The 56,311-nt window shown below is 74.0% G+C and carries 53 protein-coding genes (1 of these 53 cut by a window edge); 22 read left to right on the top strand and 31 right to left on the bottom strand.

Annotation, left to right across the window (positions count from 1 at the left end; genetic code table 11):
* On the top strand, positions 1–189 hold part of the coding region annotated (locus tag AKI01S_RS21125; protein ID WP_067820497.1) for an SCO family protein (this coding region is incomplete at its 5' end). Its footprint begins 750 nt before the window's first position; 189 of 939 annotated nt are visible.
* A 73-nt stretch (positions 190–262) separates the two neighbouring features.
* Here the strand turns inward: AKI01S_RS21125 and truB are convergent.
* From truB to rimP, 8 genes are all read right to left on the bottom strand, one after another.
* Entirely contained in the window at positions 263–1,135 is an 873-nt protein-coding gene (gene truB / locus AKI01S_RS21120) for a tRNA pseudouridine(55) synthase TruB (RefSeq protein WP_067820494.1), read from the bottom strand.
* The gene (locus AKI01S_RS21115; protein ID WP_067820491.1) at positions 1,132–2,199 is read right to left on the bottom strand and encodes a DHH family phosphoesterase; all 1,068 of its coding nucleotides are present in this window, start codon (positions 2,197–2,199) and stop codon (positions 1,132–1,134) included. Before AKI01S_RS21115 ends, truB begins: the two co-directional genes overlap by 4 nt.
* Complete coding sequence (gene rbfA, locus AKI01S_RS21110; protein ID WP_067820488.1) at positions 2,196–2,687, bottom strand: 30S ribosome-binding factor RbfA; 492 nt, start codon at positions 2,685–2,687, stop codon at positions 2,196–2,198. The genes AKI01S_RS21115 and rbfA overlap by 4 nt, the downstream gene beginning before the upstream one ends.
* Positions 2,688–2,723: 36 nt before the next feature.
* Positions 2,724–3,020 (bottom strand): DUF503 domain-containing protein, encoded by a 297-nt coding sequence (locus AKI01S_RS21105; RefSeq protein WP_182842319.1) that lies wholly within the window; start codon positions 3,018–3,020, stop codon positions 2,724–2,726.
* Positions 3,021–3,298: 278 nt separating this feature from the next.
* Positions 3,299–6,427, bottom strand: a complete 3,129-nt coding sequence (gene infB / locus AKI01S_RS21100; RefSeq protein WP_067820484.1) for a translation initiation factor IF-2 — start codon at positions 6,425–6,427, stop codon at positions 3,299–3,301.
* A gap of 149 nt (positions 6,428–6,576) precedes the next feature.
* On the bottom strand, positions 6,577–6,885 hold the full coding sequence (locus tag AKI01S_RS21095) for a YlxR family protein (RefSeq protein WP_083999964.1): 309 nt from the start codon (positions 6,883–6,885) through the stop codon (positions 6,577–6,579).
* 55 nt (positions 6,886–6,940) lie between these two features.
* A complete protein-coding gene (gene nusA / locus AKI01S_RS21090) occupies positions 6,941–7,942 on the bottom strand; it encodes a transcription termination factor NusA (RefSeq protein ID WP_067820478.1) in 1,002 nt (333 codons plus the stop codon).
* A gap of 13 nt (positions 7,943–7,955) precedes the next feature.
* Positions 7,956–8,600 carry a ribosome maturation factor RimP gene (gene rimP, locus AKI01S_RS21085; protein WP_067820475.1) on the bottom strand — a complete coding sequence of 215 codons (645 nt, stop codon included), beginning with the start codon at positions 8,598–8,600 and terminating at the stop codon, positions 7,956–7,958.
* Positions 8,601–8,821: 221 nt separating this feature from the next.
* On the opposite strand from rimP, the gene AKI01S_RS21080 reads away from it, so the two are divergent.
* The 3 genes from AKI01S_RS21080 to AKI01S_RS21070 all read left to right on the top strand — a co-directional run bounded on the left by AKI01S_RS21080 (position 8,822) and on the right by AKI01S_RS21070 (position 13,164).
* On the top strand, positions 8,822–9,337 hold the full coding sequence (locus tag AKI01S_RS21080) for a hypothetical protein (RefSeq protein ID WP_220508905.1): 516 nt from the start codon (positions 8,822–8,824) through the stop codon (positions 9,335–9,337).
* Positions 9,334–9,798 (top strand): ferritin-like domain-containing protein, encoded by a 465-nt coding sequence (locus AKI01S_RS21075; protein WP_067820469.1) that lies wholly within the window; start codon positions 9,334–9,336, stop codon positions 9,796–9,798. Before AKI01S_RS21080 ends, AKI01S_RS21075 begins: the two co-directional genes overlap by 4 nt.
* An 87-nt stretch (positions 9,799–9,885) precedes the next feature.
* On the top strand, positions 9,886–13,164 hold the full coding sequence (locus tag AKI01S_RS21070; RefSeq protein WP_083999962.1) for a S8 family serine peptidase: 3,279 nt from the start codon (positions 9,886–9,888) through the stop codon (positions 13,162–13,164).
* Positions 13,165–13,349: 185 nt separating this feature from the next.
* On the opposite strand, the gene AKI01S_RS21065 is transcribed toward AKI01S_RS21070, so the two are convergent.
* On the bottom strand, positions 13,350–14,813 hold the full coding sequence (locus AKI01S_RS21065) for a TerD family protein (protein ID WP_067820466.1): 1,464 nt from the start codon (positions 14,811–14,813) through the stop codon (positions 13,350–13,352).
* 93 nt (positions 14,814–14,906) lie between these two features.
* Between AKI01S_RS21065 and AKI01S_RS21060 the strand changes: the two genes are divergently transcribed.
* Positions 14,907–15,227 (top strand): hypothetical protein, encoded by a 321-nt coding sequence (locus AKI01S_RS21060; RefSeq protein ID WP_067820463.1) that lies wholly within the window; start codon positions 14,907–14,909, stop codon positions 15,225–15,227.
* Positions 15,228–15,260: 33 nt separating this feature from the next.
* On the opposite strand, the gene AKI01S_RS21055 is transcribed toward AKI01S_RS21060, so the two are convergent.
* Entirely contained in the window at positions 15,261–15,950 is a 690-nt protein-coding gene (locus tag AKI01S_RS21055) for an HAD family hydrolase (protein WP_067820460.1), read from the bottom strand.
* Positions 15,951–16,082: 132 nt separating this feature from the next.
* Here AKI01S_RS21055 and AKI01S_RS21050 point away from each other — a divergent pair, with 132 nt between their 5' ends.
* From AKI01S_RS21050 to AKI01S_RS21030, 5 genes are all read left to right on the top strand, one after another.
* Positions 16,083–17,642 (top strand): hypothetical protein, encoded by a 1,560-nt coding sequence (locus tag AKI01S_RS21050; RefSeq protein ID WP_067820456.1) that lies wholly within the window; start codon positions 16,083–16,085, stop codon positions 17,640–17,642.
* A gap of 95 nt (positions 17,643–17,737) precedes the next feature.
* Positions 17,738–18,934, top strand: coding sequence for a lysylphosphatidylglycerol synthase transmembrane domain-containing protein (locus tag AKI01S_RS21045; protein ID WP_083999960.1), 1,197 nt, complete (start codon positions 17,738–17,740; stop codon positions 18,932–18,934).
* A 123-nt stretch (positions 18,935–19,057) separates the two neighbouring features.
* A complete protein-coding gene (locus AKI01S_RS21040) occupies positions 19,058–20,125 on the top strand; it encodes an LLM class flavin-dependent oxidoreductase (protein ID WP_067820453.1) in 1,068 nt (355 codons plus the stop codon).
* Positions 20,122–21,201: a phenylacetate--CoA ligase family protein gene (locus AKI01S_RS21035; protein ID WP_067820448.1), complete on the top strand. Its 1,080-nt coding sequence runs from the start codon at positions 20,122–20,124 to the stop codon at positions 21,199–21,201. Before AKI01S_RS21040 ends, AKI01S_RS21035 begins: the two co-directional genes overlap by 4 nt.
* A gap of 65 nt (positions 21,202–21,266) precedes the next feature.
* Positions 21,267–22,850: an AMP-binding protein gene (locus AKI01S_RS21030; RefSeq protein WP_067820445.1), complete on the top strand. Its 1,584-nt coding sequence runs from the start codon at positions 21,267–21,269 to the stop codon at positions 22,848–22,850.
* Here AKI01S_RS21030 and AKI01S_RS21025 read toward each other — a convergent pair.
* From AKI01S_RS21025 to AKI01S_RS21015, 3 genes are all read right to left on the bottom strand, one after another.
* Complete coding sequence (locus AKI01S_RS21025; RefSeq protein WP_067820442.1) at positions 22,776–24,248, bottom strand: hypothetical protein; 1,473 nt, start codon at positions 24,246–24,248, stop codon at positions 22,776–22,778. The two genes, AKI01S_RS21030 and AKI01S_RS21025, sit on opposite strands and share 75 nt — an antisense overlap.
* Positions 24,249–24,439: 191 nt before the next feature.
* Positions 24,440–24,892 (bottom strand): Zn-ribbon domain-containing OB-fold protein, encoded by a 453-nt coding sequence (locus AKI01S_RS21020; RefSeq protein ID WP_067820439.1) that lies wholly within the window; start codon positions 24,890–24,892, stop codon positions 24,440–24,442.
* Positions 24,889–26,064: a thiolase C-terminal domain-containing protein gene (locus tag AKI01S_RS21015; RefSeq protein WP_067820435.1), complete on the bottom strand. Its 1,176-nt coding sequence runs from the start codon at positions 26,062–26,064 to the stop codon at positions 24,889–24,891. The genes AKI01S_RS21020 and AKI01S_RS21015 overlap by 4 nt, the downstream gene beginning before the upstream one ends.
* Positions 26,065–26,469: 405 nt before the next feature.
* Here AKI01S_RS21015 and AKI01S_RS21010 point away from each other — a divergent pair, with 405 nt between their 5' ends.
* Positions 26,470–26,973 (top strand): flavin reductase family protein, encoded by a 504-nt coding sequence (locus tag AKI01S_RS21010; RefSeq protein ID WP_245681713.1) that lies wholly within the window; start codon positions 26,470–26,472, stop codon positions 26,971–26,973.
* A 4-nt stretch (positions 26,974–26,977) separates the two neighbouring features.
* On the opposite strand, the gene AKI01S_RS21005 is transcribed toward AKI01S_RS21010, so the two are convergent.
* From AKI01S_RS21005 to AKI01S_RS20980, 6 genes are all read right to left on the bottom strand, one after another.
* The gene (locus AKI01S_RS21005; protein ID WP_067820431.1) at positions 26,978–28,201 is read right to left on the bottom strand and encodes an ROK family transcriptional regulator; all 1,224 of its coding nucleotides are present in this window, start codon (positions 28,199–28,201) and stop codon (positions 26,978–26,980) included.
* Positions 28,201–28,953: an ATP-binding cassette domain-containing protein gene (locus AKI01S_RS21000; RefSeq protein ID WP_067820428.1), complete on the bottom strand. Its 753-nt coding sequence runs from the start codon at positions 28,951–28,953 to the stop codon at positions 28,201–28,203. Before AKI01S_RS21000 ends, AKI01S_RS21005 begins: the two co-directional genes overlap by 1 nt.
* A 162-nt stretch (positions 28,954–29,115) precedes the next feature.
* A complete protein-coding gene (locus tag AKI01S_RS20995; RefSeq protein ID WP_245681712.1) occupies positions 29,116–30,378 on the bottom strand; it encodes a sugar ABC transporter permease in 1,263 nt (420 codons plus the stop codon).
* 44 nt (positions 30,379–30,422) lie between these two features.
* The gene (locus tag AKI01S_RS20990) at positions 30,423–31,235 is read right to left on the bottom strand and encodes an ATP-binding cassette domain-containing protein (RefSeq protein WP_067820422.1); all 813 of its coding nucleotides are present in this window, start codon (positions 31,233–31,235) and stop codon (positions 30,423–30,425) included.
* 99 nt (positions 31,236–31,334) lie between these two features.
* Positions 31,335–32,420, bottom strand: coding sequence for a sugar ABC transporter substrate-binding protein (locus AKI01S_RS20985; RefSeq protein WP_067820419.1), 1,086 nt, complete (start codon positions 32,418–32,420; stop codon positions 31,335–31,337).
* Between the two features lie 418 nt (positions 32,421–32,838).
* On the bottom strand, positions 32,839–33,135 hold the full coding sequence (locus tag AKI01S_RS20980; protein WP_067820416.1) for a hypothetical protein: 297 nt from the start codon (positions 33,133–33,135) through the stop codon (positions 32,839–32,841).
* Positions 33,136–33,370: 235 nt separating this feature from the next.
* Between AKI01S_RS20980 and AKI01S_RS20975 the strand changes: the two genes are divergently transcribed.
* The gene (locus AKI01S_RS20975) at positions 33,371–34,087 is read left to right on the top strand and encodes a hypothetical protein (protein WP_067820413.1); all 717 of its coding nucleotides are present in this window, start codon (positions 33,371–33,373) and stop codon (positions 34,085–34,087) included.
* A gap of 4 nt (positions 34,088–34,091) precedes the next feature.
* Here the strand turns inward: AKI01S_RS20975 and AKI01S_RS20970 are convergent, their stop codons facing one another.
* On the bottom strand, positions 34,092–35,162 hold the full coding sequence (locus AKI01S_RS20970) for a zinc-binding dehydrogenase (RefSeq protein ID WP_067820410.1): 1,071 nt from the start codon (positions 35,160–35,162) through the stop codon (positions 34,092–34,094).
* 195 nt (positions 35,163–35,357) lie between these two features.
* Here AKI01S_RS20970 and AKI01S_RS20965 point away from each other — a divergent pair, with 195 nt between their 5' ends.
* Positions 35,358–37,886, top strand: a complete 2,529-nt coding sequence (locus AKI01S_RS20965) for a M14 family zinc carboxypeptidase (RefSeq protein ID WP_067820407.1) — start codon at positions 35,358–35,360, stop codon at positions 37,884–37,886.
* Between the two features lie 42 nt (positions 37,887–37,928).
* On the opposite strand, the gene AKI01S_RS20960 is transcribed toward AKI01S_RS20965, so the two are convergent.
* The 3 genes from AKI01S_RS20960 to AKI01S_RS20950 form a co-directional block, all read right to left on the bottom strand.
* Positions 37,929–38,984 carry a CU044_5270 family protein gene (locus AKI01S_RS20960; protein ID WP_067820404.1) on the bottom strand — a complete coding sequence of 352 codons (1,056 nt, stop codon included), beginning with the start codon at positions 38,982–38,984 and terminating at the stop codon, positions 37,929–37,931.
* Positions 38,981–39,505: an RNA polymerase sigma factor gene (locus AKI01S_RS20955; RefSeq protein ID WP_067820399.1), complete on the bottom strand. Its 525-nt coding sequence runs from the start codon at positions 39,503–39,505 to the stop codon at positions 38,981–38,983. The genes AKI01S_RS20960 and AKI01S_RS20955 overlap by 4 nt, the downstream gene beginning before the upstream one ends.
* Positions 39,506–39,570: 65 nt before the next feature.
* Positions 39,571–40,242 carry an aminoacyl-tRNA hydrolase gene (locus tag AKI01S_RS20950; RefSeq protein ID WP_067820396.1) on the bottom strand — a complete coding sequence of 224 codons (672 nt, stop codon included), beginning with the start codon at positions 40,240–40,242 and terminating at the stop codon, positions 39,571–39,573.
* 230 nt (positions 40,243–40,472) lie between these two features.
* Here AKI01S_RS20950 and AKI01S_RS20945 point away from each other — a divergent pair, with 230 nt between their 5' ends.
* Positions 40,473–41,528, top strand: a complete 1,056-nt coding sequence (locus AKI01S_RS20945; protein ID WP_067820393.1) for an Rv1352/Rv1906c domain-containing protein — start codon at positions 40,473–40,475, stop codon at positions 41,526–41,528.
* A 4-nt stretch (positions 41,529–41,532) separates the two neighbouring features.
* Here AKI01S_RS20945 and AKI01S_RS20940 read toward each other — a convergent pair whose 3' ends face one another.
* Together AKI01S_RS20940 and AKI01S_RS20935 are read right to left on the bottom strand one after the other, a co-directional pair.
* Entirely contained in the window at positions 41,533–42,228 is a 696-nt protein-coding gene (locus tag AKI01S_RS20940) for a DUF4190 domain-containing protein (protein WP_083999956.1), read from the bottom strand.
* 70 nt (positions 42,229–42,298) lie between these two features.
* Positions 42,299–43,258, bottom strand: coding sequence for a UbiA family prenyltransferase (locus tag AKI01S_RS20935; RefSeq protein WP_067820387.1), 960 nt, complete (start codon positions 43,256–43,258; stop codon positions 42,299–42,301).
* Between the two features lie 103 nt (positions 43,259–43,361).
* Here AKI01S_RS20935 and AKI01S_RS20930 point away from each other — a divergent pair, with 103 nt between their 5' ends.
* Together AKI01S_RS20930 and AKI01S_RS20925 are read left to right on the top strand one after the other, a co-directional pair.
* Positions 43,362–44,030 carry a GntR family transcriptional regulator gene (locus AKI01S_RS20930; protein WP_067820384.1) on the top strand — a complete coding sequence of 223 codons (669 nt, stop codon included), beginning with the start codon at positions 43,362–43,364 and terminating at the stop codon, positions 44,028–44,030.
* 23 nt (positions 44,031–44,053) lie between these two features.
* Entirely contained in the window at positions 44,054–45,061 is a 1,008-nt protein-coding gene (locus AKI01S_RS20925; protein ID WP_067820380.1) for a 1-aminocyclopropane-1-carboxylate deaminase, read from the top strand.
* Positions 45,062–45,158: 97 nt separating this feature from the next.
* On the opposite strand, the gene AKI01S_RS20920 is transcribed toward AKI01S_RS20925, so the two are convergent.
* Positions 45,159–45,953 carry a hypothetical protein gene (locus AKI01S_RS20920; RefSeq protein ID WP_067820377.1) on the bottom strand — a complete coding sequence of 265 codons (795 nt, stop codon included), beginning with the start codon at positions 45,951–45,953 and terminating at the stop codon, positions 45,159–45,161.
* Positions 45,954–46,123: 170 nt separating this feature from the next.
* Here AKI01S_RS20920 and AKI01S_RS20915 point away from each other — a divergent pair, with 170 nt between their 5' ends.
* Positions 46,124–46,642 carry a hypothetical protein gene (locus tag AKI01S_RS20915; protein WP_067820374.1) on the top strand — a complete coding sequence of 173 codons (519 nt, stop codon included), beginning with the start codon at positions 46,124–46,126 and terminating at the stop codon, positions 46,640–46,642.
* Between the two features lie 222 nt (positions 46,643–46,864).
* Here AKI01S_RS20915 and AKI01S_RS50750 read toward each other — a convergent pair whose 3' ends face one another.
* Positions 46,865–47,014 carry a hypothetical protein gene (locus AKI01S_RS50750; protein WP_157419980.1) on the bottom strand — a complete coding sequence of 50 codons (150 nt, stop codon included), beginning with the start codon at positions 47,012–47,014 and terminating at the stop codon, positions 46,865–46,867.
* On the bottom strand, positions 46,992–47,642 hold the full coding sequence (locus AKI01S_RS20910) for an HAD-IA family hydrolase (protein WP_067820370.1): 651 nt from the start codon (positions 47,640–47,642) through the stop codon (positions 46,992–46,994). Before AKI01S_RS20910 ends, AKI01S_RS50750 begins: the two co-directional genes overlap by 23 nt.
* 131 nt (positions 47,643–47,773) lie before the next feature.
* Here AKI01S_RS20910 and AKI01S_RS20905 point away from each other — a divergent pair, with 131 nt between their 5' ends.
* Positions 47,774–48,442 (top strand): TetR/AcrR family transcriptional regulator, encoded by a 669-nt coding sequence (locus tag AKI01S_RS20905; RefSeq protein WP_067820367.1) that lies wholly within the window; start codon positions 47,774–47,776, stop codon positions 48,440–48,442.
* Positions 48,443–48,514: 72 nt separating this feature from the next.
* On the opposite strand, the gene AKI01S_RS20900 is transcribed toward AKI01S_RS20905, so the two are convergent.
* Positions 48,515–50,665, bottom strand: coding sequence for an MMPL family transporter (locus AKI01S_RS20900; RefSeq protein WP_067820365.1), 2,151 nt, complete (start codon positions 50,663–50,665; stop codon positions 48,515–48,517).
* Positions 50,666–50,924: 259 nt separating this feature from the next.
* On the opposite strand from AKI01S_RS20900, the gene AKI01S_RS20895 reads away from it, so the two are divergent.
* Positions 50,925–51,149 (top strand): hypothetical protein, encoded by a 225-nt coding sequence (locus AKI01S_RS20895; RefSeq protein ID WP_067820500.1) that lies wholly within the window; start codon positions 50,925–50,927, stop codon positions 51,147–51,149.
* 48 nt (positions 51,150–51,197) lie between these two features.
* On the opposite strand, the gene AKI01S_RS20890 is transcribed toward AKI01S_RS20895, so the two are convergent.
* Both AKI01S_RS20890 and AKI01S_RS20885 read right to left on the bottom strand, forming a co-directional pair.
* Positions 51,198–51,887 (bottom strand): response regulator, encoded by a 690-nt coding sequence (locus AKI01S_RS20890; protein WP_067820362.1) that lies wholly within the window; start codon positions 51,885–51,887, stop codon positions 51,198–51,200.
* A complete protein-coding gene (locus AKI01S_RS20885; protein WP_157419979.1) occupies positions 51,884–53,086 on the bottom strand; it encodes a sensor histidine kinase in 1,203 nt (400 codons plus the stop codon). The genes AKI01S_RS20890 and AKI01S_RS20885 overlap by 4 nt, the downstream gene beginning before the upstream one ends.
* A 142-nt stretch (positions 53,087–53,228) precedes the next feature.
* On the opposite strand from AKI01S_RS20885, the gene AKI01S_RS20880 reads away from it, so the two are divergent.
* The 3 genes from AKI01S_RS20880 to AKI01S_RS20870 all read left to right on the top strand — a co-directional run bounded on the left by AKI01S_RS20880 (position 53,229) and on the right by AKI01S_RS20870 (position 56,147).
* Positions 53,229–54,113, top strand: a complete 885-nt coding sequence (locus tag AKI01S_RS20880) for a glycoside hydrolase family 16 protein (RefSeq protein ID WP_067820356.1) — start codon at positions 53,229–53,231, stop codon at positions 54,111–54,113.
* A gap of 403 nt (positions 54,114–54,516) precedes the next feature.
* Entirely contained in the window at positions 54,517–55,008 is a 492-nt protein-coding gene (locus AKI01S_RS20875; protein WP_067820353.1) for a hypothetical protein, read from the top strand.
* The gene (locus tag AKI01S_RS20870) at positions 55,005–56,147 is read left to right on the top strand and encodes a glycosyltransferase family 4 protein (RefSeq protein WP_083999951.1); all 1,143 of its coding nucleotides are present in this window, start codon (positions 55,005–55,007) and stop codon (positions 56,145–56,147) included. Before AKI01S_RS20875 ends, AKI01S_RS20870 begins: the two co-directional genes overlap by 4 nt.
* The last annotated feature ends 164 nt before the right edge of the window (positions 56,148–56,311 follow it).

Raw genomic sequence — 56,311 nt, 5'->3', positions numbered from 1 at the left:
ATGAGGATGGAGCAGGTGAAGACCGTTCCGGTGCCGAAGGGCACCGTCCGGTTCGAGAAGGGCGGCCTGCACCTGATGCTGATGAAGCCCGAGGGGATCAGGGAGGGCCGGACCGTCCCGCTGGTCCTGCGCTTCGCGAGGGCGGGCGAGATCAGAGTCGAGGCGACCGTGGTCCCCGCCGGGTCCTGACACCGTGAACGGCCGGGGCGCGGAACACCGCGCCCCGGCCGTTCGGACCAGGCGTGTGGATCAGACGTGTGGCTCAGACGAAGACCGCCAGCGGCTTCGCCTGCCCCCCCTGCTCCTCCACCAGCGCCAGGAACGTCCCGTCGGGCGCGAACACCCCCACCGGCCCCGGCCCCAGACCGGCCGCCGCCAGCCGCCCGCCGTGGGCGATCCTGCGGGCGTCGTCCTCGGTCACGTCGCGGCGCGGGAACGCCGCCGCCACCGCCTCGGCGATCGGCAGGATCTCCATCTCCTCGGCGAGCTGGTCGACGGTGCGGGCCATACCCAGGTCGTAGGGGCCGACGCGGGTGCGCCGCAGCGACGTCAGGTGCCCGCCGACGCCCAGATCGGCGCCCAGGTCGCGGGCCAGCGCCCGGATGTAGGTGCCCGACGAGCAGGCGATCGAGGCGTCCACGTCGACGAACTCCCCGGTCCGCCGCACGTCGGTGACCCGGAACTCCGACACCGTCACCGGACGGGCCCGCAGCTCGACCTCCTCGCCCTTGCGGGCCCTCTTGTAGGCGCGTTCGCCGTTCACCTTGATGGCGCTGACCTGCGGCGGGATCTGCTGGATCTCTCCGGTCAGCCGCGCGATCCCGGCCCGCAGCGCCTCGTCGGCCACGTGCGCGGCCGAGGCGGTCGCGGTGACCTCGCCCTCGGCGTCGTCGGTGTTGGTGGACTGCCCGAGCCGGATCGTGGCGTCGTAGCCCTTCTCGGTGAGGGCCAGATGGCCGAGCAGGCGGGTCGCCTTCTCCACGCCGATCACCAGCACGCCGGTCGCCATCGGGTCGAGGGTCCCCGCGTGGCCGACGCGGCGGGTCCGCGCCAGCCGGCGCAGCTTGCCCACCACGTCGTGGGAGGTCCAGTCGGCGGGCTTGTCCACGATGACGAGGCCCGAGACAGAGTTCACTGGTCGTCGCTCCGGTCGTTTCGGTCGGTGGGGCCGCCCGGCGCGCGCAGCGCCGCCCGCAGCCGGTCGATGATGTCGGACGGGTCCCCGGCGGCGGTGAACGCCGCGGCGGTGCGGTGGCCGCCGCCGCCCAGCTCCACGCACGCCTCGCCGACGTCGACCTGCCCCTTGGAGCGGGTCGAGACGTACCAGTCGCCCTCGTCGGTCTGCTTGCACACCACCGAGACCTCGGCCTCGTCGGTGCGGCGCAACTGGTCGATCACGCCTTCGAGCTGGTCGTAGGGGACGCCCCGCACGTCGCGGTCGGCGCGGCCGATGGTCGTCCAGACCAGGCCGAGACCCCCGGCGGCGTCGCGTTCCAGGCGGGCCCGCGCCAGCGCGCCCGCCAGCACCTGGAGGTAGCCGAACGGGGCGCGGTCCCACAGCTCGCGGCTGACCTCGGCGGGGCGCACCCCCGCCTCCAGCAGCCGTCCCGCCAGGTCGTGGTCGCGGGGGGTGGTGCAGGAGTACTTGAACGAGCCGGTGTCGCTGGCCAGCCCCGCGTACAGGCCCTGCGCGACGTCGGCGGTCAGCGGCGCGTCCAGCCGCCGCAGCAGCTCGTCCACCAGCACGGCCGTCGCGGCGGCGGCCGGGTCCACCAGCCGCACGGTCCCGAACACACCGCCGGAGGCGTGGTGGTCCACGACGATCAGCTCGGCGGCGCGGCCGGCGTTGGCGGCCAGCGAGCCGAGCCGCGCCGGGCCCGCCGCGTCCAGCGTGATCATCAGTTTCGGGGCGGCGGGCATCATGCCCGGCTCCACCAGCAGCTCCTGCCCGGGCAGGAACCGCAGGCTCGCCGGCACCCGGAACGGCTCCCCGAACGAGGCCAGCACGCGCTTGCCCAGCCCCCGCAGGGCCTGGGCGAGCGCGAGCATGGAGCCGAGGGCGTCCCCGTCCGGCGCGACATGGCAGGCCAGGCAGATCTCCTCCGCCCGGCCGACCAGCCGGACGGCCCGGTCCCAGTCGAGGCCGGGCCACCGGTCGCCACGCGTGGCCGAGCCGCCACCGGTGACCGGGGCCGTCATGACGAGGCGCGCCCGGGGGTCGCGTCGCCCTCTCCGTCGTACCCGTCCTCGTCGGCGTCCTCGTCGTCGACGGCGGGCTCCTTGTAGGGGTTGGCCTCCCCGGCCCACTGGGCGCTCTGCGCGGCCCTGGCCACCTCGGCGTCCCGGGCCCGCGCCTGGGCCAGCAGGTCGTCGATGTGCGCGGCGTTCTCCATCACCGAGTCGAGCTCGAAGGTGAGGCTCGGGGTGTGCCGGACGCCGGTCTTGCGGCCGACCTCCGCCCGGATGACGCCCTTGGCGCTCTCCAGCGCCGCCGCGGTGTCGGCCCGTTCGGCCTCGGTGCCGTAGACCGTGTAGTACACCGTGGCGTCCCGCAGGTCGTTGGTGATGCGGGTGTCGGTCACGGTCACGAAGCCGAGCCGCGGGTCCTTGATCCGCCGCTCCAGCATCTCGGCCACGATCTGCTGGATGCGGTCGGCGAGCTTACGCGCCCGCGCTGCGTCCACCATGATCGCACCCCCCTTTCTCGGTCTGGGACCAGGACGCTAGTCCTCGTCGTTGAAGAGCCGCCGCCGCACCGACAGCAGCTCGATCTCCGGGCGACCGGCCACCAGCCGTTCGCACTGGTCCATGACGTGGTGGGCGTTCTCGGCGGTCCCGGACACCACCGCCACCCCGATCTCGGCCCTGCGGTGCAGGTCCTGCTCGCCGGTCTCGCCGACGGCCACCCCCGGGAAGTGCTTGCGCACCTCCGCGACGATGGGCCGGACCACCGCCCGCTTCTGCTTGAGCGAACGCACGTCACCCAGCAGCAGGTCGAGCGTCAGCGCTCCCACGTACACCTGGACGATCACCTCGGATTTCTCTGGATGTGGAACGACGGCGGGATGGCGGAGTGTTCCCGGTCCGTCACCGGTTCGAAACACCGCGTCCCGCGGCGTCTCGGAGACGCCGCGTCCGGCCGCCGACATGGCACGACGCCAGGCTAGAAGATCAACCTGGCGTCGCGTCACTGGTTTTCGGCCCGGTGGGACGGGCCCTGCGGCCCGGCGGGGAGCCGGGCCGCGGGGCGGGCGGCCGGTCCGGTGGTCACCGGGCCGGCCGTCCTTCACCGCGGGTCTCAGGCGCGGGGCTTCTCCCGCATCTCGAAGAACTCGATGATGTCGTCCACCTTGATGTCCTGGTAGCCGATGCCGATACCGCACTCGAAGCCCTCGCGGACCTCGGTGACGTCGTCCTTCTCCCGGCGGAGCGAGGAGACGGTGAGGTTGTCGCTCACCACGACGCCGCCGCGCAGCAGGCGCGCCTTGGCGTTGCGCTGGACGACCCCGGACTGGACCATGCAGCCGGCGACGTTGCCGATCCGCGGCACCTTGAAGACCGCGCGGATCTCGGCGGTACCGAGCTGGACCTCTTCGAACTCCGGCTTGAGCATGCCCTTGAGGGCCGCCTCGACCTCTTCGATCGCCTGGTAGATGACCGAGTAGAAGCGGATGTCCACGCCCTCGCGGTCGGCCAGTTCCTGCGCGTTGCGCTCGGGCCGGACGTTGAAGCCGATGATGACCGCGCCCTCGGACGCCAGCGCCAGGTTGACGTCGTCCTGCGTGATCGCGCCCACACCGCGGCGGATGACGCGCAGGGAGACCTCCTCCCCGACATCGATCTTGAGGAGCGAGTCCTCCAGGGCCTCCACCGAACCGGAGACGTCGCCCTTGAGGATGAGCAGCAGCTCGTCCCGCTCGCCGCGCTCGAGGTCCTTGAACATGTCCTCGAGCGAGGTGCTCTTGCGCGAGCGCAGAAGCTCGGCGTTGCGCTTGCGGGCCACGCGCTTGTCGGCGATCTGCCGGGCCACCCGGTCGTCGTCGACGACCAGGAAGTTGTCGCCCGCGCCGGGCACGGCCGTCAGACCGAGCACCAGCACCGGACGGGACGGGCCCGCCTCCTCGACGTTGTTGCCGTTCTCGTCGAGCATCGCCCGGACGCGGCCGTGGGCCACGCCGCAGACGATGGAGTCGCCGACGTGGAGCGTGCCGCGCTGCACCAGGACGGTCGCCACGGCGCCCCGGCCCTTGTCCAGGTTGGCCTCGATGGCCGTGCCCTGGGCGGGCATGTCGGGGTTGGCCTTGAGCTCCAGCTCGGCGTCGGCCGTCAGGACGATCGACTCCAGCAGGCCGTCGATGTTGATGCCCTGCTTGGCGGACACGTCGACGAACTGGGTGGTGCCGCCGTACTCCTCGGCGATCAGGCCGTACTCGGTGAGCTGGGCCCGGACGCGCTGCGGGTCGGCGCCCTCGACGTCGATCTTGTTGACCGCCACCACGATCGGGACACCGGCCGCGGTCGCGTGGTCGATGGCCTCGGTGGTCTGCGGCTTGACGCCGTCGTCGGCGGCGACCACCAGCACCACCAGGTCGGTGGTGTCGGCACCGCGGGCACGCATGGCGGTGAACGCCTCGTGACCCGGGGTGTCGATGAAGGTGATCTTGCGCTCTTCGCCGTCGACCTCGGTCTGCACCTGGTAGGCGCCGATGTGCTGGGTGATGCCGCCGGCCTCGCTGGCCTGGACGTTGGCCTGCCGGATGGCGTCCAGCAGCTTCGTCTTACCGTGGTCGACGTGACCCATGACGGTCACGACCGGCGGACGGGTCTGGAGGTGCTCCTCGCCGCCCTCGTCCTCGCCGTACTCGATGTCGAACGACTCGAGCAGCTCGCGGTCCTCGTCCTCGGGGCTGACGACCTGGACGTCGAAGTCCAGCTCGACACCGAGAAGCTGCAGGTCGTCGGGTTCCACCGACTGCGTGGCGGTCACCATCTTGCCGAGGTGCATCATGATCTGCACCAGCGACGCCGGGTTCGCGCCGATCTTCTCGGCGAAGTCGGTCAGCGAGGCGCCCTGCGGCAGGCGGATGGTCCTGCCGTTGCCGCGCGGGGCCTGCACGCCGCCGATCGCCGGGGCCTGCATGTTCTCGAACTCTTGACGACGCGCCCGCTTCGACTTGCGACCGCGCGCCGGACGACCACCGGGACGGCCGAACGCGCCCTGCGTTCCGCCGCGGCCACGACCGCCGCCACCGGGACGGGGGCCGAAGCCGCCGCCACCGCCGGGACGACCGCCGCCACCGGGGCCACCGCCGCCGGGACGGGCGCCGAAGCCGCCGCCGCCACCGGGACGACCGCCGCCACCGGGACGGCCACCGCCGCCACCGCCGCCCGGACGGCCACCGCCGCCGCCACCGGGACGACCGCCACCGCCGCCGCCACCGGGACCGCCGCGCCCGGGGGCGCTGGCGGGACGGGACGGCATGTTCATCGGGCTCGGCCGCGGACCCGCCGGACGCGGGGGCATGCCGCCCGGGTTCGGACGGGGACCGCCCGCACCGGGAGCACCGCCCGGACGCGGGCCGGGACGCGGCGCGCCGCCGGCCGGACGCGGACCGCCGGGACGGTCACCGGCACCGGCGCCGCCCTGCGGACCCGGACGCGGGCCGGGACGCGGACCCGGCTTGGGCGACTGGCCCATGCCGGTGTTGGTCGAGCTGAACGGGTTGTTGCCCGGACGCGGCCCCTGCGAGCGACCGCCGCCCTGCTGGCCCTGGCGCGGGCCGGGACGCGGACCCGGCTTGGGGGACGGACGCGGGCCCGGCCTCGGTCCGCCGCCCTGCGGGCGGGAGCCGGACGGGGCCTGCTGGCCGCCCTGCTGGCCTGCCTGCTGGCGCGGAGCGGACGGGGCCTGCGGGGCCTGCTGACCGCCCTGCGGAGCGCTCGGAGCACTCTGGGGAGCGCTCTGCGGGCCGGCGGCCGCGGCGGGCTGCTCCACCGGCATGCCCGGCGCCGGCGGCACCGGACCCGGGGCCGGACGCGGGCCCGGCTGCGGACCCGGCTTGGGCGCGCCGCCCTGCGGGCTCGACTGCGGGCTCGGCTGCGGGCTCGGACGCGGGCCCGGACGCGGACCCGGCCTGGGGGCCGGACGGGCCCCCTGGGAAGAATCGGACGCGCCGCCGGAGGGCGACGCCGGACGCGGACCCGGCTGGGGGCCCGGCTTGGGGGACGGCCGCTTGGACGCGACCTTCCGGTCTCCGGACTTGCCGGAGTTGTTGTTGAAAGCTTCGGTAAGCCTGCGAACGACCGGCGCCTCTATCGTCGAGGACGCCGACCGTACGAACTCGCCCATCTCCTGGAGCTTGGCCATGACGACCTTGCTCTCGACTCCCAGCTCCTTGGCGAGCTCATATACCCGGACCTTGGCCACTACACTCCCTACTCGGTCCGGGGGTGCGGCCTCCGGACCGTCGTTAACCTGCCGTACTCATCGCGGCGTGCTCATCGAGCGCTCATAGCAATCTCGACCTGCTTCCGACTAGACGTCGCTTACTGATCGGCCACCTGGCCATCCTGCTGCTACGGCGCGGACGCCGCAAGCCTGTCCCTCAGCACACCGGTGTCGAGCGGCCCCGCCAGGCGGAAGGCCCGGGGGAACGCCCGACGACGCTCAGCGAGCTCCAGACACGCCGGATCGGGATGCAGGTGGGCACCCCGGCCCGGCAGCCGGCCGTGGGGGTCGGGGACGATGACGCCCTCGATCACCACCAGGCGCAGCAGGTCGGACTTGACCGTACGAACCCGGCAACCCACACACGTGCGGATGGGCGCAGCCGGGCCGTCGTTTCCGAGTCTACCGCGCCGAGGCGTCGGCGGGACCTGTCGCATGCTCTCCTGACGTACTTGATACGTACTTGATCCAGAAACGCCGGACTCGCCGAGCTTACTCCCCCGTACCGGCGGGCTGCGCCGCGGGCTGCTGCTCGGTGTCGGACCGGATGTCGATCCGCCAGCCGGTCAGCCGGGCGGCCAGCCGGGCGTTCTGGCCCTCCTTGCCGATCGCCAGGGACAGCTGGTAGTCCGGAACGATCACCCGGGCGGCCCGGGCGTCGGCGTCCACGATCTCCACCGAGGAGACGCGGGCGGGCGACAGCGCGTTGCGCACGAACTCGGCCGGGTCGTCCGACCAGTCCACGATGTCGATCTTCTCACCGTGCAGCTCGGCCATCACGTTGCGGACGCGGCTGCCCAGCGGGCCGATGCACGCGCCCTTGGCGTTGACGCCGGGCTTGCGCGACCGCACCGCGATCTTGGTGCGGTGCCCGGCCTCGCGGGCGATCGCGGCGATCTCGACGGTGCCGTCGGCGATCTCGGGGACCTCCAGGGCGAACAGCTTGCGGACCAGGTTGGGGTGGGTGCGCGACAGCTGCACCGACGGGCCCCGGTGCCCCTTGCGGACCTGGACCACGTAGGCGCGGATGCGCTCGCCGTGCTTGTACTCCTCGCCGGGCACCTGCTCGGCGGGGGTGAGGATCGCCTCGATCCGGCCGAGGTCGACCAGCACGTTGCGCGGGTCCTTGCCCTGCTGGATCACCCCGGAGACGATGTCGCCCTCCCGCCCGGCGTACTCGCCGAACGTCAGCTCGTCCTCGGCGTCCCGCAGCTTCTGCAGGATCACCTGCTTGGCGGTGGTGGCGGCGATACGACTGAAACCCTCGGGGGTGTCGTCGTATTCCCGGACCGGGTTGCCCTCGTCGTCGGTCTCGGTCGCCCACACGGTCACGTGCCCGGTGGCGCGGTCCAGCTCGACCCGTGCCCGGGGCGCGGCGCCCTCGGTGCGGTGGTAGGCGATCAGCATGGCGTCTTCGATGGCCTTGACGGCCACGTCCAGCGAGATGTCCTTCTCGCTCTCCAGGCTGCGCAGCGCGGTCATGTCGATGTCCACGAGGCTCCCCCCTCTACTCCGGCTCGGCCGGAGAACGCGTTTCGTCGGCCCCGGCGGTGTCGGCCGACCCGCTGTCGTCGGAGGCGGCCCCGTCGTCGGCCCGGCGGAACTCCACCTGGACCCGGCCGCGCCCCAGCTCCGCGTAGGAGAAGGCGCGCCGCACGGGCTTGCTCCCGGCCTTGGGTCCGCCCTTGCCCTTCGCGGGCCTGGCGACGACATCGAGCACGACCGAGGTGTCGTCGGCCTCGACGACGCGGCCCTCGATCTGGCCGCCCTCGGTCAGTGGCGCGACCACGAGCCGCCCGGCGGCGCGGCGCCAGTGGCGCGGCTCGGTGAGGGGGCGGTCGACGCCCGGTGAGGTCACCTCCAGCACGTACGGCGCGGTGCCCATCACGTCCGACGCGTCCAGCAGCTCGGAGACGGCCTGGCTGAGGTCGGAGACGTCGTCCAGGCTCACCCCGCCGTCGGCGTCCACGACGATCTTCACGAGCCGGCGGCGGCCGGCGGGGCGCACGTCGACCTCCTCCAGGTCGAAGCCCGCCCGGGCCACCTCGGGCTCCAGCAGCCGGGTCAGTTCGGCGACGGCCTGCTCGCGCGGCAGCCGTCCGCCCTCGGCGCGGCCCCGCTGAGCGCCGTCGCCATCGGACCGAACGCTCATGGGACCTCCCTCTCGTCGTGCTGATTCCACCGTGTGTCCGTTGCCCTCTCAAGACTATCGACAGCCGGACACCTCAGCGGTCTTTCGGACAGCTCACCGGCGCGCCGGGTATGGAATGCTTGGACCGGCCCGTCGGACGCCCCTGCGGGAGAGCCCACCGGCCGCCGTCGCCGCACCGGTCCGACACCGATTCGCCATCGCCGTCGGGTGAGGAGCCACGCTTGCCAGAAGCCGTCACGCCGGGCGCTCCCGGCGTGTCCCGCCGCGCGGTGCTGGGCACCGGCGCGTTCGCCCTTCCGCTGCTGAGCGGCTGTGAACCACCGGGCGCCGTTCGCAGGACGGCGCACGCGGACGTTCCGGCCCTGGTCGCCGCGATCACGGACGAACAGGACCTGATCGCATTCTACGAGGCCGCGCGGAGCGCCCACGCCGGGCTGGCCCGGCGGCTGGACGCGGCCCTGGCGCACCACCGGGAGCATCTGGCGGTGCTGCGGCGGCACCTGGTGCCCGGTTCGGGGCCCCGGCGGGACGAGGGCGGGGCGGTCCCCGCCCCGCGCGTCCCGCAGGTCCCGCGCGGTACGGCGCAGACGCTGGCCGCGCTGCGGGAGGCGGAGGCGAGGGCGGCCGCCGCCCGGCTGGCGGCCGTCGCGAAGGCCGCGCCGGGGCTGGCGCAGCTGATGGCGAGCATCGGCGCGTGTGAGGCGGGACACGCGGTGGCGCTGGGAGGACGGCCGTGACCGACGTCCCGGCGCTCCAGGAGGCGTTGAAGGCCGAGCACGCGGCGATCTACGGGTACGGGGTGCTGGGCGCGCGGCTGCGCGGCACCCACCAGGCCACGGCCCGGGTGATGTGGAACCTCCACCGCGCGCGCCGCGACGCGCTGGCCGAGCGGCTCACCGCCGCCGGGGCGACGCCCGAGGCGGCGGCCCCGGTGTACCGGCTGCCGGTGCGGTCCACCTCGGGCCGGACGGCGGGCGAGCTGGCCGCCGCGCTGGAGGACGCCGTGGTGGCGGCGCTGGTGGGGGCGGCGGGCGCGGCGGACGCGGGGCTGCGGTCGTGGGCGGCCCGGGCGATGCAGGAGTCGGCGGGCAACGCCGTCCACTGGCGCACCGCGATCGGGCGGCCGCCGGGGGCGGCGGGCGCGTTCCCGGGGCTGCCCGCCGCGGCGCTCTCCCCTGAGCCGCGGCCGGGCGCCTGATCCGGTCGGCCTGATCCGATCGGCCTGAAACGATCGGCGTTCCCGCACCACTCCCTAGTGATCGACTACTAGGGAGGAGCCCTGCCGATGAGGCGATGGGCCAAGGGGACCGCCGCGCTCGCCGCGGCGATGGCGGTGGCGCCCCCGTACGGCGCGGGAACGGCGCACGCCGCGCCGCCGACGGCGCCGGACAAGGGCGGGCGGGCGACCGTGACACTGATCACCGGCGACCGCGTCCACGTCAGGGAGGACGCGGGCGGACGGCCGCTCGTGCGGATCGAGCCCGGCGCGGGGCGGGAGAAGGTCGCCTTCTACCGCAGGAGCCGGGGAGGGGAGCTGTCGGTCGTCCCGGCGGACGCCGCGCCGCTGGTCGCGGCGGGCCGCCTGGACGCGGCGCTGTTCGACGTCACCCGGCTCCTGCGGGACGGGTACGGCGACGGCGCGCGCCCGGACATCCCGCTGATCGTCGCCGGGACGCCCGCCCGCCGGGCCGCCGCCCCGGCGGGCGGGACGGTCACCCGGCCGCTGGCGGCGCTGAACGGCGCGGCGGTCGCCGCCCGCAAGGACCGGGCGGCGTCGGTGTGGGCGTCGGTGCGGTCGTCGCTGACCGGCGGCGCGACGGCGGCGTCCGGCACGGGCCGGGTGTGGCTGGACGGCCGGGTGCGCGCGACGCTCGACCGGAGCGTCCCCCGGATCGGCGCGCCGTCGGCGTGGCGGGCCGGGTACACCGGCAAGGGCGTGACGGTGGGCGTCCTGGACAGCGGCATCGACGCCGCCCACCCGGACCTGGCCGGGTCCGTGGTGGCGGAACGGGACTTCACCGGCTCCGGGGACGTCCGGGACCGCAACGGCCACGGCACCCACGTGGCCTCGACGATCACCGGCGACGGCGTCGCCGACCCCCGGTACCGGGGCGTGGCCCCGGACGCCCGGCTGGTCGTGGGCAAGGTGCTGGACGAGAACGCCGCGGGCTCCTTCTCCGGCGTGATCGCGGGCATGGAGTGGATCGCGCAGCAGGGCGTCAGGGTGGTGAACATGAGCATCGGCGCGTCGCTCCCCAGCGACGGCACCGATCCGCTGTCGGCCGCGGTCGACGCCCTCACCGCCCGCACCGGCACGCTGTTCGTCGTCGGCGCCGGGAACGCCGGCGGGGACGGCTCGGTGACGGCCCCGGGCCTGGCGGAGGCGGCGCTGACCGTCGGGGCCGCCGACGCCGACGACGGTGTCGCCGGGTTCTCCTCCCGCGGCCCGCGGCCGGGCGACGGCGCGGTCAAGCCCGACGTGACGGCGCCGGGGGTGGACATCACCGCCGCGCGCGCCGGGGGAACGTCGGCCGGGGACCCGGTGGGCGACCGCTACACCACGATGAGCGGGACCTCCATGGCCGCGCCGCACGCGGCGGGCGCGGCGGCGCTGCTGTTCCAGCGGCACCCCGGCTGGAAGCCCGCCCAGGTGAAGTCCGCGCTCATGACCACCGCGCGGCCGGCGGAGGGCGCCTCGGTGTTCGCCCAGGGCGCGGGCCGGATCGACGTGGGGCGGGCGGTCGCCCAGCGGGTCCTGGCCGACCGGGGCGGCGTCTCGTTCGACCTGCGGCGGGCGGGGGCCTCCCAGCGGGTGACGTTCCGCAACGAGGGCGACGTCCCGGTGCGCCTGGACCTCGCCCTGCGGATGCGCGGACCGGACGGGCCCGCCCCGGACGGGATGTTCTCGGTCAGCCCGGCCGTGCTGGAGATCCCCGCGGGCGGCACCGCCGACGCCACGGTCACCGCCGAGCCCGGACAGGCCCCCCGGGGCCGCTACGAGGGTGGGCTGACGGCCCGGCGGGGGGACGAGGAGACGCTGCGGCTGCCGGTCGGCGCGGTCTGGGAGCCCGCGCTGCGCGAGGTCAGGCTGGCCGGCGTCGACCGGACCGGCAGGCCCGCCGGGACGACCGTGGAGACGACGCCGTGGGCCGTCCTCACCGACCTGGCCACCGGGAGGCAGGCCGAGACGTACATCAGCGGGAGCGGCGTCGCCGCGCGCGTGCCCGCCGGCCGGTACTCGCTGCACGCCGTGGTGCCCACCGGGGACACCGACATGGCGCTGTTCTCCTATCCGGACCTGTCGGTGGGCGACCGCGACCTGACGATCACCGCCGACGCGCGCCGGGCCCGGCGGGTCGCGGTCCGGGTGGACAGCCGGACCGCCGTGCGCGCGGGGACCGACGAGATCGGTGTGACCGAGACGGTCGCCGGGACGCCGCTGTCGTTCGGGGTGGCGGTCGCCGGGACGGTGACCGGCCTGTCGGCCCGGCCCACCGCGAAGGTCGCCGGACGCCCGTTCGGCTTCTACCACGTGGCGAACCTCGCCGAGCCGGACGGCCCCCGGGCCTACCACCTGCAACATCTGTCGGACGGCCGGATCCCGCGCCGCCTGGAGCGCAGGGTCCGGGACGCGGAGCTGGCGGCGGTGGACTCGGCCTACCACGGCGACCGGCCGCTGACCGGGCGGCGTGAGACCGTCGCCCGCGTTCCCGGCGTCCTGTTCGGGGCGGGTTACGGCGAGTACCCCGTCCGGCTGCCGGGACGGCGCACCGAGCTGTACACCGCCTCCTCCGCGTTGCGCTGGAGCCGGGTCCTGTCGGCGGGCCAGGACGAGGGGGAGGGCTTCCTCATCAGCGGGTCCGACCCCTCCACCGGCGAACCGGGCCGGACGGCCCACCGCTGGAACGCCGCCGCGCCGGGCACGGTCGGCGGTGGCGTGCGCAAGGCCGCGAACGGGCCCATGGCCTTCAGGACGAGCCCGTTCGCGACGGCCGACGCCACCGGCTACCGGAGCCACCCGACGACCGCGCGGACTTCGCTGTGGCGGAACGGCGAGCTGCTCGGGTCCTCCGACTCCGACACCGTCCAGGTCCCCACGCCCCCCGGCGAGGCCCGCTACACCCTGCGCTCCACCGCGGAACGCGCCGCGTCCTGGACCGGTCTCGGCACCCGTTCCGAGACGGAGTGGAAGTTCCCCTACACGCCGACGATGGCGAGGATGGAGGAGCCTCCGCTGTTCGTCGTGCGCACCGAGGGGGACTTCGACCAGGACAACCGCGCGCCCTCGGGCGGCCGGTTCGCCCTGGCCCTGCGGGTCACCGACGGGCGTCTCCACTCACCCGGGACGCCGCCCCGGTTCGGCCGCCCCTCCGTGGAGGCCTCCTACGACGACGGGAGGACCTGGCATCCGGCCGAGGTGACCACGGCCGGCGACAACCGCTGGAGGGCCGGGCTCACCCACCCGCCGCTGCCCGGCGGGCACGTCTCGCTGCGCGTCCGCCTGTCCGACGGTGAGGGCACCTCGCTGGACCAGACCGTCATCCGGGCCTACGGGCTCCGCTGACGCCCGGGGCTGTGTTTCAAAAGCCCTGGCCTACGGCGCTCGCCCTGGGGGCTCGCTTCTTACCAGGTCTTGGCGAGCGCGACATCGCTTCGCGATCTGACCTGCGGGCCCTCGCCTTCGGCGTCGGGCCCGCAGGTCAGGTCACGCGCTCGCGTGCGTGGCCGGGGTCCACCGTGAAACACGCCCTAGTCTTCGACGTCCACGCCGAAGGAGCGGGCCAGCTCGGGCAGGTCGTGCCCGTGGCCCTGCCCGACCGGGCGCAGCCGCCAGCCGTCGCCGCGCCGGTAGACCTCGGCGAGCAGCAGGGTGCGTTCGGTGGTGGCGGTGTCCAGGGTGGCGCGGGCCAGCGGCACCGAACGCGTGCTGGGCACGGCGGCGACCTCGATCGCGCCGAGGTCGCCGAACGTCCCGGGCCCGTCGATCGCCGCCGCGACCGCGACCCGCCGCACGGCCGGGGGCAGGGCTGCCAGGTCGAGGGCGACCGACTGCTCGGCGGGGCCGTCGGTGGACAGCCGGACGGTGCCGTCGGTGCTCTCGGGCGCGCCGTAGAAGACGAAGTCGCCGTCGGCGGCGACCCTGCCGTCCTCGTCCAGCGCGAACGCCACGACGTCGGCCGTGCCCCGGGCCTGCTGGTCCCAGCTCACGGCGATCGTCCACCAGGGCGCCTCGGGCAGGTCGAACACCGCGCCGCGCGGCAGGGTGCGCGGGTGGGCGGGACGGGGCCGGGGGACGGTCCGGCCGGTGTCGGCGCGGTCGAGGGGGACGCCGGGCCGCACGTCCTCCAGCAGCTTGCGGAACGTCTCCTCGTCGATGATCGGGACGCCCTCGGCGCGGGCGCGGCGGGCCTTGCCGGAACCGGAGTCGGGGTCGTTGGCCACCAGGGCGCTGGTGTGGCGGCTCACCGAGGTCATCATGTTGAGCCCGGCGGCCACGCCCCGCGCGACCAGCTCCTCGCGCGCCAGGCGGGTGTCGCCGGTGATGGCGATCTTCATGCCCTGGACGAGGGGGCCGCCGGCGGGCAGCGGGCCGGGGCTGCGGTAGGCGCAGGGCGTCTTGGGGAGGGCGCGGTGGGGGCCCCTGCGCTGGGGGGTGCAGTCCACCAGCGGCAGCTCCACGCCGCGCCGCCGCGCCTCGGCCAGGGAGGCGCGCAGGATCCCGGCCAGCGCGCGGGTGTCCTCCAGCGCGTCGTGGGCGCGGGCGTGCGGCACGCCGTAGTGCGCGGCCAGGGTGCCCAGGCGCAGGTCGGGGGTGGGCGGGGCGAGCCGCCGGTTGAGCGCGAGGGTGCACAGTCGCCGTTCGACGGGCATCGGCACCCCGGCGCGGGCGAACTCCCCGGCCAGGAACGAGTAGTCGAACTGGGCGTTGTGGGCGACCATCACGCGCCCGGCCAGCAGGTCGGCGACGCGCGCGGCGACCCGGTCGAACGTGGGCGCGCCGCGCAGCCTCTCGCGGGTGAGCCCGTGGATGTGGACGGGCCCGGGATCGACGCCGGGATCCAGCAGGGTGGTGTACTCGGACAGGGGGGTGCCGTCCGCTCCCGCCGTCACCACCGCCAGCGACAGGACGCGGTCGCGGGAGGCGCTGAGGCCCGAGGTCTCGACGTCGACGAGGGCCCAGTTGGCGGGCAGGCCGGCGGGGAGGGAGAGCATCCCCGCAGGCTACTGGACCGGGAACCTTCCGCCACCCGAGTACCGTTAGTCGCCTTTGTACGGATTGATCGTTCGGGGGAGGAACCAGATCAGATGACCGTCAGCCAGGACACCCACACCGACGCCCTCGCGGAGCTGCGCGCCGCCTACCGCGCCCAGCTCGACCAGATCAGGGCCGAGCGGGACGAGGCGCGGCGGCAGGCGCGCAGGGCCCGGGCCGACGCGGTCAACGCGCGCGCCGACCTCGCCAGCCTCCAGGACCGGGTGCGGGAGCTGCTCCAGGCGGTGGCCGCCCAGCTGGACACGGCGCACCAGCGGTCCCAGCAGTTCCAGCTCGAACAGCCCCGCCCGGGCAGGGCCCCGGACGAGGTGCTGGAGGGCAGGGTGCTGAAGGGCGCGCCCAAGGGCGAGTAGCGGGACGACCCGCCGGGCGCGGCGTCCGCGCCGTCAGGCGGACCAGCGGTCGATGTGCGCGAGCAGGTCGCCGAGGTCCGTCACGACGGCGTCGGGCGTCGCGTCCGCGTATGCGGGGACGATGTCGTTGGGGACCAGCACCGCGCGCATGCCCGCCGACTTCGCGCCGTGGACGTCGTCGAACGGCCGGTCCCCCACGAACACGCAGCGCGCCGGGTCGTCCGCGCCCACCGCGTCCATCGCGGCCCGGAACGCCTTGGGGTGCGGCTTGGTCCACGGGATCTCGCTGGAGTAGACGGCGCCGTCGAGCAGGTCCAGCACGCCGTCCCGCGCGAAGATCCGCTCGTGCCAGTCGCGCGTCCACATGGTGTTGGACAGCACGCCGACGCGGATGCCGCGCTCGCGCAGGGCGGCCAGCAGCGGCGGCGCGGCCGGGTCGATGATCGTGTGGGGTGTCCACGCCTCGAACTTGGTGGCCAGCAGCGCCTCGGTCGGCTCGACGCCCGCCAGCGCGAACAGCTCGTCCAGCGTGGCGCTGCGGTGCTCCTCCCGCTGCCGCCGCCACAGCTCGTTCTCGGCCTCCAGCAGCGCCGTGGCCACCTCCTCCACCCGCTCGGGGTCCAGGTGGGCGGCGCAGATCGCCCGCCACATCTCGCCCAGCTCGATGTCGTGCCAGGGGGTGAGCGTGCCGCCCCAGTCGAAGATCACCGCGTCGATCGCCATGGACGGATCGTAACCGCGCGCCCGGCGCCGCGTTGGTCCCGGTGTGCGAGGGATCACCCCGGAGGGCGCGACCGGGACGACCAGGATCTCGACCCACTACTTCTACCAAGTTAATAGGATTAGGAGTCCGCGATGGCCAGCAGACCGTTCCCGCGGGGGCTGACGGCGGCCGGCGCGCTGCTCGGCGCGCTCGCCCTGCCCGCCCCCGCCGGGGCCGCGCCCGTCCCCGACGGTCCGGGACGCGACCGGGTGCCCGCCTACCTCGGCGCCCCGGCGACGCCGAAGCCGCTGCGGGGACGGCCGATCCCCGCCAACCCGCACCAGGGGCCGGTCGGGCTGTCGTCGATGCACGCCGACAGCCACGCCTCCGACACCCATCCGTTCGCCGGACCGCTCGGGCGGAACCCGCGGGTGCGCTCGGAGGCCAAGGGCGGCCTGCTGCCGGGGCTGTGCTCGACGGTCACCTTCGCCCGGCGGACCGGGCTGATGGTGGCGCAGTGCACGCGGGGCCAGACGTTCACGCTGCGGCTCATCGACCCCGCGACGCTGGAGGACCTCGCGACCCACGAGCTCCCGCAACGCCCCTCCACCGTGCGGGCGGTGGTGTCGGGCGACCTCGACAAGGTGCTGACCGACACCTCCGGCGGCGCGTACTACTACCTCGACCCGCAGGACCGGGCGGTGCTGGCGGACTCGGCGTTCCACGTGCGGCGGTTCGCGCACGAGAGGGGACCGGACGGCAGGTGGCGGTTCCGGGTCACCGACGACTGGGACCTCGGCGGGCACCTGCCGCACTCCTGCGCCACCTGGACGAACCCGTGGCCGAAGGGCGAGTGCGACCCGATCACGGCGGTCGGGCCGGACTGGGGCGGGCTGATCTGGTGGATCACCCGCAACGGCCGGATCGGCACCATCGACCCCCGCACCGGGAGGGTCCGCGCCACGCGCCTGCCGGGCGAGGGGATCCAGAACTCGTTCGCCGCCGCCGAGGACGGCGTCTCGATCGTCTCCGACCACGCCCTCTACCGCTTCCGCGCCGCCGCCGACGGCACCCCGGCGGTCGTCTGGCGCAGGCCCTACGACCGGGGGACGCGCCGCAAGCCCGGCCAGATCGACCAGGGGTCGGGCACCACCCCGACGTTCCTCGGCGACCGGTACGTGGCGATCACCGACAACGCCGACGACCGGATGAACGTGCTGGTCCACCGGCGCGGCGACGGCCGCCTGGTGTGCAGGGTGCCGGTCTTCGGGCACGGCGCGAGCGCCACCGACAACTCGCTCGTCGGCTACGGCGGCAGCCTGTTCGTGGAGAACAACCACGGCTACCGCAACTTCTTCGAGCTGCCACCCGGCGGCTCGCCGGTCGGCGGCGTCAGCAGGATCGACGTCACCGCGAAGGGGTGCCGCACCGTCTGGACCAGCCGGGAGCGCTCGCCCTCCACCGTCGCCAAGGCCTCGGTCGCCAACGGGCTGCTCTACCTCTACACCAAGGAGCCCCGGCGGGACCTGGTGGACGCCTGGTACCTGACCGCCGTGGACGCGCACACCGGCCGCACCGCCTTCAAGGTGCTGACCGGAACCGGCAAGTGGTTCGACAACAACTGGGCCCCGATCACCCTGGGCCCCGACGGCACCGCCTACGTGGGCGTCGTCGGCGGGCTGGTGGCCGTCCGCGACCGCCCCGGAACGTGACGCCCGCCACTTCGCGCATTTCACCCCCCGCCAAGGGAATGTCATGGACTGACAGAACGTTCTCGGGGTCAGGCGATCTTGCGAGGTGACCGGACATGGCCCAGACCATTGCGGCACCCTCGCACGACCCCTCGCCCAACCCCTCGCCCGATCTCCCGTCCGGTCTCTCGCCCGACCCCGACGGCCCCCCGGTCGCCGCGCCCCGCCGGTCCCGCCGGTCGCTGCTGCTCCAGGCCGCGCTGTTCGTCGCCACCGTCGCCCTGCTGGTGGTGTTCCACGACCAGCTCCCCGACCTCGGCGCGATGCTGGACGCCGCCGTGCGCGCCGACCCCGCCTGGCTGGTGCTGGTGGTGCTCGCCTCGGGGGCCTCGATGGGGGCGTTCGCCCGGTTGCAGCGGCGGCTGCTGCGGATCGGGGGCACCCGGATCCGGCTGCGCCGCGCGTTCGCGATCACCTATGCGGGCAACGCGCTGTCGGTCACGCTGCCCGCCGGGCCCGCCGTCAGCGTCGTGTACACGTTCCAGCAGTTCCGCCGCAACGGCGCGTCGGCGCGGCTGGCCACGGCGGTGCTCCTGCTCGGCGGCGTGATCACCACGGCCGCCTACACGCTGATCGGGCTGCTGGCGCTGCTGGCCGAGCCGAACGCGCGCGGCCCGGCGCTGCGCGCCCTGGCCGTGTTCGCCGTGCTGGGGGCCGTGCTGGTCGTGGCGCTGCGCCGTCCGGGGCCGCGCGCCCTGGCCGGCCGTCCCGTGCGCGCGCTGCTCGGCCATCCCCGGATCGCCCCGCACGCCGACCGGCTGCGCGGCGTCCGCCACGTGCTGCGCCCCACCCGCCGCGACTGGGGCGCGCTCGCCCTGCTGGCCACGGCGAACTGGGTGTTCGACATCCTGGCGCTGCTGGCGGCGGCGCAGTCCGTCGGCGTCGACGTCGCCCCGCACGGGGTGGCGCTCGCCTACTTCGCCGCGCAGGCCGCCGCGAGCCTGCTGCCGCTGCTGCCGGGCGGCCTCGGCGCGGTCGAGGGCAGCATGGCCGCCTCGCTGGCGGCGTTCGGCGCGACCCTCACCCCGGCCGCCGCGGCGGTCGGGCTGTACCGGCTGGCGTCGTACTGGATCGTGGTGGCGATCGGCTGGCTGGCGTGGCTGGCGCTGCACGAGGGGCCGCGGATCTCGGCCCGCACGCGCCGCCGCCTGCACGACGCCGCCCTCGCCACCCTGCACGGCATGGCGCTGGCCACGGCCCCGATGGTCGGCCCGACGACGTCGGCGGGCGGCCGTACCGAGCGCGGCGCCTGAGCGTCCCGCCCCCCTCTCGCCCCCTCTCCCGCCCTCCGGTGACTTGTTGCCATGGCACCCTGCTGCTAATGTCCCAAGCGAGCGCTTGGTTCATAATCGACAGTGAGCATCACCGGAGGCTCGATGACGTCCCTACGGGTCAGCCTTGGCTACGAACTTGAGGTGCGCGGACGGTCCCGCGAGGTGGAGCAGCAGGCGTTCCGGAACGTCATGGACCAGGTCGTGCTGGCCGACCGGCTCGGCTACGACACCGCCTGGTTCGTCGAGCACCACTTCACCCGGGGGTTCTCGCACTCCTCGGCGCCCGACCTGGTGCTGGCCGGGATCTCGCAGCGGACCGAGCGCATCCACCTGGGCCTCGGCGTGGTGCTGCTGCCGTTCCAGTCGCCGATCCGCACCGCCGAACGCGTCGCCACCCTCGACGTGATCAGCGGCGGGCGGGTCGAGTTCGGCACCGGGCGCGGCGCGTCCCCGCTGGAGTACCAGGCGTTCCAGCGGCCATTCGAGCAGTCCCGCAAGCTCTGGGAGGAGACCCTGGAGGCGGTGCTGGCGATCTGGAACGCCGACGGCCAGCCGGTCAGCCGGTCCGGCGAGTTCTTCGAGATCCCGGACGTGAGCGTGTACCCGCGCCCGGTCCAGGTGCCGCACCCGCCGGTGTGGGTGGCCTCCACCTCGCTGGACGGGTACCTCGCCGCCGCGAAACAGGGCTACAACCTGCTCGGCATGACCATGCTCAAGGGCCTGGACGACGTCGCCGAGGACATCGCCAGGTACAAGCGGTGCCTGGCCGACAACGGCTTCGACCCCGACACCCGCCGGGTCGCGCTGATGATCCCCTGGTATGTCGCGCCGACCCAGCAGGAGGCCGTGGAGACCGCCGCCGACCCGGTGCTGTGGTACCTGCGCCGCCAGGTCAACCTGGTCGCCCCGCCCGACTACACCGACGCCCGGCACGCCACCCACCGCGTGCTCGGCCAGCAGGCCGTCGGGATGCCGCCGGAGGAGGCGATGGCGGTCCTGCGCGACCAGACCATGGTCGTCATCGACGACGTCGAGGGGTCCCGCAAGGCCGTGGAGCGGATCAGGGAGGCCGGGGCCACCGACCTCATCCTCCAGGCCCAGGTGGGCGGGCTGGCCCACGACCGGGTCTGCGCCTCGATGGAGCTGTTCATGTCGGAGGTCATGCAGTGACGTCCTGGATCACCCGCGCGCACTTCCCCTCCGGCGGCCCGGCGCGGGGCCTGCTGCTGGTCTCCCCCGAGGGCGACGTCGTCGCGCCGCTGTCGGCCGCCGACCGGGACGCCGCCCGCGCGCTGGCCGCCGAGACGCTGCGCGCCGCCGGGCTCGGCGGGACCGACCGCGTCGTCGTCGCGCTGAACGGCGACGGCGACGGCCCCGGCCCGCTGGTCGCGCAGGCCGCCGCCGACGTCGCGGAGGCCGCCGCGGCGGTCGGGCCGCGCGGCCGGATGCGCCTGCACACCGCGCTCGAACGCACCCGGGCCACCGCCCTGGTCACCACCCCGACCGGCGCGATGGACCTGCTGGCGCGGCTGCACCTGGAGTTCCTCATCGACCCGCTCGACCTGGAGCTGCGGCACGTCCTGCTGGTCGGCGAGATCCCCTCCCCCAACACCGCCGCCCAGCTCGCGGCCGAGTTCGAGGCGTCGGTGCGGGAGCTGTACGCCGACCCGTTCCTGGGCGTGCCGATCGCGCAGCGCGCGCCGTCGGACGCGGTGCTCACCCCGGTCCGCGACGGACTGCTCGGCCTGGCCCGGCCCGACAAGGACGCCCTGCTGGAGGCCCCCTACGACGCGGGCCTCGCCGAACTGGTCACCACGCCGACCTGGCACTCCACGCTCGGCGGGGCCGCGCTGCGCACCGGGCAGGCCGTCCGGCTGGCGGGCGGGGAGCGGGGCGTTCCCGCCCCGGCGCACACGGTCGGCGAGCACGTGCTGGTGCGCGGCCGCTGGCTCTCCCTGCCGAAGGTCGCCGCCGCGCTCTCCAGGATCGACGGGGTGAGCCGCTGGGAGCTGCGGATCACGCGGGAGGGGACGCTGGACGCGGCGGCGCTGCACGTCACGTTCGCCCGCGACACCCTGGTGAAGAACCCGATGTGGAAGTCCCGCATCGCGCAGGCGCTGTACTCCCTCACCCCCGTGTCGATCGAGGTCGTGGTCGAGCCGGAGGCGTCGGAGGAGCGCCGCCCGCCCGTCGTCACCGACCACCGCGGCCACCACCTGGGCCGCGACCGTTCCGAGCTGTCGTAGGAGGTCCCCGCGCGTCCCGGTCCCGGCGCGGGGGCCGGGACGCGCGGTCCGTGCGAGGAGGCGCGATGGAGTTGCAGCCGGTACCCGCCTGGGGAACGATCCCGCGCATGCTGCGCGACCAGGCGGAACGGCACCCGGACGTGGCGGCCGTCGTCGCCGGGGACACCCGGCTGACCCTCGCCGAGCTGGCCCGGCGGGCGCACCGGACCGCGCGGGCGCTGATCGCCCTCGGCGTCGCCCCCGGCGACCGGGTCGCGGTCTGGGCCCCCAACACCCCCGAGTGGGTGGTCGCCGCCTACGGGATCTGGGACGCGGGCGGCGTCATCGCGCCGCTGTCCACCCGGTTCAAGGGCATCGAGGCCGCCGAACTGCTCCACAAGACCGGCGCGAGGGTGCTGCTGGTCGCCGAGGGCTTCATGGGCGTCTCCTACCTCGACATGATCGCGGACGCGGACCTGCCGGAGCTGGAGCACACGGTCCTGCTGACCGGCGCGTCCCCCCGTCCCGGCGCCGTGGCCTGGGACGACTTCCTCGCGCGCGGCGCGGAGGTCGCCGCGGAGGCGGCCGAGGACCGCGCGCGGTCGGTCTCCCCCGACGACCTCGCCTCGATCATGGCGACGTCCGGCACCACCGGCGCGCCCAAGGGCGTGATGCTGTACCACGCGCAACTGCTGCGCGGCTACTGGGACTGGGCGGAGATCGTCACGCTCCGGGAGGGCGACCGGTACCCGATCATCGCGCCGTTCTCGCACGGCTTCGGCATCAACGCGGGCCTGCTGGCCTGCGTGCTGCGCCGCGCCACGATGATGCCGGTCGCGCTGTTCGACCCGGGCGACCTGATGGACATGATCGAACGCGACCGGATCAGCGTCCTGGCGGGCGCGCCGCCGATGTTCTTCAAGATCCTGGACGAGCTGGACGGCCGCGACGTGTCGTCGCTGCGGGTGGCGATCTGCGGCGCGGCGGCCGTCCCGCCCGAGCTGATCCGCCGGCTGGTGGAGCGCGTCGGCCTGGAACGCATGATCAACGCGTACGGGCTGATGGAGGGCACGGTCGTGTCGATGACCCGCGCCGAGGACCCGGTCGAGGTGATCGCCTCCTCCACCGGGCGGCCCGTGCCCGGCGTGACGGTCCGGGTCGTCGACGACGACGGCAAGGACCTGCCGCCCGGCGAGCCCGGCGAGATCCTGGTCGGCGGCTACGGCGTCATGCGCGGCTACTGGCGGGACCCGGAGCGGACCGCCGAGGCCGTGGACGCCGACGGCTGGCTGCGCACCGGCGACATCGGCACGGTCGACGACGCGGGCAACGTGGCGATCGTGGACCGCAAGAAGGAGATGTTCATCGTCTCGGGCTTCAACGCCTACCCCGCCGAGATCGAGGGCCTGCTGCTGCGCTGCCCGCTGGTGGCGCAGGCGGCGGTGATCGGCGTCCCGGACGAGCGGCAGGGCGAGGTGGGCTGGGCCTACGTCGTGCCCCCGCCGGGCACGGACCCCGACCCGGACGCCGTCGTCGCCTGGGCCCGCGCCCACATGTCCAACTACAAGGTCCCGCGCCGCGTGATCATCGTGGGGTCACTCCCCGTCAACGCCAACGGGAAGATCGACAAGCCGTCCCTCCACGCCCGCGCCGCCGCCGAACGGCAGTGACGGGTTGGCGGCGGCGGCCGTCGCCGTCTCCCCGTCCGCGTCGTCGAGCAGCGCGACCAGCGCGTCCGGTGGCAACGCGGGATGCCCGGCGGCGGCCCGCCGGGCCCGCCGGTCGGCCAGGCACGCCAGGAGCGCCGCCGCCGTCGCGTCGGGACGGCGGGCGATCTCGCGCAGCGCCTTCGCCACCGGATGCCGCCGGGCCAGCTCCTCCAGCAGCGCCGCCGGGGCGTCGGGGTTGGCGGCGATCCCGGCGGCGACCCGCGCGCCGTGCCGTTCGAGCATGGCGCGCAGCCGCTCCTCCGGCAGGCCCGGGTGCGGCGCGACGGCGTCGGCCACCTTGGCGTCGGGGTCGGCGGCGAGCGCGTCGCGGATCCCGTCCGGCAGGTCGCGCCGCCGCGCCACCGGCATCCGCACCGCCGCGTCCGGATGGGCGGCCAGCTCCGCGACCTCGGCGGGCGAGGCGGCGGCGATCCGGGGCAACGGTGTCGGCCCGGCCTTGACGGTCCCCGCCAGGGTGACCAGGACGTCCAGCGGCAGGCGCGGGTTGCGCGCGAGATCGCGTCGCACGTCGTGGCCGGTGTCGGCGGCCAGCGCGCGCATCAGGCGTTCGCCGATCGCGGGGTTGGCGGCGAGGTCGGAGCGGACGCCGGGCTCCGGGCTCGCGGCGAGGCGTTCGTAGACCGTCGCGGGCAGGTCGGTGCGCCGCGCCAGCTCGCAGCGGAGCAGCATCGAGGGGTCGTCGGCGAAACGGGCGACGGTCCCGGCGGGCGTGGCCGGGTTGGCGATCGCCCGCATGCGCAGGGCGTGCGCCGTGTACTCGTGCGAGCCGTCGCAGGCCGCGCCCGGCGGCAGGTCGCAGTCGGTGCGGGGGCAGTACGGGTCGTGGAAGAACGGGATCTCCTCGCGCTCGCACACCAGGCACGTCCGCGCCGGTGGCAGCCCCTCCCCGGTGACCAGGGCGGCCAGCGTCCGCGGAGGCGTCGCCGCGTTGCCCGCGACCGCCGCGCGGACCCCGGCGTGCGGATCGGCGGCCAGCGTCTCCGCCACGTCAGACGGCAGGCCGGGACATTCCGCCAGCTTCTCCCGCCGTCCGGCGTCCGGGTCCGCCACCAGCACCCGCGCCCACTCCGGACGTCCCCGTCCTTGGCCGAGGAGGGCGAGCGCGATGTCCGGCGACGCCTCCGGATCGACGCCGTCGGCCGTCAGCGTCCCGCGCTCGGCCAGCGGGGCGGCGCACTCCGGAAACCGCGCGACCAGCGAGGCGGCCTGAGCACGGGTGAGGTCCTCCCGCCCGGCCAGCTCCCAGGCCAGCTCGCGGTCCGCGGTCGCGACCAGCCGTTCGCGCAGCGCGGGCGGCAACGACGGGTTGACGGCCAGGCCGTGCAGGAGGGGATTCACGAAGCGGCCCGGCCCTTGCCGTAGGCGGCGCGGGCCGTCCTGTTTGGGTTGCGCAGGGTCAGAGTGAGCATCCGCCGGCTGATCCCCGGGTCGCCTCCACCACGAAGGTGCCCTCCTCCACTCAGACCGACGATCACAGATCGTGGCCACTGTAACAATCGGTGCACTCGTGGAGGTGGGCCTCTTGTCCGTCACGTTCGACGAGACGACGCGCGCCCTGCCGGATCCCGAGGGCGCGGCCGCCAGCGGACCAGGGTCGTCTCCTCGTCCACGTCGGTGAAGACCGCCTCCACCGGGAAGCCCTCGTGCAGCTCGGCCGGGTCGCCGTCGACCAGGTCGCCGTACATCAGCATGTCGTGGCCCTCGTCCAGCCGGACCGCGACGACCGTGTAGGGCACCTCGTCGGCCATCGACCGCATGAAGACCTGGTGGTTGACGATCCAGGTGTAGACGCGGCCCGTTCCGCTCACCGGCACCCAGAGGTGCTCGCGGCCGCGGCACCGGTTGCAGACCGCGCGGGCCGGGAAGCGCGGCGTTCCGCAGCTCACGCAGCGCTGCACGGTCAGTTCGTGCCGCCGCACGGCCCGCCACCAGGGCGCGGAGTCGCGGTCGGTCTCGGGACGCGGACGCTGGGCGAGGCTCACGGGTCACTCCTGAGGATCAGCGCGGACGTGCCGGCCAGGACGTAGCCGGGCTGGGCGGTGGACAGCGCGACCTCCGCGCCCGGCACCTGGCGGTCGCCCGCCGCGCCGCGCAGCTGGGAGACCGCCTCGGCGACGTGGTTGATGCCGTGGACGTAGCCCTCGGACAGGAACCCTCCGTGGGTGTTGACCGGCAGCGCCCCGTCCAGGGCCGTCGCGCCGGACTCCACGAACGGGCCGCCCTCGCCCTTGGCGCAGAACCCGTAGTCCTCCAGTTGCACGAGCACGGAGTAGGTGAAGCAGTCGTACAGTTCGGCGACGTCGATGTCGCCCGGCCCGACCCCGGCCATCGCGTACAGGCGCGGCGCGATCCGGGCGGCCTCGGTCACGGTGAAGTCGGTGCCGGTCATGCCGCTCCCGGCCCCGGACAGGAAGCTGTCGCCGCCGCCCCACGCCGCGCCCGACACCAGGACGGGCCGGTGCCGCAGGTCGCGGGCGCGCTCGCGGGAGGTCACCACCACCGCGCACGCCCCGTCGGTCTCCAGGCAGCAGTCCAGCAGCCGCAGCGGCTCGGCGATCCAGCGCGAGGCCAGGTAGTCGTCCAGCGTGATCGGGTCGCGTTTCAGGGCCCGCGGGTTCTTCACCGCGTTCGCCCGCTGCGCGACCGCGATCCGGCCGAGCTGCTCGTGCGTGGTGCCGTAGGCGTTCATGTGCGCCCGCGCGTACATCGCGAACTGCTGCGGCGGCGCGAAGTAGCCGTAGGGGGCCTGGTACTGCGCGTCGAAGACCGGCGCGGGCGCGCGCCCGGTGCCGCCCATCCGGAACTCCGAACGCGCGTTGATCGCCCGGTAGCACACCACGGTCTCGGCGACCCCGGACGCGACCGCCATCGCCGCCTGCGCGACCACCGAGTGCGAGACGCTCCCGCCCCCGAACTGGTCCAGGTACCAGGACACCTCGGGGACTCCCAGCGCGGGCGCGACCACCCACGGCGGCGTGGAGTCGCCGACCCGGTGCGTGGCCAGGGCGTCCACGTCGTCCACGGTCAGGCCCGCGTCGTCCAGCGCGGCCAGGATCGCGTCGGCCGCCAGCGTCAGGGTCGATACCCCCGAGTCCCTGCTGAACGGGGTGTAGCCGACCCCGACGATCGCCGTCCGGTCGCGGAAGCCCGTCACATGCCCTCCCAGTCACCCGAGCAAGCGCTTGACCGCGAGCGTAGGCGCGGCCGGACGGCGGCGTCAACGGCGCGCGGCCTCGGTCCGCGGTCCTAGACCGACCCCGGACTTTGGACGGAGATCACCCCACTTGGGCCCCCTCCCGGAATCAAGCACCCCACCAGGGCCTTTAGATGATGGGGGGACGGTGACGGGCCGGGGGCGGCTTGACACCCCGAAGGCCGCCCGCCTATCGTCCAAGCAAGCGCTTGGCTAAGAGAAGGGAACGGGTCAATGGCCGACAACGCCGCCGCGGCCTCCGTGGCCTCCCAGGCCCCGCCCGCAGCCGGCACGGCCGGACACCCCGCGGGCCGGAGAGTGAAACCCCTGATGCAGCCATCCCCCCAGGGCCGGGCCGGTGCCCCGGTGACCGACGGCGCAGCGGTGACCGACATCGACAGCGCCCGCTTCCGCTCGGTCCTCGGCCGCTTCGCCACCGGCGTGGTCGCCATCACCGGCATCGACGCCGGCTCCGGGCGCCCCACGGGCCTGGCCGCCAACTCCTTCACCTCGGTCTCGCTGGACCCGCCCCTGGTGGCGTTCTGCGTGGCGCACACCAGCAGCACCTGGCCGCTGCTGCGCGCCGCCGACCGCCTGTGCATCAACATCCTCAGCGAGCCGCAGATCGAGGTCTGCAAGCGGCTCGCGGTCAAGGGCGGCGACAAGTTCGCCGACATCACCTGGACCGGCGCGCCCGGCGGCAGCCCCGTGATCGAGGGCGCGCTGGCGTGGATCGAGGTCTCGGTCGAGCAGGAGCACGTCGCGGGCGACCACGTGATCGTGGTGGCGCGCGTGCGGGCCCTGGACAAGCACCACGAGGGCGAGCCGCTGCTGTTCTACAAGGGCGGTTACGGCCGGTTCGCGGGCTGAGCCCTCAGGTCGCGGCCGGTTCGCGCAGCCGCGCCAGCACCTGCAACGGGTCGGCCAGCACCTCCGCGAACGCGTACTCGGCCGCCCCCACCAGCGTGACGTCGTCGCCGAGCGCCGAGGTGCGCAGCTTCACGCGTTCGCGCGGCGCGGCCAGCGCGCTGCTGGCCAGCACGCTGCGGACCTGCGCCGCCGACCCCAGGTAGATGTCGCGCAGCGTCCCGCCGAACACGACCATCCCCGGGTTGAAGATGTTGACCAGGTTGGCGACGCCGAACCCCAGCCAGTTGCCCACCCGGTGCAGCGCCTCGCGCGCCACGATGTCGCCCCGGTCGGCGGCGTCCACCACGGCGCGGACGGCGTCGCGCCCGGTCTCGCCGGGCCGCTCGGCGCGCCCGGCGTGGGCGAGCAGGGTCCGCTCCCCCACCTCGGTCTCCAGGCAGCCGCGCGCGCCACATGCGCAGGGCCGCCCGTTCGGGTTGACCATCATGTGGCCGATCTCGCCGCCGAACCCCTCCTGGCCGCCCAGCAGCCGCCCGCCGACGATGATGCCGCCGCCGACGCCGACGTCGCCGTGCAGGTAGATGAGGTCGTCGCAGCCGACGCCCGCGCCGCGCTCGTGCTCGGCCAGCGCGCCGAGGTCGGCGTCGTTGCAGACGGCGACCGGCACGCCCAGGCCGAGGCGGCGCGACAGGGACTCGCCCAGCGGGACGTCGCCGACGTCCAGGTTGGGGCCGAACATGATCTGGTGGTCGGCGCGCCGCACCACGCCGGGGAACGCCAGCGCCGCCCCCACGCACACCGCGTCGCGCCCGGCCTTGCGGACCAGCGAGCGGGCCGCGCCCGCCAGCACGTTGACCAGCTCGGCGCCGTCGGGGTCGCCGGGCGACCGGGTGGTCTCGCGCCGGTCCAGGATCTCCCCGCCGAGACCCACCCGCGCGACCGCGAGCCGGTCCACGCCGACGTCGAACGCCAGCACGTACACCCGCGTCGACTCCGGCCGCACCACCAGCGACGGCCGCCCGGCGCGGCGGCCGGGACGGCGCGGCAGCTCCTCCCGGACCAGCCCGGCGGCGGTGAGGTCGGCGGTGAGCGCCATGATCGTGCTGCGGTTGAGGCCCAGCGACTCGGCGAGCGTGGCCCGCGACGCCGGGCCACGGAGATGGACGAACCGCAGCAAAGTGCCCAGATTGTGCCGCCGGATGTCCTCCTGCGAAGGTCCCGCCCTCATCATGCGCGCAGCCCGAGCTTTCCACTGCGCCCGGCGGTGATCAGCTCGACGACCTCGCGGTGGGTGATGTCGGAGGTGCGGACCTGCGCGGCCATCCGGCCCAGGTACAGCGCGGCGATGCGGTCGGAGACGGCGAACACGTCGTTCATGTTGTGCGAGATCAGCACCACCGCCAGGCCCTTGTCGGCCAGGCGGCGCACCAGCTCCAGGACCTGCTGGGTCTGGGCGACGCCGAGCGCGGCGGCGGGCTCGTCCAGCACCACCAGGCGGCTGTCCCACAGCACCGCGCGGGCGATCGCGACGGTCTGCCGCTGCCCGCCCGACAGCGCCGCCACCGGACGCCGCACCGACCCGATCGTGCGGACCGACAGGTTCGACAGGACGCGGGTGGCCTCCTCCTCCATCGTGGAGTAGTCGAGCGACAGGCCCCGGGTCCGCTCCCGGCCGAGGAACATGTTCTCGACGATGTCGAGGTTCTCGCACAGCGCGAGGTCCTGGTGGACGATCTCGATGCCGAGGGCGTTGGCGTCGCGGGGACTGCGCGGCCGCACCGGGACGCCGTCGAAGTAGAACTCGCCCCGGTCGAGGTCGTGCACGCCGCCGATGCACTTGACCAGCGTGGTCTTGCCCGCGCCGTTGTCACCGACCAGCGCGGTGACCTCCCCCGGGTAGGCGACGAAGTCGACGTCGTGCAGCACCTGGACCGAGCCGAAACTCTTGTCGATGCCGCGCAGGTCCAGGACCGGTGTCACTGCCCTCTCCCACCGTGCCGCCGCGCCGCTTCGGGTCGTGCGGTGCTGGCTGGTGAGGGTAGCAGCGGCGGTCGCGGGCCGGAAAGCCGGAGCCGGCGGCCCGGCGGCGCCGCGCGCCGCCGGACCACCGGGCCACCGTGTCACGTCATCCCTCCGGGACCGTCATCTTCCGGCGGACGAACGCCGCCGCCGGGCCAGCGCGTCGATGCTGGCGGCCAGCAGCAGCACGCTGCCGGTGATGAGGAAGTTGAGGTAGGCCTTGGTGCCCAGCAGGCCCAGCCCGTTGTCGATGATCGCGATGACCAGGCCGCCCAGCACCGCGTCGCGGGCCTTGCCGCGCCCGCCGAACAGGCTCGTCCCGCCGATCACGGCCGCGCCGACCGCGTACAGCAGGTCGTTGCCGGCGCCCGAGCTCGGGGTGACCGAGTTCAGCCGGGAGGCGGCGACGATGCCGGCGATCGCCGCCAGCGTCGAGGCGATCATGAAGACGGAGATGCGGATGCGGGTCACGTTCACGCCCGCGCGGCGCGCGGCCTCGGCGTTGCCGCCGACGGCGTAGACGTGCCGGCCGTAGGGGGTGCGGCCCAGCACGAACGTGCAGGCGATCAGCAGCACGCCCACCAGCAGCACGCCCCACGGGATGCCCGCCAGGGTGATCAGCGGGCTGGGCGCGCGGTCCTGGCTGAGCAGCAGCGTGCCGCCCAGCAGCGCCGCGGCCACGACCGCGACCCGCGCGACCACCATCTGGAGCGGCTTGACCGACAGGCCGCGCGAGTGCTGCTGCCGCCAGCGCCACAGCTGCACGGCGGCGTAGCCGGCCGCGCACGCCGCGGCCAGCGCCCAGCCGAGCGCGACCGGCATGTTCTTGTTGGCCAGCGCGACGATGACGTCGTCGCGGACCGGGACGGTGCCGCCCTCGCCGACCAGCCGCAGCGTGATGCCCTGCAGGCCGAGGAACAGCGCCAGCGTCACCACGAACGAGGGGATCCGGATCACCGCGACCAGCCAGCCGATCGCGGTGCCGATCACGATGCCGGTGACGACCGCGCCGAGCACGGCCACGTACCACGGCTGCCCGGAGTCGACGATCAGCTTGGCCATCACCGCGGCGCACACGCCGCTGGTGACGCCGGCCGACAGGTCGATCTCACCGAGCAGCAGCACGAACACCAGGCCCATCGCCAGGATGGTCACCGGCAGCGCCTGGGTGAACAGGTTGGCGATGTTGCGGTCGGTCAGGAACGTCTCCGGGCGCAGCGCCGTGAACAGCGCGACCAGCGCGACGATGCCGAGGATGGCCGGGATCGCGCCCAGGTCGCCGGAGCGGACCTGCGCCCAGTAGTCGCGGAGCGCGCCCGCCATGTCGTTCTGACGGCGGTCGGCGGCGAAGTCGGCGTCCGCCATCCGCACTGGGCCGCTTTTCATGGCCCCCTGCTCCTTGGGGGTGTCGGTGGACATCGATGCTCCCACTACATGCTCTCGGCCGCGGTGGCCGGGGCGAGTCCGAGGTCGCCGGAGCGACCGGCGGTGATGAGTTCCACGACCTGGCCGTGGGTGACGTCGTCCTTTCTCACCTCGGCCGCGACCCGGCCGAGGTACAGGGTGGTGATGCGGTCGGCGACCTCGAACACGTCGTTCATGTTGTGCGAGATCAGCACCACGGCGTGGCCGGTGTCGGCCAGCCGCCGCACCAGGTCCAGGACCTGCCGGGTCTGGGCGACGCCGAGCGCGGCGGTCGGCTCGTCGAGGATGACCACCTTGGAGTCCCACAGCGCGGCCTTGGCGATGGCGACGGTCTGCCGCTGCCCGCCCGACAGGCTGGACACCTGCTGGCGCACGGACTTGACGGTGCGGACCGACAGCTTGGCCAGGGTCTCGCGGGCGGCCTGCTCCATGGCGTTCTCGTCGAGCACGATGCCCCTGCGGCGCTCGCGGCCGAGGAACATGTTCTGCACGATGTCGAGGTTGTCGGCCAGCGCGAGGTCCTGGTAGACGACCTCGATGCCGAGCCCGGCCGCCTCCCGCGGGCTGCCGATCTCCACCTCGCGGCCCTCGAACTCGACGGTGCCGGAGTCGATCGGGTGGATGCCCGCGATGCACTTGATCAGGGTGGACTTGCCCGCGCCGTTGTCGCCGACGAGGGCCATCACCTCACCCTTGCGCAGGGTGAAGTCCACGTCGTGCAGGACGTGGACGGCGCCGAAGCTCTTGTTCAGCCCGGTGATCTTCAGGACGGGTTCACCGTCGCGGTCGGCGGCGGGACCTCGGGTGGGGTCGGTCACGGTGCTCCTTCCGGAGGCGTCGGGCCCGTGGCGGGTCCCCCCAGCGGTGGGGGACCCGCCACGGTGTCAACGGGGATCTGCTGGAACGGTGACGCGGGGTCAGCCGATCCCGGCGGCCTTGCACTTGTCGGCGTAGGCCCCCTTGCAGAGCTCGTCCTTCTTCACGAACCCGTCGTCGACGACCTGCTTGATGTTCTCCTTGGTGATGCCGATCGGGGTGAGCAGCACCGAGGGGACGTCGCGGTTGCCCTTGGAGTCCTTGGTGGTGCCGTTGGTCTCGGGCTTCTGGCCGTTGAGGACGGCGAGCGCGAGCTTGGCGGCGGCGTCGGCCTCCTGCTTGACCGGCTTGTAGACCGTCATGCACTGGGTGCCGTCGAGGATGTTCTGCAGGCCCTGCACGGTGGCGTCCTGGCCGGTGACCGCGACCTTGCCGGCGGCGTTGTTCTTCTTCAGGATCGACACCGCGGCGTTGCCGAGGCCGTCGTTGGCGGCGAGCACGCCGTCGATCTTGCCGTTCTGCTGGGTCCACATCTGCTCGAAGATCGTGGCGGCCTTCTGGTTGTCCCAGTCGGGCACGGCCTGCTCGGCGACCTTCTTGTACCTGGCGACCTTGTCCAGGACGCCGTGCGCGCCCTGGGAGAACAGGGTGGCGTTGTTGTCGGTGGGCGCGCCGTTCAGGTAGACGATGTTGGCGTCTTTGTCGCCCAGGCACTTCTGCAGGCCCTTGCCCAGCTCCTCGCCGACCTTCACGTTGTCGAAGGAGACGTAGTAGTCGCTGACGCCGCCGAGGGCGAGGCGGTCGTAGTCGATGGTCTTGACGCCCTGCTGCTGCGCCTTGCGCTGCACGGCGGCGGCCGAGTCGGAGTCCAGGCCGTCCAGCACCAGCACGGTGGCGCCGCTGGTGATCATCTGGTCGGCGATGGTCTGGAAGCGCTGGGTCGAGCCCTCGGCGTTCTGGATGTCGTACTGGACGCCGGCGGCCTTGAAAGCCTGCTCCAGGTACGGACGGTCGAAGCTCTCGTAGCGGACCGAGGACTTGGTGTCGGGCAGGATCACGCCGATCTTGCCTTTGGCCTTGGCGTCGCCGCCGCCGGAACCGGAGCCGGAGTCGTCGCCGCCGCAGGCGGTGAGCGTGAGCGCGGCGGCGGCCGTCAGAGCGGTCAGGCCGAGGATCCCCTTGCGCATGGCCGGGTCCTTTCAGGGTCGGCCGCGGTGCGGCCGTTCGGGGTGGGTGAATGTTGTGCCCCGCAACTTATGTCGGCTTCGCGTTGGACGCCAGACCTTCAACGGGGTCTATTTGTTGTCCGCAGTAACAATCACGTAACACGCCCCCACCTGGGAGAAGATCATCTCTTCGGCTTCCCGACCAGGTGACGCACTCTGATCGATACCCCGTCCGGAAGGGGAGAATGTTTCCGGACTCAACATTCATCCGCCAGGCAGGACGCGTGTCGGACCCGCGCCCGGTCGTGCGGCCAGCGGCTCCGGCGAAGCCCGGGGGACGACGGACGCGTTCGTCAGCGGTGAGCGGCGAACGCGCGCGGCGGCCAGGGGTGATCATGCGGAGGGCGCCGGTGTGCCGGGCGTCCGCATGATCAATGTTTCAGCGGGCGGCGAGCACCCGCGCGACCCGGTCGGCCGCGAGGGCGACGTCGCGGGCGGGCGCGATCCTCTCGGCCCACGACCACCAGTACCACCAGCCGTCCGCCCCCTCCTCGGCCAGGATGTTCTCCGTGAGGACGGAGGCGTCCGGATTCATGACGTGCAGGCTCGGCTCCTGTAGCCGGGGAAGGGTGAGCCTCACCCTCAGTCCCCGTTTCGCCAGCTCGTCGCCGAGCTCTTCCAGATATTCGAGCCGCGTCTTCGGCAACGCGGCCGTTCCCGTATCGTCAGGCGTCATCCTCGGTCGCTCCCCCTGGATTCCGCATGGCCCGACGAGGACTCAGCCTCCCCGTTCGACGACCGCTCCGCAAGCACTTCGGGCAGGTCAGAGCACCGGAACACCCCTTGGAAGGGGGGTGGGGCGAAAGCGCGCGACGGCGCCTGCCGGGCGTGGCGGACCGGCGCAGCGCATGCGGGACCCCATCCGGGATATCTTGCCCACATAACGGCTTTCAGGGCGGATTGGGGAGACGATGACCGGGAGCGCGGGGGCGGGCCGGGACAAGACGCCGGGGCTGACCCGTCCGGACATGCCGCTGCCGAAGCGGCCCGGTTCCGAGGCCACCGCGGGGGACCCCCTCCCCACCCCGCCCGCCCCGCCGGAGCCGCCGCGGCAGCCGGAGCCGGGGCCCGGCACCGGTTCGGGCGGCCGGAACTGGCACCGCTGGCACTACCCGGTGGGCGTGTTCCTGACCGCCTACGGGGTGACGACGCTGGCCGCCACGGCGATCGGCTGGAGCGACCGGCGCGCGTGGTTCGCCGACTACGTGGGGTCGGGCCTGGCGGTTCCGGCGCTGGTGGCGGTGAAGGTCGTCGAGCTGCTGCTGGTGCTGGTCGCGCTGGCCGGGCTGCTGCGCCGCCGGGACGTGTGGTTCCTGCCCGCGCTGGCGGGCTGGATGGCGGGCTTCGGCGTGTTCGCCGTGCTGGACCTGGTCAAGGGCGAGTGGCTGGCCCTGCTGGAGCACGGCGCGTACCTGGCCGGGTTCGCGGTGCTGCTGTTCGTGTCCTACGGGCTGAGCGTCAGGGCGCGGGTGGGCCGGCGTCCGGCCGCGTCCGCGGCGCCGCGGGCCGGGGGCGACGCGCCGGGCGGCGGTCTCACCCGGACGCAGGAGTTCGCGCTGGCGGCGCTGGAACGCTGGCAGCGCACCCAGCAGAACCGGCAGCAGCCGCCGCAGGGCCCCACCCCCTGACCGCTCAGGGGACCACGACGATCTTCGCGTGCTCCTCCGGCCGCGCCAGGTCCGCGAACGCCCCCGCGACCCCGTCCAGGCCGACCGTCCCGGTGATGATGGACCCGGCGTCGATCCGCCCCTCGGCGATGGCGTGCAGCGTCGCGCCGTACTCGGCCGGGTAGGCCCCGAACGTCCCGCGCAGCGTCAGCTCCTTGGTCACGGCCACGCCCGGTTCGATCCGGTCGGACTGCATGCACACCCCCACCACCATGACCGTCGCCCCGGCGGGCGCGCCCTCGATGACCTGCTGCAGGACGCCGGGCACCCCGACGCACTCGAAGATGACCGCGCCGCGCGCCGGGACGCCGAGCAGCTCGGCCGCCATCCGGTCCACGGTCCCGACCGGCACGTCCAGGTCGGCCCACCGGTCGTAGGGCGAGGCGACGGCCGGATCGATCACCTCGTCCGCGCCCAGGCCCGCGGCGAGCGCGCGCCGCCGGGCAGAGAAGTCCACGGCCAGCACGGGCCCGTGGCCGCGCGCCCGGAGCGCGGCGACCACGCCGAGCCCGATCGGGCCGAGGCCGAGCACCACCGCGACGTCGTCCGCGCCGATCCCGCTGCGGTCCACGGCGCGGGTGGCGACCGCGAACGGCTCGGTGAGCGCGGCGGCCTTCGGGTCCAGGCCGTTCGGCACGGCCATCGTCAGGCCCTCGTTGAGGATCATGTACTCGCCGTAGCCACCGGGGAACATCGGCGCGTACCCGACGATCCCCGCGCCCTGCGGGCCGATCCCGATCGGCGGCCCGCACACCACCGTCCCGACCGGCAGCGCGCGCTGGGTGCCGGGACCGTACTCGACGATCTCGGCGGCGAACTCGTGACCGAACACCAGCCCGTCGCGCGGGTCGTAGGGGGTGCCGCCGGAGCGCCGGGTGGTCTCCATGAACGCCTCCGGGTCGGCCAGCGCGTGCAGGTCCGAACCGCAGATGCCGCAGGCCAGCGTGCGCACCAGCAGCTGCCCGTCGAGCGGCACCGGGTCGGGCACCTCGGTCACGACCATGGTGTTGTCCTTGGTGGTCAGCGCGGCGCGCATGGCTGCCTCCCCGGGCGGTCCTCGGAAAAACGCTCCGTCCCCGCACCGAACCACGTTCACCGTCCCGGCGGTAGCCCCCTTCACCAGGGAACCCCGGCGGGTTCGCGTCAACCAACGGAAACGATCAACGCCGGGCGGGTTATTGGCACAAGTTGCCATTGGTGAACGTTTGGGCCGGTGACACTTTTGGGGCCCATGAGAGCCCGTAGCCTCGCGTGGTCAGCGCTGCTGTCCGCGTCCCTGGTGGTTCCGGCCACGTCCGCCGCCCAGGCGGCCCCGGCCCCCGCCACCTGCGACCCCACCCAGACCACCCCGGTGTACCGGGGCAAGGTCCCCTCCCCCAAGGACGTCCTCGGCATCGAGTTCGGCGAGCGCAAGGTCACCGCCGCCGAGTCCGACCGGTACCTGGAGACCGTCGCCGCCAGGAGCGAGCGCGTCGTCTCCGGCACCCTCGCCACCTCGGCCCAGGGCCGCCCCCTCAAGTACGCGATCGTCGGCCGCCCCGAGCTGCTCACCAAGGCCGGGCTCGGCCGGGTGCGCGCCGAGGCCGCGCTGCTGCGGAACCCGCACACCCCCGCGAAGATCACCGAGAGGCTGGCGCGGCGCGGGATCCCGATCCTGTGGGTGAGCGGCAACGTCCACGGCAACGAGCCCAGCGGCACCGACGCGGCCCTGCGCACGCTGCGCGACCTGGGCGACCGTTCCGACTGCGCCGCGACGAAGATCCTGGACAACGCGCTGGTCGTCGTCCTGCCGGTGCAGAACCCCGACGGGCGCGAGGCCAACCTCCGGCACAACGCCTACGGCTTCGACATGAACCGCGACTGGTTCGCGCGCACGCAGCCGGAGACCGACGGCAAGCTGTCGATGCTGAGCAAGTTCCCGCCGGTGCTCTTCATCGACGCGCACGAGATGGGCGGCACGTCGTACTTCTTCCCGCCCAACGCCGACCCGATCTACCACGAGACGCCCGAGCAGGCGATCGGCTGGATCAACGACGTGTACGGCGCGTCGATGATCAAGGAGTTCACGCGCCAGGGCATCGACTTCTTCAACCGCGACACCTACGACCTGTTCTACCAGGGGTACGGCGACACGGTCCCGACCACCGGGTTCCACGCGGCCGGGATGACGTTCGAGAAGGGCAGCGCCAGCCCCTACCCCGAGAAGGTGCGCGAGCAGTACCTCACCCAGTGGGTGTCGCTGTCGGCGGCCGCCGCCAACCGGGAGCGGATCCTCACGCAGTGGCACCAGATGGCCGTGGACGCCTACCGGCAGGGCAGGGCCGGGAAGCTGGAGCCCAACCAGGTCTACAACCCGCCCAACCAGGTGGACCGGCCGGTGCCCGACCGCAAGGTGCTGCACTACTTCCTGCGCGCCGACGACCCGGCCAAGCGCGCCGAGGTCCGCACGATCGTGCGGCGCCTCCAGCGGATGGGCGTGCGGGTGGACCGCCTGGTCCGGCCGGTGACCGTGCCGGACTACAAGGAGTACGGCCGCCCCGCCGGTAGGGCGACGCTGCCTGCCGGGACCTACCACGTCTCCATGGCCCAGGGTCAGAAGCACTGGATCCAGGCCATGCTGAACGAGGACTCCTACACTCCGTTCCCCTACTTCTACGACGTGACGGCGTGGAGCATGCCGCTGCTGGGCAACGTGTCGGGCGGCTCGTCCGGCGCCGACCTGAAGCCGCGCACGGCGCCGCTGCCCACGCTGCCCGCCGAGCGGCCGGCCGGGCCCGGCAAGGCGCCGAGGATCGCGATCCTGGAGCTGGCCCCGTCCGCCACCAACTCCACCGTCCGCCAGTCGGCCGGGTGGCTGCGGCACAAGCTGGACCGCGAGTGGCGGATGCCGTTCACCGTGCTGTCCCCGGCCGACGTCGCCGCGGGCAGGCTGAACGGCGCGCAGGTGCTCCTGGTGCCCAACGGCCCGGCCGACGGCGCCTACGACGGCCTCGGCGAGGCCGGGCGCGCCGCCCTCCAGAAGTGGACGCAGGACGGCGGCCGCTACGTCGGCTGGCAGGGCGGCGCGGTCCTGGCCGCCCGCCTCGGCCTGACCACCAGCACGCTGGCCGAGCCGACCTCCGACGTCCCCGGCACGCTGTTCCGCGTGAAGGTCGACCCCAGGAGCCCGCTGGCGAGGAACGTCGGCCCCACGGCCTGGTCGTTCTACGCCTACGACCTGGTGATGCGGCAGTCCGACCCGGCCAGGGTCGCGGTCGCCTACCCCGCGGTGGACTCGCCGGACTGGTTCGTCTCCGGGTTCGAGAAGGGCGCGGCCGAGCTGGGCGGCACCGCCGCCGCCACCGACGAGAAGGTCGGCAGGGGGCGCACGGTCCTGTTCGCGGCCGAGCCGAACTTCCGCGCCCTCACCGACGGCACCGCCAAGCTGCTGCTCAACGCGATCACCGGCCCGGACCCGGCGGCCCGCGCCGCGGCGCTCGCCGCCCCGGCCCCCGGCTCGGCGCAGGCCCGGCAGGCGCGGTCGCTGCCGCGGTTCACGGCCCCGATCCGCGTGTCGGTGAAGGCGGCCGACGCGGCGCGGGCGGCGGGCGTGCTGCGTTCCCTCGGAGCGAAGTGGACCGAACAGCGCCACGGCGACGTCGTCCGCTACGTCATCGACAACCCGCAGGGCCTGACGGCCGACCAGCACCCGTTCGCGGGCCGCGTCCCGGCGCTGATCCGCAAGGCGGGCATCACGCCCGTCGCGGTGACGCTGCCGTGACGGTCTGACGGCGAGGGGCGCGGGAGGAGACTCCCGCGCCCTTCACGTTCCCGGCCGCCGGTCCGTCCAGCCTGCCTGCTTCACGACGCTCTGGTACTGCGGGGAGCCGGGCCGCGCGCGCCGGTTGTCGTCGCCGGGCTCGACGACGACCGCCCGGGTCGCCATCAGCATGTCCCGCGACGGGCTGAGGAACAGCTGCCACTCCAGCGTGCCGAGGTCGCCGGTGCGTTCGGTCAGCGCGACGGCGAGCGCGGGCCGCCCGGCCGGATCGCGCACCGTCCCCAGGCTGCGCGTGCCCGGCAGGCTCGCCAGCATCCGGAACAGCGCCACGCGGGTGGACGCGGGCAGGGGCCGCCCCTGCGCCCCCAACAGCCTGGCCCCTTCGCGGAACAGCCACGCCTCGGGATGGTCGGGCAGTCCGCGCCAGGTGCGGACCTCCTCCAGCATCGCCCACCGCATCCGCGCCGGGTCGGTGGGAAGCTCCTCGGCCCTCCCCTCGTAGACGGGATCGCCCGGCAGTCCCGGCCCCGAGGGCGGCGACGTGAGGTCCAGTCCGGTGTCCGGGTTCATGTCGCCCGGCTGGGGGGAGCCGTCGCGCCGGTAGGCGGCGGCGTCGGCGGGGGTCAGCGGCTGGACCTTCGAACCGCCGACGTCGACGCTGAAGACACCGTCCTCGCGGCGGTCGACAGGGTGCCACGACTCGGTGGGGGTGGTCGCCAGCAGCGTGTAGCGGTTGCCGTCGTGGTCGCGGTGCACGAGCTGCGAGACCTCGCCCCTGGTGTGCCAGTAGCGGCCCGTCCTCTCGGGCTGCGCGGCACGCTGGGCGGCGGCCAGCAGCACCGCACGCGCCTCTCCACCGGTCACGACCGTCTGCCTCGGGATCGGCTCGGGCCACAGCACGGCCAGCGCCGTCACCACCGCGACGGCCGCCGTCAGCGGGACCGCCACGAGGAGACGGAGGCGACGGCGGCGGGGGCGTGTGGCGAGGATGTCCGCCCGCAGGGCGCGGGCCCTCGGCGTCTCGGCGGTGTCGCCCAGGCCGTCCGTGGGGACGGGGTTCGCGCGGGCCAGTCGTTCGAGCGCGTCGGGAACGTTCACCGGTGTGCCTCCGTTCGGGTCTCGACGGACGGCGTGGACTCCAGCAGAGCGGCGAACCGCCTGCGCGCCCGGTGCAGGCGCACCTTGAACGCCGTCACCGAGCAGCCCAGCGCCTCGGCCGCCGACCGTTGGTCCAGGCCCTCCCACGCCACCAGCAGCAGCGCCTCCCGGTCGCGGGGCGGCAGCGCGGCCAGCGCGTCCCGCAGCCGGGCGCTCTCGGCGACGTCGACCGCGTGGTCGGCCACGCTGGTCGCGCCCAGCCCGGCGAGGCTGCCGATCATCCGGGCCTGCCGCCGCCGGGAGCGCCGGTCGTTGGCCAGGCAGTTGCCCGCCGTCCGGAACAGCCACGGCAGCGGCTCCTCCGGCAGCCGGTCGATGTGCCGCCAGGCCGCCGCGAACGTCTCGGCCACCACGTCGTCGGCGCGGCCCGCGTCGTCGGTCCGGCGCAGCACGTACGCCGTCACCCGCGTGTGATGCCGCCGGAACAGCGCGCTGAACCGTTCTTCCCGATCATCTGCCATCGACGCTCCCGCCGCCCCGCCCGTCCTCACACCTGTTCAGGTCCGGCAGGGCGGCGAAGGTTACGTCAGCGGACGATCCAGGCGATGGCGGTCATCGTCCCGGGCGGGACCTCGGTGAAGCCGCCGTCGCGGACCGCGACCGTCGCGTGCTCCACGCACCGGCCCCAGGCGATGTCGCGCACCAGATGGACGCGCAGGCCGCCCTCGATCCACGCCGTCACGTCCGGTACCGCGCCCTGGCGCAGCAGGAGCTGGGCCGCGTGGCCGCACTGCGCCGCCGCCTTGCCCGTGGTGATGGAGACGCCGGGGTTGAGGGCGAGGGCGGCGTAGGGCGGCTCGGGGGCGGGCTTGGGCTCCTCGTCGTCGGGCAGGTCCAGGCCCGCGACCTGGAGCTTGGCGATCTGCGGCGGGACCTCCGCCACCGGGCCGGGAACGAGCGCGCGCACCTCGGCGCCGTTCACGTCCACCGTCACGCCCGGCACCCGCTGGGCCTCGGGCCAGCGCACGCCCCGCGCCCGCCGCGTGACCTTGCGGATGCGCCGCGACTCCCACTGCCGGACCGCCTCGGCCCACTCCCCCTCGGGATCGGCGGCGCGCGGGTCGGCCAGCAGCTCCACCACCGCCGTCGCGGCGGCCTCGCACACCGCGCGGTGGGAGGGCGGGGACGCCTTCTCCGCGCGCACCACCAGCTGCATCGCCCAGGGCGGATCGTCAAGAGGGTCGTAGTCAGGTCGCACGCCAGGAGTATTCCACCGGCACGTCCATGGCCCGTCCCGCCCCCGCCCACCACGGGAGAAGACCGCCCAATCTCTCCCCCGGCGGGTGACTTCCCCCCTCGGGATGTGGGTACGCAACTCTTGCCGCTCCTCGGACGTCGGTACGGGTACGGGACGGAGTCCGCGGGGTGGGCCCCGTTCGCGGGGGCGCGAGGGAACACGGCGGGAGAGGTCGGGTTCGGAGGTCGCCGGTGACCAGTGGTGCCTGGGGCAACTCCATTCCAGGAGTCGGAACGTTCTTCGTCGGCATCGACGTCGCGCCGGGCCGGTACCGGTGCGCGGAGGGCAAGGGCGGCTGGTGGGTGCGGTTCACCGGCCCCGGCGGCGGTGATCCGGTGGGGTCCTGGCCGCTGCCCGCCGGTCCCACCGAGATCGAGATCGCGCCGAGCGACTTCGCGTTCGAGACGCACATCGGCAGCCACTGGGAGCGCGTCGCGCCCGCCCGCGCGGACCAGGAGGGCCCGGCCGAGCCGCGCCCGGTCGCCGACCCCACCCTGCGGCAGGAGCTGGACCGGGCGGTGGCGCGCCGCCGCCCGCTGGTGTGGCTGGCGCCGCTGGCGGTGCTCGGCGTCGGGCTCGCCGGATCGGTGTTCCTGGGGACGCTGTGGCTGCTCGGCATGGCGATGATGGCCACGCTGATCGCGCTCGGCACCCCGTCGGTGTCGCTGGACCTGCAACGCGCCCGCGAGCTGGACCGCCGCCGCGACCGCTACCTGATGCCCGAGCAGCTCGACGAGGACGCCCGCGCGCTGCTGGGCCGCGTGCAGCGCGCGATCGACACCGTGCGCGACTCGGAGGTCAACCGGGAGGGCATGCTCGACTCGGTCGACAACGCCGTCACCCTCCCCCGCCAGGAGTGGGAGATCGCCCAGGTGCTGGCCCGCCAGTCCAGGCTGCGCGCCGAGCAGGGCGAGGCCACGCTGCCGGAGGTGAAGGCGGCGCTGAGGCCGTTGCAGGAGAAGCTGGACCTGTCGGTGGAGGCGGTGACGCGGCGCGTGGAGGCGTTGGAACGCTACGCCGAACGCACCCGCGCCGCCGACGAGGCCCTGCGCGCCCACCGGCAGCTGGAGGCGCTGACCGAGCACGCCCACGAGTACGACGAGCTGCTGGCCGACACCGTCCGCGACGACCTGGCCGTCCCGGCGATCGAACGCCTCACCGCCCAGAGCGACGCCCTGGTCGACACCCTCCGCGCCCGCCTCACCGAAGCCGCCGAAGCCGGCGACGAACTCCCACCCGCGAAGTGACGGACTACCGCCGCTTCCAGGTGCAGCCGCCGCTGAACTGGACGTACTTGTCGCTCGGCTTGACGGTCACGTAGCCCTGTCCCTGGACGATCTGGTTGTCGTTGATGGAGCCGAGCTCGTCGGTGGCGCTGTTCTTGCGGGCCACGTAGCAGCCGCCGAGGTCGCTCTCACCGTCGGTGCGGTACGTGCCGGGCTTGATCTCGCTGCCGACCCTGTAGGTCCCGTCGCCGAACTCGCCGTCGGGCGGTCGTTCGGTCGTGGGCTCCTCGGTCGGCTCCTCGCTCGTGGGCTCCTCGGTCGGCTCCTCGCTCGTGGGCTCCTTCGTCGGCTCCTCCGTAGGCTCCTTAGTCGTGGACGCCGGGGTGGACGGCGCGGCGGGTGCCGGGACCTGCTGCTCCGCCATGCGGGCGGCGTCCCGGTGGACCACGCTCCGCAGGGAGAAGCTGACGGCGAGGACGAGGACGACCACGCCGATCCAGCCCAGCGCGATCCCGGTGATCGCCTGGTTGCGTCCGCCTCCGCCGGTCCTTTCGATCCGGTTGAGGGCGAGGTGGCTGAGAACGGCGCCGGCCAGGGAGGTGGCCCCCAGGGTGAGGAGGCCCAGGATCCCCAGGACCACCCCCGCGACGGCCAGCCCGCTGCTCCGCCGAGGTGGCCTTGGCGGCGGTCCGTGCCTCGGCGGCTGCCCGTAGACGTTCATGGTTCGGCCCCCACCCGGCCCTCGACTGCCTCCAGTAGGAGTAATTACCCGTCATATGCCGATTCCGGCGCTACAGGACATTGGTATAGGCCAGGGCAAAAATCCCGCACGGGATCAGGAAGATCCAGCTCACGGTGATGATCCCGTGGACGATCTCGGCGGGTTCGCGGGCTCGGCCGAGGAGGCGGTGGTAGGCGGCGACCAGGATCGGCGCGCTGATCGCCTGGGGCCACAGCACCCGGTGCGGGAAGACCTGTCCCCGGGCCGCCAGCAGCACCGTCAGCGCGCAGGCCGCCGTCCACGCCGTCAGGCCGATCCGGTAGGCCGCGCGCGGGCCGAGCCGCACCGCGATCGTGGTGTAGCCGCTGGCCAGGTCCGCCCGGTAGTCGGTCACCGCCGTCGGGACGTAGAGCGCGACCGCGACCAGCACCCCGAGCACCGCCATCACCCACGGGAACCCGTCGATCGGCCGGACCACCGTCCACCCGGCCACCGGCGCGCACCCGCCGACGGCCACCGCGTTGGTCGCCACGTCGAACCCCGGCCGGTCCTTCAGCCGCACCGGCGGAACGCTGTAGAGCCAGCCCAGCACCAGGAACCCCAACGTGACCAGCGTGAAAGCGGGCCGCACCGTCCACGCCACCGCCAGTGCCGCGACCGCCGCGACATGCGCGACCACCGTCGCCGCCCGCGCCGACATCCGGCCCCCGGCCAGCGGGGCGTCGTCCTTGCGGGGGTTGCGGCGGTCGCCCTCCAGGTCGCGGGCGTCGTTGATCGCCAGCACCGCCAGCCAGACCAGCGGACCCCACACCACCAGCCCGGTCAGCACGGGCGCCAGGGCCTCCGGGCAGCCCCGGCCGGGCGGCACGCACACGTCCTGCCCGGCGATCAGCCACCGGGTGGCCAGCAGGTGCCCCACGTAGAACGGCACCAGCGACACCAGCCACAGCGCGGGCCGGGCGACCAGCCACAGGTCGAGGAGGAAACGGCCGCCGCTCGCAGCCGTCCGGACGCCTTCGCGAACGCGCATCGCCGGTCACCCCCGGGCGATCGGGATCGGAAGCGGGGTCCCCCTATTAGACAACACGTTCATTTCTTGACAGAGACCCGATCTGTGGCATGCAATATATTGCATGCCAGTTCCCCGGAGCCGTGCCACGATCCCCCGGTCCCTCCTGCGCGACAACGCCTACCGCGCCCTCCGCGACGCCATCGTCGACGGCACCCTCGCCCCCGGCGAACGCCTGGTGGACGCCGAGCTGGTCGACTGGCTCGGGGTGAGCCGCACGCCGATCCGGGAGGCCCTGGCCCGGCTGGAGCAGGCGGGGCTGGTGCGGACCCGGCCGGGCCGCCACACGATCGTCAGCCCGCTGGACCTGCGCGCGACGCGGTCGGCGGTCGCGGTCGTGGCGGCGATGCACGAGGTGGCGGTCCGCGAGGCCGTCCCGCACCTGTCGGACGCCGAGCTCGACGCCATGCGGGCGGCCAACGCCGACTTCGCCGCCGCCCTGCGCGACGGCGACGCCGAGCGGGCGGTCGACGCCGACGACCGCTTCCACGGCGTCCCGGTGACCGCCAGCGCCAACCAGGCCGTCGCGACCGTCCTGGAGCAGTTCACGCCGGTCCTGCGGCGGGTGGAACGGCTCCGCTTCTCCTCGCTGTGCGGCCGGGCGTCGGTCGCGCAGCACGACACGATCGTCGCGCTGTGCGAGGCCGGGGACGCCGAGGCCGCGGCGGCCGCGGCCCGCGACAACTGGCGGACCCTCCTCCCCCTGCTCGACGGACCCCTGTCCGGCGACTGACCTCCGACCCTCCGGGAGCGCCCATGTCCCTGGCCGACTTCGACCGCCATCCCCTGCTGTTCGGTCCGAGCCCGATCCATCCGCTGGACCGCCTCAGCGCGCACCTGGGAGGCCCCCGCGTCTGGGCCAAGCGGGAGGACTGCAACAGCGGTCTCGCCTACGGCGGCAACAAGACCCGCAAGCTGGAGTACCTGGTCGCCGACGCGTTGAGGCAGGGCGCCGACACCCTGGTCAGCATCGGCGGCATCCAGTCCAACCACACCCGGCAGGTCGCCGCCGCGGCCGCCCGCCTCGGCCTGGGGGCGGTCCTGGTCCAGGAGAGCTGGGTGGACTGGCCGGACCCGGTCTACGACAAGGTCGGCAACATCCTGCTGTCCCGGATCATGGGCGCCGACGTGCGGCTGGTGGACGCGGGCTTCGGCATCGACGTCAAGGAGAGCTGGGAGCGGGCCCTGGACGAGGTGCGCGCGGCCGGCGGCACCCCGTACGCGATCCCCGCCGGGGCGTCCGACCACCCGCTGGGCGGCCTCGGCTTCGCCCGCTGGGCCGAGGAGGTCCGCGCCCAGGAGGAGGAGCTGGGGGTCTTCTTCGACACGATCGTGGTGTGCAGCGTGACCGGCAGCACCCAGGCCGGGATGGTCGCGGGCTTCGCGGGCCAGGACCGCCCCCGCCGCGTGCTGGGCATCGACGCCTCCGCCAAGCCCGCCGAGACCCGCGCGCAGGTCGCGAGGATCGCCCGTAACACCGCCGACCTCATCGGTCTGGGCCGCGACCTGCGCGACGACGAGATCGTGCTGCTGGAGGACTGGGCGGGCGAGCGGTACGGCGTCCCGGTCGACTCGACCATGGAGGCGATCCGGCTGTCCGGCTCCCTCGAAGGCATGATCATCGACCCGGTCTACGAGGGCAAGTCGATGGCGGGCCTGATCGGGCTGGTCCGCGGTGGCGACATCCCGCGCGGCTCGAACGTCCTGTACGCCCACCTGGGCGGGCAGCCGGCGCTGAACGCCTACAGTGGCGTCTTCGGCTGACCCGCCCCTCCCCGGACCGCGTCGCCGCCGACAGCCTGCCGCGCCCGGTCGGCGGCGGGGCGGCGGCGGGGCGGCGGCGGGGCGGCGGCGGACGCGGTCAGCGGCCGGGGGCGGTGACGAGCGTGGCGAGGCCGTGCAGGAGACGCCGTCGGTGCCACCGGGAGCGGTCGATGTCCGGTCGCGCGTAGGAGGGGATGTCCCCGTTCAGCAGGCCGACGAGCCTCGGCTCGTCCAGGGCCCGCGCCGAGAACGCGTACAGCTCCCGCAGCCTCGGCTTGATGACCCCGTGGTCCAGCATCCGGGCGCGCCGTCCCTCCAGGTCCATGACCTGCCCGGTGCTCCAGCCGTCCAGGGGGTAGTGCTGCGGGAAGACGTTCCGCAGGTCCAGGAACATCCCGACCGACCCGGTGCGCGGATCGCCCAGCCGGGGGCCGAGCGCGGCCAGCGGCCCCAGCGCCAGGCGCGGCACGGCGACCATCGCGTGCGCGTAGAGGACCCGCGACAGGGTCACGTTGATCATCAGTCGTTCGGCGGGGAGCTCGGCGGCGGCGAGGTCCTCGTTCTCCAGGTAACCGGCCACGACACTGGAGTTGTGCGCGCGGTACCAGCGTTCCGGCGACGGTCCGGCCAGGAACGCGGCCCAGGCGCGCGCGCCCGCCGACGGCGGTTCCCCGCCGTCCTCCCGGACGAGCGCGGCCTCGGCCCTGTCCCGCAGCAGCCGGTCGTTGACCGCCCGCCACCACGGGCTTCCCGAGCGCTCGTCCAGCACGCCCCGGTCGATCTCCCACCGCAGGAACCGCAGCTCGGCACGCGCGTACCGGGCGATCTCGCCGCGTCCCCGGTAGAACCCCGCCGCGGCCTCCAGCCGCCACGCGCCCCCTGCCTCCGCCATGCACCCATCATCCCCGCGCCGCCGGGTCCGCCGTGACCCGGCGGCGATCATCCCGCGATCGGCGGGTGAGGGGCCGGTGAATTCTCCCGCGGGGGGCTTCCGGCGCGCGGTCCGCGTCCTTCATGATCGTGGGGGGTTTCCGCCGTCATCGAGCCTCCGGAGGAGCACCGATGCCCGTTCCGTCCCTGTCCCGCGTGGTCGTGCCGGCGTTGGCGGCCACGGCCGCCGTGTCGCTGGCCGCGCCCGCCACCGCGTCGGCCGCCGTCGCCCCGGCCGAGGCGCGGGCCACGGCTCAGGTCACGGCCGAGCCGCGGGTCCAGGCCGCGGCCAAGCCCCCGAAGCGGAAGATCACCTTCACCAACAAGTACTACGACACGTTCTTCCAGCTCGGCCCGTGCCACGCCGAGGCGTACCACCGCAACATCGGCGGCGTGGTCGGTCCCGGCTGGACCTACATGGCCACCCACACCCGGCTCTACCGGGGCTCGAAGAACGACTGCCGCGTGTCGGTGAAGCTGCGCTTCCGCGCGATGAAGGACCGCAAGCTGCACACCCTCACGCGCTGGAAGAGGAAGGGCACCGCCGGGGTGGACGTCAGCGGCAAGCGCTGCTGGTCGGAGCACACCCTCCACTACAAGAAGTACTCCTACACGGTGAAGCTGGTCCGTGACGGCGGCACCCGCTGCTAGTCCGCGTTTCAAAGCCCTGGCCCACGGCGCTCGCCCGGGGCTCGCGCCTGACCAGGTCTTGGCGAGCGCGGCATCGCTTCGCGATCTGACCTGCGGGCCCTCGCCTTCGGCGTCGGGCCCGCAGGTCAGGTAACGCGCTCGCGTGCGTGGCCGGGGTCCACTTCGAAACAGGCCCCAGTCCCGTGCGCGAAGGGGCCCCCACCGTTGCGGCGGGGGCCTTCCTCACTCCTCGACGACGCAGCCGCAGGGGCCCAGCGCCACAAGCCCGTCGCCCGCCGGGCGGACCTCCCGCACGCGGCCGCCGCACAGCGGGCAGCCGGTGCCGAGCAGGCCGGCGGGAACGGGCAGATCATCGGATACCGCGGTCGTCACGGACGATCATGTTAGTACCGTCCCAGGCGCCCACGGCCGCGCGGACCCCCTCGGGGGAGGTGAAGACCTCGGCGCGCATGCCGACGGCGCGGGCGGCCGCCACGTTCGCGGCGTTGTCGTCGAAGAAGACGATGTCGGCGGGGGCGGCGCCGAGGCGCTCGGCGCAGATCAGGTAGGCGCGGGGGTCGGGCTTGGCGACGCCGATCCGGCAGGAGTAGGTGAGGGCCGCGAACCGGCGCAGCCAGGAGCCGTGCCGGGCCTCGAAACGCGGGATCAGATCGGTGATGATGTTGGACAGCAGCCCGAGCGTGCGGCCCTGGTCGGCCAGCTCGCCCACCAGCGCGACCATCGCGTCGTCCACGTCGGTCCAGCTGTTCAGGTCGGCCTCGACCAGGGCGGGGACGTCGGGGATCGTGATCCCCAGCCGGCCGGCGACGGCCGCCCAGTAGTCGGCGCTGGACTGGCCCGCGTCGTAGGCGGGGCGCCGGTCCCAGTAGGCGTCCCAGAACGCCGGGGCGGGCACGCCCGCCTCCGCCAGGCCGGCCCGGGTCTCGATCTCCCGGCGGGCCTCGTCGGTCTGGGTGCGGGCGATCACCCCGTACAGGTCGAACACGATCACGTCGGACATGCGCCCGAGCCTATGCGGGACGGGACACGCCGGGTCCGGCGTTCTTCGAACAAGCGCTTGATAGTGCGCGTACCCTGAGGGTGACGCGCCCATTTGAACAAGCGGTTGGGCGCACCCAGCATAATGAGAGGGTGACGACCACGAGCGCGAACTCCGGACGCCCCAGAAACCGTGCCACGGGTGAGGGCGGAGCCCGCCGCCGCGGCAAGGGTTCGGCCGCCCTGGCCTCGGAACGGCGCGAGCACCTGGTGCGGCTCGCGGCCGAGCTGTTCGCCGAGAAGGGCTACCAGGCCACCACCGTGCGCAACATCGCCGACGAGGCCGGCATCCTCTCCGGCAGCCTGTACCACCACTTCGACTCCAAGGAGTCGATCGTCGACGAGATCCTCGCGGGCTTCTTCAACGAGATCATGTCGGCGTACCGGAAGGTCATCGACGAGGGCAAGGACCCGCGCGAGACCATCGCCGGGCTGGTCCGCATCGCGTTCGGCACGCTGGAGCCGCACCGCGCGGCGATCACGGTCATGCAGAACGACTGGAACCACCTCAAGAGCGTGGAGCGCTTCGCCTACCTCACCAGGTCCGAGGACGAGGTGGAGCGGATGTGGGTGGACACCATCAAGGCCGGCCAGGAGCAGGGCCTGTTCCGCCCCGACATCGACCCCAAGCTCACCTACCGGATGATCCGCGACACGGTGTGGGTGGCGGTCCGCTGGTTCCGGCCGGGCGGGCGGCTGGACTCCCAGGGCCTCGCCGACCACTACCTCAAGGTGATGTTCGACGGCATCAACACGCACTGACGACGTCCGGACGCGGTCCGGCCGGGGACGCCCTCGCGTCCCCGGCCGGACCGCGCCGTCATGAGCGCGCCGTCACGACCGCACCGGCACGCGCTCGTCCACCGGTGGCTCGGCGGCCAGCCGGGCGGGCAGGATCCGCGCCAGCGGGCCCGGCAGCCACCAGTTGGCCCGGCCGAACAGCTCCATCAGCGCCGGGACCAGCACCATGCGGACGACCGTCGCGTCGATGACGATCGCCACGGCCATGCCGAGGCCCATCTGCTTGACCGCGATGTCCGCGCCGAGCAGCACCGACAGGAACACCATCACCATGATCGCCGCGGCGGCGGTGATGACGCGGGCGGTGCGGGCCAGGCCCTGCGCGACGGCCTCGCGGGTCTCCACGCCCCGCTCGTACAGCTCGCGGATCCGCGAGACGAGGAACACCTCGTAGTCCATCGACAGCCCGAACAGGATCGGGAACATCATCAGCGGCACCCACGTCGCCACCGGCATGTCGGTGGGGAAGCCGAGCAGCCCGCCGCCCCAGCCCCACTGCACGACGGCGGTCAGCACCCCGTAGGCGGCGGCGACCGACAGCAGGTTCATCACCGCCGCCTGCAACGCGACCGTCACCGACCGGACCAGCGCGACCAGCAGGAACAGCGACAGCCCGACCACGACCGCGACCAGCACCGGCAACCGCTCCCGTACGTCGTCGGCGAAGTCGATCGATCCGGCGTTCGGCCCGCCGATGTGCACCTCCAGGGCCGTTCCCCCGGTGGCGGACGGCACCACGTCGTCGCGCAGGCGGTGGACCAGGTCACCGGTCCTCTCGTCCAGCGCGGCGGTCGTCGGGAACGCCACGAACATCGACGCCGCGCCGTCCCGGCTGCGCACCGGCGGCTGCACCGCCGCCACGCCCGGCGTGCGGCGCACGGCCTCGGCGACCGGGGCCGCGTCACCGCCCTGCACGGCGACCACCAGCGGCGCGCCCGTCCCGGGGCCGAAGCCCTCCGACAGCAGTTTGTGGGACGCGTAGGCGCTGCTGTCGCGGGGCTGGACGCTGTCGTCGGGCAGGCCGAGCCGCATCGACAGCGCGGGCGCGGCCAGCGTCAGCAGCACCACGGCGGCGGCGAGCCCGGCCAGCAGCGGGCGGCGCTGCACGGTGCGGGCCCAGCGTTCGGCGGCGGGGCGGCGGGCCCGGCCGAGGCCCGGGACGCGCAGCCGGTCGATGCCGCGACCGGCGAACCCGAGCAGCGCGGGCAGCAGCGTGACGGCCGCCAGCATCGTCATCAGCACCGCGACCCCGGCGGCGGTGGCGACGCCGGTCAGCAGGTCCTGCCGCATCACCAGCAGTCCCATGAGCGCGATCACGACGGTGGTCCCGGCGAACAGCACGGCGCGCCCGGCGGTGGTGAGCGCGGTGACGACGGCCGACTCGGGGTCGGCCCCCTCGGCCAGCGACTCGCGGTAGCGGGTGACGATGAACAGCGCGTAGTCGATGCCGACGCCCAGGCCGATCAGCACCGCGACGATCGGGCTGAACGATGGCGCCGGCAGCAGGTGCCCCAGCAGCATGATCAGCGCGAGTCCGGAGCCGATCGCCAGCAGCGCGGTGAGGATCGGCAGGCCCATCGCCAGCACCGAGCCGAACGCGACCAGCAGGATGACGACGGCGGCCAGCACCCCGACGCCCTCCGACGGGCCGCCGCCGGGCGTCTCGGCGGCGGTGACCGCGGAGCCGCCCAGTTCCAGCCGCACCGGCCCGTCGCTCCTGCGCACCTCGTCCAGCAGCTTGACGACCTCGGCCGTCGGCATGTCGTCGGCCGACACGTCCAGGCCCGCGGAGGCGAACGCGGTCCGGCCGTCCCGGGAGATCTGGCCGGGCGCCTGGTAGGGCGACGACACCGACGTCACGTGCGGGGTCCTGGCGAGCCGCCGCACGGCCCGGTCGACCTCCGCGCGCACGGCGGGCGTCCGCACCCCGGCGTCGGCGCGGACCACCAGCATGATGCTCTCGCCGCTGGTTCCCGGGAAGTGCCTCTCCAGGACCTCCTGGGCGCGGGCGGACTCCGACTTGCCGCCGGTGAAGTCGTTCAGCGGCTCGGCGGCGTTGGAGAAGCCGAGGAACATCACGGCCACCGTCCCCACGATCCAGGCCAGGACGGTCAGGCGTCGGCGGCGGTAACAGAGCCTGGCGAGCCGCGACAGCGGCCCTCCGGCGGGATCGGGAACGGACATGGATCACTCACCTCGGAGAGAAGTCTCAACGTGTCCCCCCGAGGGTGGCCGCCGGGCGCCCGCCCCCACATCTGACCCGCGGAGTCACCTGTCCGCGCGCGTACTCCCCCGGGCGTACATCGCTCGATGGAAGGGTTGACCCCCCTTTACGTTTGCTTTCGTGTCTTTGGTCACACTTGTGCGAATAGGCGTGACGTTCATGGTGTTGGGGACGCTGTTACCGATGAGGCCAGCGGGGGTACGGGGGTGTGTGGACATCATGTCGGCTCAACGGGGCGCCGCCGGACCTGGGGACCAGGCGGCGGTCCGCGCGAACACCGTGCAGGGGCTGCAGGAGCAGTTCCCCGGCGTACGCGTCTGGTACGGCGAGGCGACGCGGGCATGGTGGGCGCTGGTGCCGTCGGCGAACGGGCCGCGCCTGGTGGAGGCGCCCACCCCCCAGCTCCTGCGCGACGCGATCATCAACGCCCGTTCCCAGGGATGAGGCGCCGGGGAGGGACCAGCGGGCTCAGGGGCGGGCTCGGGGGCGGGCTCAGGGGCGGGCGGGGCCGTTCCCGGGGGTGACCAGACCCGACTCGTAGGCGAACACCACCAGCTGCGCCCGGTCGCGCACGCCGAGCTTGCCCATCACCCGGCTGACGTGCGTCTTGGCGGTGAGCGGGCTGATGACCAGGTGGCCGGCGATCTCCTCGTTGGACAGGCCGCGGCCGACCAGCCGCACCACCTCGCGTTCCCGCGCGGTGAGCCCGGCGACCTCGGGACGCCGTCCCGGACCCGGCGGCTCCCCGGCCGGCGCCCGTCCGACGAACGCCTCCACGACCGCGCGGGTGACCGAGGGCGCGAGCAGCGACGCGCCCTCGGCGACGACCCGCACCGCGTTCAGCAGGTCCACCGGCTCGATGTCCTTGACCAGGAACCCGGCCGCGCCCGCGCGCAGCGCGCGGAACACGTTCTCGTCCTCGGTGTAGGTGGTCAGCACCACCACGCGGACCCCGGCCAGCGCCGGGTCGGCGGAGATCCGGCCGATCGCGGTCAGCCCGTCCACCTCGGGCATCCGCAGGTCCATCAGCAGCACGTCGGGCCGCAGCTCCCGGGCGAGCGCGACGGCCCGGCCGCCGTGCTCGGCCTCCCCCACCACCTCGATGTCGTCGGCCGAGTCCAGCAGCAGCCGGAACCCCGCCCGCACCAGCGCCTGGTCGTCGGCCAGCACCACCCGGATCACGCCGCGCCCTCCGGACCGTCCGCGCCGCCCGGCAGGACCGCGCGGACCGCGAACCCGCCCTCCGGACGCGGCCCGGCCTCGAACGTCCCGCCCAGCGCGGCCACGCGCTCGCGCATGCCGGTCAGCCCGTGCCCGCCCCCGGGCGTCCCGCCGGCCCCGTCGTCAACGATCTCCAGGGCGATCCCGTCCTTCCGGTGGGCGACGGTCACGCGGGCGCGCACGTCGGGGCCCGCGTGCCGCAGCACGTTGGTGAGCGACTCCTGCAGTATGCGGTAGGCGGCGTGGTCGACGGGAGGATCGACCGGCGCGGCCCGCCCGGTGACCGTCACCTCGACCGGGACGCCCGCCGCCCGCACCGCCTCGGCCAGCGCGGGCAGCCGGTCCAGGCCGAACGCCGGGCCGAGGTCGGCGCCCGACCGCAGCACCCCGAGCGTGGCCCGCAGCTGCCGCAGCGCGTCCTTGCTGGTCTCGCGGATCGCGGCGAGCGCGGGACGGACCCGCTCGTCCGCCCGGCCGTCGCCGTCCGCCTCGCCGAGCACGTGCAGGGCGCCGCCCGCCTGCACGGTGATGGTCGCCATGCTGTGGGCGAGCGTGTCGTGCAGCTCGCGGGCGATGCGCACCCGGTCCTCGGCGACGCGGCGGGCGCTCTCGCGGTCGCGTTCCTCGGCGGCCAGCCGCAGCCGCTCGCGGGTCTCGGCGGCCAGCGCGCGGCGGCTGCGCACCACCTCGGCCAGCAGGATCACCGTGACCCCCAGCCCGATGTGGGAGAGGAACTCCGCCAGCGCCAGCATCGGCGAGAGGTGCTTCTCCACGACCACCATCACGTAGCCGATCGTGTAGAACCCCAGGGTCACGCCCACCGCCCAGCGCAGGTGCCCGGCCACCACCGCCGAGTAGATCGGGAGGGCCTGCGCGATCGTCGGCGAGATCCCCGGATAGCCGCTGGCGTAGTACACGAACAGCATCAGGCTCGACAGCATCAGCGCCGCGACCGGCCGCCGCCGGTGCGCCAGGATCGGCAGCGCCATCAGGAAGGCCAGCAGGTACGCCCGCGCGTCGGGCGGCACCGCGCCCGCCTCCCGGGTCTCCCGGACCATCAGCGCCACCACGGCGGTGACCAGCACGACGGCCCCCGCGTCCACCAGCCGCTCCCGCCGGGTGGGCGCCCGGTCCCCGCCCGGCGACGATGTGCTCTCCACGCCGTCACGGTACGACGCGCGCCCGTGCGGGCCCACCGTCATCGGCCGAAGGTTCGCAAAAACCACTCCCTCCCCATAAGGTCGGACTTCCCCCGCCGCCCCATTCCGTCTCGGGCACCCGCCCATGGCCAAGGACATCGACATGACAGCACCGTCCGTCCCTCCGCTCCGGAGCCGACGACGCATCTGGATCGCTGCGGGCTCGGTCAGCGGCATCATCGCCGCCACCACGATGGTGGCGGCGGTCGGCCTGGGCGAGGAGGAGCCCCGGAAGACGCGCAACACCGGCATCAGCGGCAAGGCGGCCGCGCCGAGGATCACGCTGCCGAAGGTCGACTGGAAGCTGTCCTGGCGCGACGAGTTCAACGGCCGCGGCAAGCCGTCCTCCGCCTGGACGGCGCTGACCGGCAACGGCGTGCGCGGCTGGGGCCACCAGGCGCGCCAGTACTACGTCCCCGAGGCCAGCCGGCAGAACGGCCGGGGCCAGCTGGTCATCGCCGCCCGGAAGACGCCGGCCTCGTCCAAGCTGAAGTGCTGGAACGGCCGGTGCGGCTACACCTCCGGGCGCATCCAGACGATCGGCAAGTTCGAACAGCGCTACGGCCGGTTCGCCGTGCGCGCCAAGCTGCCCACCGGCAGCGGCATGTGGCCCGCCTTCTGGATGCAGAAGCGGGGCAAGCCCTACGGCGAGATCGACGTGGTGGAGATCTCCGGCAAGTACCCCAAGCTCGTCCAGGGCTTCGCGCACGCCAACCGCAGGGTGGGGGCGGGGCATCTGAAGCTGAGGAAGCCGGTGTCGGCCGAGTACCACACCTACGGCGTGGACTGGACGCCCTGGCGGATCGTGTGGTGGATGGACGGCAAGCCCTACGCGCAGATGAAGGCGTACAAGGGGTGGCCGTTCGACAAGCCCTTCTATCTGATCCTCAACCTGCAGGTCGGGAACAACTGGCCCGGAAAGCCCGACCGGACGACCCGCTTCCCGGCGTACATGTCGGTGGACTGGGTGCGCGTCTACCGCGCCTGACCGGCGGCGTCCGACCGCCTGGCGAAGCCCTCGCGTTCCCTCTGGAACACGGGGGCTTTCCCTTTCGAACACGTCGCGGTACGAACACGACGCGCGAGACGCCTCAGAGGTTTACATCCGCTGTGAAAAATTCCTGATCAGCTTGGGCGGACCCGCCTCCTCGGGTGAAATTTTTCAATATCTGAGATCTCATCCCCTCTTGCCCCACCAGCCGTCCCCGTCACTTCACATATCGGGCATACTTCCCTTCACCCCCGCCTCGGAAATGTCCCCCAGCCATGGAAGTGACTTGTCTCACCACCACGCGGGTCCCCCGCACGAGACGGGCAGGCCCCCCTCCCCCGGATCCCGCCGAGGCTCCGACCCGGAACCCGCCGCCCCCGCCCGACCGGGCCGTCCCCTCGTGCGCCGGCGCCCCTACCTGATCCTGCTGGCCTTCGTCGTCGCCGTGGGCGGGCTGGTCCAGACGCCGCCCGGCCGGTCGCTGCTGGAGTCGGCCGGCCTGGTCGGCGCCACCGAGCACTACAGCGAGCTGGCCTTCACCGACCCGGGACAGCTCCAGCGCGTGCTGGTCGGCGGGTCGGAGCTGCCGCTGGCGTTCAGCATCCACAACGCCACCGACCAGCGGCGCACCTACACCTGGTCGGTGACCGCCACCGCGCAGAACGCCGCCCCCGGGGCGGGCACCGCCCAGGGCGGCGCCGCGCAGAACGCCGTCCAGCGGCTGGACGGCGGCCAGACCGTCCTGGCCCCGGACGAGGACGCCACCATCACCACCCGGCCCCGCGTGATGTGCCGTCCGGGGACGCTGCGGGTGGAGGTCCGGCTGGACGACCGGCGGGCCATCGCCTACCAGGCCGAGTGCGTCAACGACATCGGAAGCAGGCAGGGATGAGCGCCCGCCCACGGGTGGCGCTGGTCACCGACGCGGTCCATCCCTACAGCTTCGGCGGCCGGGAGATCCGCTACCACGAGCTGTCGCGGCTGATGGCGGTGGACGCCGACGTCCACGTGTACACGATGCGCTGGTGGGACGGCCCGCCCAGGCTCACCGAGGGCGCCGTCACCCTGCACGGCATCACCCGGTACCGCCTGCTGTACCGGGGCCGCCGCCGCTCGTTCCGGCAGGCCCTCGTCTTCGCGCTGGCCTGCCTGGTGCTGCTGCGCCGCCGGTTCGACATCCTCAAGGTCGACCACATCCCCCAGTTCCAGCTGTTCACGCTGCGCCTGGTGGCCACCGTGCGCCGCAAGCCGCTGATCGCCACCTGGCACGAGGTGTGGGGACCCGAGTACTGGCGGGACTACCTGGGCTGGGGCGGCCGGCTCGCCTGGTGGGTGGAGCGCATGTCGATGCGCCTGCCCGACCACATCATCGCCGCGTCCCCGCAGACCGCCGACCGGCTGACCCGCTACCTGGGCCCCGGCGCCTCCATCATGGTCGCCCCCAACGGGATCGACCTGTCCGCGGTCCGGGCCTCCTCCCCGGACCCCGACACAACGGACCTGGTCGTGGTGAGCCGCCTGATGGTGCACAAGCGGCTGGACATGCTGCTGGACGCCGTCGCCCTCCTGCACGCCGAGGGCAGGCCCGTGACCTGCCGCGTCATCGGCACCGGCCCCGAGGAGCAGGCCCTGCACGAGCAGGCCGCGCGGCTCGGGATCGCGCACGCGGTGGACTTCCGGCACGACGTGCGCGAGCAGAAGGACCTGTACTCGCTGCTGAAGGCCGGACGGGTGTTCGCCTTCCCGTCCGAGCGCGAGGGGTTCGGCATCGCGGTCCTGGAGGCGCTGGCCTGCGGGCTGCCGGTGGTGACCACCTCGGCCTCCGACAACCTGGCACAGCACCTGGTGACCCGGTCCCAGCGCGGCCTGGTCTGCGAGCACGACCCGGCGGCGCTGGCCCTGGCCCTCGGCACCGCCCTGGCGGCCCAGGACGCGCTGGACGGCGCGGACCCCTGGCCCGGCGACCCGTGGGTGGTCGAGTACTCGTGGGAGTCGATCGCCGCCCAGATCTCCGGGCGGTTCTGGCCATGAGGGTCCTGTTCGTCAGCCCCTACCCGCCCGCCCGCGACGGCATCGGCACCTACACCCGGCTGCTGGGCGAGGCGCTGCGGGAGGAGGGGCACGAGGTCGCGGTCGTGACGCCCCGCGCGCAGCCGGGGGCGCCGCCGGAGGTCGTCGGCGCGCTCGGCGCGGGC

Origin of the sequence: Actinomadura kijaniata NBRC 14229, from assembly GCF_001552175.1 — a bacterium.
Taxonomy (GTDB): Bacteria; Actinomycetota; Actinomycetes; order Streptosporangiales; family Streptosporangiaceae; genus Spirillospora; species Spirillospora kijaniata.
The sequence above is the reverse complement of the archived record's forward strand: the minus strand, read 5'-3'. Positions and strand labels throughout refer to the sequence as shown.

Excerpts from the sequence above, each read along its gene's own strand:
- AKI01S_RS21115 (WP_067820491.1), bottom strand. The coding sequence starts at position 2,199 with ATGACGGCCCCGGTCACCGGTGGCGGCTCGGCCACGCGTGGCGACCGG.
- rbfA (WP_067820488.1), bottom strand. The coding sequence starts at position 2,687 with ATGGTGGACGCAGCGCGGGCGCGTAAGCTCGCCGACCGCATCCAGCAG.
- AKI01S_RS21095 (WP_083999964.1), bottom strand. The coding sequence starts at position 6,885 with ATGCGACAGGTCCCGCCGACGCCTCGGCGCGGTAGACTCGGAAACGAC.
- rimP (WP_067820475.1), bottom strand. The coding sequence starts at position 8,600 with ATGAGCGTTCGGTCCGATGGCGACGGCGCTCAGCGGGGCCGCGCCGAG.
- AKI01S_RS21070 (WP_083999962.1), top strand. The coding sequence starts at position 9,886 with ATGAGGCGATGGGCCAAGGGGACCGCCGCGCTCGCCGCGGCGATGGCG.
- AKI01S_RS21065 (WP_067820466.1), bottom strand. The coding sequence starts at position 14,813 with ATGCTCTCCCTCCCCGCCGGCCTGCCCGCCAACTGGGCCCTCGTCGAC.
- AKI01S_RS21060 (WP_067820463.1), top strand. The coding sequence starts at position 14,907 with ATGACCGTCAGCCAGGACACCCACACCGACGCCCTCGCGGAGCTGCGC.
- AKI01S_RS21055 (WP_067820460.1), bottom strand. The coding sequence starts at position 15,950 with ATGGCGATCGACGCGGTGATCTTCGACTGGGGCGGCACGCTCACCCCC.
- AKI01S_RS21050 (WP_067820456.1), top strand. The coding sequence starts at position 16,083 with ATGGCCAGCAGACCGTTCCCGCGGGGGCTGACGGCGGCCGGCGCGCTG.
- AKI01S_RS21045 (WP_083999960.1), top strand. The coding sequence starts at position 17,738 with ATGGCCCAGACCATTGCGGCACCCTCGCACGACCCCTCGCCCAACCCC.
- AKI01S_RS21040 (WP_067820453.1), top strand. The coding sequence starts at position 19,058 with ATGACGTCCCTACGGGTCAGCCTTGGCTACGAACTTGAGGTGCGCGGA.
- AKI01S_RS21030 (WP_067820445.1), top strand. The coding sequence starts at position 21,267 with ATGGAGTTGCAGCCGGTACCCGCCTGGGGAACGATCCCGCGCATGCTG.
- AKI01S_RS21005 (WP_067820431.1), bottom strand. The coding sequence starts at position 28,201 with ATGAGGGCGGGACCTTCGCAGGAGGACATCCGGCGGCACAATCTGGGC.
- AKI01S_RS20995 (WP_245681712.1), bottom strand. The coding sequence starts at position 30,378 with ATGAAAAGCGGCCCAGTGCGGATGGCGGACGCCGACTTCGCCGCCGAC.
- AKI01S_RS20985 (WP_067820419.1), bottom strand. The coding sequence starts at position 32,420 with ATGCGCAAGGGGATCCTCGGCCTGACCGCTCTGACGGCCGCCGCCGCG.
- AKI01S_RS20980 (WP_067820416.1), bottom strand. The coding sequence starts at position 33,135 with ATGACGCCTGACGATACGGGAACGGCCGCGTTGCCGAAGACGCGGCTC.
- AKI01S_RS20975 (WP_067820413.1), top strand. The coding sequence starts at position 33,371 with ATGACCGGGAGCGCGGGGGCGGGCCGGGACAAGACGCCGGGGCTGACC.
- AKI01S_RS20970 (WP_067820410.1), bottom strand. The coding sequence starts at position 35,162 with ATGCGCGCCGCGCTGACCACCAAGGACAACACCATGGTCGTGACCGAG.
- AKI01S_RS20965 (WP_067820407.1), top strand. The coding sequence starts at position 35,358 with ATGAGAGCCCGTAGCCTCGCGTGGTCAGCGCTGCTGTCCGCGTCCCTG.
- AKI01S_RS20955 (WP_067820399.1), bottom strand. The coding sequence starts at position 39,505 with ATGGCAGATGATCGGGAAGAACGGTTCAGCGCGCTGTTCCGGCGGCAT.
- AKI01S_RS20940 (WP_083999956.1), bottom strand. The coding sequence starts at position 42,228 with ATGAACGTCTACGGGCAGCCGCCGAGGCACGGACCGCCGCCAAGGCCA.
- AKI01S_RS20935 (WP_067820387.1), bottom strand. The coding sequence starts at position 43,258 with ATGCGCGTTCGCGAAGGCGTCCGGACGGCTGCGAGCGGCGGCCGTTTC.
- AKI01S_RS20930 (WP_067820384.1), top strand. The coding sequence starts at position 43,362 with ATGCCAGTTCCCCGGAGCCGTGCCACGATCCCCCGGTCCCTCCTGCGC.
- AKI01S_RS20925 (WP_067820380.1), top strand. The coding sequence starts at position 44,054 with ATGTCCCTGGCCGACTTCGACCGCCATCCCCTGCTGTTCGGTCCGAGC.
- AKI01S_RS20920 (WP_067820377.1), bottom strand. The coding sequence starts at position 45,953 with ATGGCGGAGGCAGGGGGCGCGTGGCGGCTGGAGGCCGCGGCGGGGTTC.
- AKI01S_RS20915 (WP_067820374.1), top strand. The coding sequence starts at position 46,124 with ATGCCCGTTCCGTCCCTGTCCCGCGTGGTCGTGCCGGCGTTGGCGGCC.
- AKI01S_RS20910 (WP_067820370.1), bottom strand. The coding sequence starts at position 47,642 with ATGTCCGACGTGATCGTGTTCGACCTGTACGGGGTGATCGCCCGCACC.
- AKI01S_RS20900 (WP_067820365.1), bottom strand. The coding sequence starts at position 50,665 with ATGTCCGTTCCCGATCCCGCCGGAGGGCCGCTGTCGCGGCTCGCCAGG.
- AKI01S_RS20895 (WP_067820500.1), top strand. The coding sequence starts at position 50,925 with ATGTCGGCTCAACGGGGCGCCGCCGGACCTGGGGACCAGGCGGCGGTC.
- AKI01S_RS20880 (WP_067820356.1), top strand. The coding sequence starts at position 53,229 with ATGACAGCACCGTCCGTCCCTCCGCTCCGGAGCCGACGACGCATCTGG.
- AKI01S_RS20870 (WP_083999951.1), top strand. The coding sequence starts at position 55,005 with ATGAGCGCCCGCCCACGGGTGGCGCTGGTCACCGACGCGGTCCATCCC.